This is a genomic window from Sulfitobacter sp. EE-36 (assembly GCF_000152605.1).
GTDB classification, from domain to species: Bacteria; Pseudomonadota; Alphaproteobacteria; order Rhodobacterales; family Rhodobacteraceae; genus Sulfitobacter; species Sulfitobacter pontiacus.
Genome location: NZ_CH959310.1, coordinates 1,814,437 through 1,869,894 on the forward strand (window position 1 = coordinate 1,814,437; position 55,458 = coordinate 1,869,894).

Sequence of the window (55,458 nt, forward strand, 5' to 3'; positions counted from 1 at the left end):
ATGAAAGTCCTCCTTCATTCATGTTTCGCCGCGGCGCTGGTCGCCGTTTTCACGCAACCCGCTGCGGCGGTCGAACCGCGCCTGACGGGCGAGATCCGGGTGATCGACGGCGATACGATCGCATTGGGTGAGACGCGGATCCGGCTTTTCGGCATTGATGCGGTCGAAGGGGACCAGCCTTGCCGTGCCTCGGATGGGCGCGTGTTGAACTGCGGCGCTTGGGTGACGGCGCAGGTGCGCGCCACCTATGACGGTCAGCGGGCCGACTGCCAGCGGGTGGATACCGACCGCTATGGCCGGATTGTCGCGCGCTGTGCCGCCTTGGGGCAGGATATGGGGCAAGCTTTGGTCGCGTCGGGGCTGGCCTTTTCCTACGCGCGCTACAGCCGCGCCTATGTCGCAACCGAAGCGGCGGCCAAGCGGGCGGGACGCGGGGTACATGCCTATGAAACGCAGCGCCCTGATGCCTATCGCAAAGCCTCTAAAGCAGCGCCTAAGCCTGTCGCCTCGGCAGGGCCGGGCGGCTGTGTGATCAAGGGGAATGTCAGCAGCAAGGGCACGCGGATCTTTCACATGCCCGGACAGCACGACTATGACCGGACCGTGATCCGCACCGACAAGGGCGAACGCTGGTTCTGCAGCGCGGCGCAGGCGCGTGCCGCCGGATGGCGGGCGGCCAAGCGGTAAGCGGTCAATCCACCTGATAGGGCAGCACGTCGCGCAGGTTCGGGTCTACCACCAGCTGGCGTTCCAGCGGCGGCACAGACCGCTGGTGGCAATGTTTACGTTCGCAGATACGGCAGGATATGCCGATGGGTTCAAACGCAGAAGCGCGGGTCGTGTCCATCCCGTCGGCATAGACCAGCGCAGGCGCGTGGCGCACCTCGCACCCCAGCGAAATCGCATAGCGCCGCACCGGCGCGCCAAACCGCCCCGCCGGCTTCGAGATGTCCCGCGCCAGCGAGATATAGCGTACCCCGTCCGGCGTTTCGGCCAGCTGACGCAGGAAGCGGCCCGGCGTTTCAAAGGCGCTGTGCACGTTCCACAGGGGGCAGGCCCCGCCGAACCGCGCGAATTGCAGACGGGTGGCCGAATGGCGTTTGGTGATCGTGCCCGCCTGATCCACCCGGACAAAGAAGAACGGAATCCCCTTTGACCCGGGGCGTTGCAGCGTCGACAGCCGGTGCGCGACCTGTTCGATCGATGCTCCGAAATCAGAGGCCAGCACCTCGAGGTCGTGGCGGCAGCTTTGGGCGCGCTCCAGAAACCGGGCGTAGGGCATCAGTGCGGCCCCGGCAAAGTAGTTCGCCAGCCCCATCTTCGCGATGTCACGGGCCGCGGGGCTGTTGAAACGCGCGAAATCCAAGGTTGCCTCAAGCAGGTCGTTCTGGCGCACAAGGGCGACCTGCAGCAGCATCTGGAACGTCTGTGTTGCTTGCGAGGCGCGGGCCGAGACATGCAACACGCCGCTGGCTGGATCATAGCGGCGCAGGGCGTCTGTCTCGTCGAAGGCGACGGTGATCCCTGCGCTGGACAGCGCCTCTAGCGTGGTGTCGCGCAGGCTTTGGCCGGTGCCGGTGTCGCGGGCGAAGTACTCGGCGGCGCGGTCCACGGCATCCAGATAATTGTCGCAATAATGGAAGAAGTCGCGCACCTCTTCCCACGGGCTGGGGGAGGGGCGGGCATCTTCGCGGCCCAAGGCTTCGTCCAGATAGGCCAGCCGTTCTTGGGTCTGGCGGTGGCTTTGGTGCAGCTTGATGAACGCCCGCGCCAACCCCGGCGCGTTGGAGGCCGCAAGCTGCACATCGGCCAGCGGCAGCACATCGCCCTCGAACACCGGATCGGACAGGACTTCGCGCATGTCGCTGACCAACCGTTCGCTGTCCCCGCTCGACAGTTCGGTGACATCCATCCCGAATTCAGACGCCAGCGCCAAGACGACCGTGGTGCTGACAGGTCGGTTATTATTCTCCATCTGGTTCAAGTACGGGAGGGATACGCCAAGCCGCGCGGCGAATTCTTTCTGGGTATGAGCCAGATTTGTGCGCAGCTCGCGCAGTTTTGCGCCAGCGTATAGCTTTTGGATCGCCATCAGGGTGGGGCCTTTGCAAAGTTACCGGTTCTGCAAAGCGTATCTTTGCAAACTAGCGGCGGCAAGGCCCGTCAGGCGATACCAAGCGCCCGTTCACGGCGGATCACGACCAAGATCGACGCGACGCCCGCGACGGCGGTAGCCAGCATGATCCAGAGCAGCGGATAGGCTCCGGTCTCCTCGCTCAGCAGGGCACCGGCCAAAATGCTAAGTCCCGCACCACCGCCAATCATGATCGCGCCGCCAAGCCCGGATGCCGTGCCCGCCAGATGCGGGCGCACCGACAACAGGCCCGCGGTGGCATTGGGGATGCACAGCCCGTTGCCAAGCCCAACCAGCGTCATCATCCCGAAGAACGACAGCGGCGATCCATAGCCCAGCAGGAAGATCATCATCGACACCGACCCGCCAATCGCATTGGCCAGACAGCCCCAAAGCACCAGCGTGTTGACGCCGACCACGGTCGCTTTGCGGGCCGTGATAAAGTTGCCAAGGAAATAGCCCACGGCGGGCGCGCCGAAATAGATGCCAAGCTCGGCCGGTTCCATGCCGAAAACGACGCTGCCCACGAAGGGCGCGCCGCCAAGGTAGGCAAAGAACGCACCCGAGCAGCAGGCCGCCGCCATCGAGTACCCCCAGAACCGCGGAGAGCCGAGTAGCTCGGGGTATTCGGCGAATTGCTGGGTCAGCGTACGCCCTGACGCGACGTGGGTCTCGCCAAGGTCGAACCATGTGATCGCCAGTACCAGCGCCCCGATCCAGAACATCGCCCAGAAGGTCGCCTGCCAGCCGAAGGACTGCTCCAGCAACCCGCCCACAGCGGGGGAGATCATGGGCACCAGCGCCATGCCCATCGTGACATAGCCGATCATGGAGGCGGCTTTATCTTGGGCGAACATATCGCGCACCACGGCGCGGCTCAGCACCATCGACACGGCGACGATGGCCTGCACGCAGCGGAAGGCAAGAAACACAGCCGTCGTGGGGGCGTAGATACAGCCCACCGTCGCGACCATATATATCGCCAACCCCCATAGCAGCACATTGCGGCGGCCCAGATTGTCCGAAATCGGGCCGATCAGCACCTGCAGTACCGCGCTACACAGCAGATAAAGCGGCACGGAAAGTTGCATCACAGCGTAATCGGCGTCGAAATATTCAGCCATAGCGGGAAGGCTTGGCAAGAACATATTCATCGCCAGCGCCCCGATCCCCGACAGAAGGATCAGCGTGGAAATATGCGGGGGGGATGTTTTATCCAGAAAACGGACGGGGTTATCCTTGATCATTGCATATCAGTATGCCTGCGGTTGCATCTTGTCTATCCAGAACCATACGGTAACCGAACGATTTGCAAGTTTTCAATTAGCAAAGAGAAGGGTGTATAGTTTTTGCAAATTTGCAAAAATGCGCTTTGGTTCGCGCGGGGGCGGCGTTACGGTGGCGGAAATCTTATAGAGGTGCGTGATGAAAGATATTCTGGAACAGCTTGAAACCCGCCGCGACGACGCCCGACTGGGCGGAGGGCAAAAGCGCATTGATGCGCAGCACGCCCGTGGCAAGCTGACCGCCCGCGAGCGGATCGACCTGTTGCTTGATGATGGGTCGTTTGAAGAATTCGACATGTTCGTCACCCACCGCTGCACCGACTTCGGGATGGAGCAGCAAAAACCCGCAGGTGACGGCGTTGTCACCGGTTGGGGCACGATCAATGGCCGTCTGGTCTATGTCTTCAGTCAGGATTTCACGGTCTTTGGCGGATCGCTGTCCCAGACCCACGCGCAGAAGATCTGCAAGATTCAGGATATGGCGATCCAGAACGGTGCGCCTGTCATCGGGATCAACGATTCCGGCGGTGCGCGTATTCAGGAAGGCGTCGACAGCCTCGCGGGTTATGCCGAGGTGTTCCAACGCAATATCGAAGCTTCTGGTGTGATCCCGCAGATCAGCGTGATCATGGGGCCATGTGCGGGCGGGGCGGTCTATTCCCCTGCGATGACTGACTTTATCTTCATGGTTAAAGACACGTCCTATATGTTTGTGACAGGCCCTGACGTGGTCAAAACCGTGACCAACGAACAGGTCACCGCAGAGGAATTGGGCGGCGCGACGACGCACACGCGCAAATCCTCAGTCGCGGATGGCGCGTTTGAAAATGACGTCGAAGCACTGGCCGAGGTGCGTCGTCTGGTCGATTTTCTGCCTGCCAACAACCGCGACCTGCCACCCGTGCGCCCGTTCTTTGACGAGCCCGACCGGATCGAGGCATCGCTTGATACATTGGTGCCCAGCAACGCCAACACGCCCTATGACATGAAAGAGCTGATCCACAAGCTTGCGGATGAAGGCGACTTTTACGAAATTCAGGAAGACTTTGCCAAGAACATCCTGACCGGCTTTATCCGTATCGAAGGGCGCACCGTGGGTGTGGTCGCGAACCAGCCGATGGTGCTGGCGGGCTGCCTTGATATCGACAGCTCGCGCAAGGCAGCGCGGTTTGTGCGCTTCTGCGATGCGTTTGAAATTCCGATCCTGACGCTGGTGGACGTGCCCGGCTTTCTCCCCGGTACTGGGCAGGAATATGGCGGCGTAATCAAACACGGTGCCAAGCTGCTGTTCGCCTATGGCGAAGCGACGGTGCCGATGGTGACGGTCATCACCCGCAAAGCATATGGCGGCGCGTATGACGTGATGGCGTCCAAGCACCTGCGGTCCGACTTCAACTACGCGTGGCCCACAGCCGAGATTGCCGTGATGGGGGCCAAGGGCGCGACAGAGATCATCCACCGTGCCGATCTGAACGACCCTGAAAAGATCGCGCGCCATACCGCCGATTACGAAGAGCGTTTCGCGAACCCCTTTGTCGCGGCAGAGCGTGGCTTTATCGACGAGGTGATCCAGCCGCGTACCACGCGCAAGCGGATTGCCCGCGCCTTTGCCTCGTTGCGCAACAAGAAAGCCGCGATGCCTTGGAAAAAGCATAACAACATCCCGCTCTAACGTCGTTTAATCCATATCCCTCGCGGTGCCTTTGCAGGTGCCCGAGGGGCAGGAGACCGCTTTGGTAACCGATCACCCCTCTCTTTCCGCGTCATTGCCCTTCGGGCTGCATCCAGCGGGTGCGGCACTGAAGTGGCTTGCGGTTTGCGCAGCTTTCGCCACGGCCTCTGCCGCGGCGCAGCCGGTCGAGGTGCCGTCGGGCGAAAGCATCGAATTGCAAGAGGTGCTGATAGACGAGGTGGGCGTGCAGACATGGCTGCGCTTCCGTTTTGTCGCCCCTTATATCGCGCGCGATACGGGCGCTGTGGACTTTGCGCAGGTTGGGGCCGATATGACCTATCTGTGCGACGCGCTGGCCATTCCCTACATGGCGCAACATGCGCTGGACGGAGAGGTCATCGTGATCTCTTTGGCTGATCGCGTCACGGAATTCGGGGTGTCCGACCCCGATGCGACACAGTTTTTCGAGGCATTTCGCCTGAGCAACGACACCTGTATCTGGGAGGGCCTTTGATGCACCCACAACATCTTGCGAGCGCTGCGGCACCAGCGCGCCGAACTGCGGCTTTGGCGTCACATCTGGCCGCATTGGAAAGCACACCGTATGCAACGCCAATGAACTGCGATAATGTCGCGGCGGGGAATACCGACGTATTTCTTACTTTAACATCGGGGTCTGATTGGCATGAGGCAGTGCCGGGCCCTTTAAACAGTGACAGGAGACTTAGATGTCCAAGAGCATCACAATGCTGGCCGCATTCGGCCTTATCGCAGCCGTTGCGGCATGCGCACCCAAGCAGCAAGAAGAATATGTCGTGGTCGCACCCGAGCCCATCTCGGTTGAGCCCGTGTACACAGGCAAGTACAAGTAATGCTTGTCGGGGACAGGCCTCTGCGCCTGTCTCCAACCCCTCTGCGGCATGTAGCGCAGGGGTAGCACCGCGCATCGCCCTCGCAGTCTGGGGGGTATCATGCTGAAACATCGCGGTTTTCCGGGGCGTATGCCCGGATCAGACTATCAATTCGTTATCCGTCGCGCCAATCCGCGTGGGGTCACCCCGCTGACCCGTCGCGAACGCCGTTCCGACCGCAAGGCGGCGGACCGTCGCGTTGACACGGCCTTTATGCGCGCGCTGTGGGAAGCCTTCGGCGACCAGCCGTTCGAAAGGGGCAATCTGGACGCGGGGCGTTTGTCTTGGCTCTTTGGTCGCGAGGTCGTCGCGGTAGACGACCCCTTTGATCCAGCCGACTATGACGCGATGCTGGTCATCAACGAAGCCCTTGCCCGGGCGTCTTTCCCCGACGCGTTCGAGGATTGATGATGCGTGTCGCCCCCTTCCGTTCGGCTGCTTTTTGCCACATGCGCGGCATGTTGGGCGGTAATTTGCCCGTCGGGGCAGGGGCGCGCGCCGTTATTCAAACCGCGGTGGAACCTTCTGCGAAACCATGCGTTTATCAGTATCACATCGCGAATAACGCACGATCAATAAAAGGTTTAATCCCATGTCCATCAAAACAATTCTTCTCGCCGTTACTGCGTCCGCTGGCCTCGCTGCATGCGGTGACACGCTGGGCGAACAAGCGCTCGGCGGTGGTGTCGTGGGTGCCGGTGCAGCAGCCGTCACAGGCGGTAGCCTCGCGCAAGGCGCGGCCATCGGTGCTGGCGCAAACGTACTGGCGTGCCAAACCGGCGCAGTGCGCTGCCAATAATCTGACATCTGCCGCGGCCTCGGATCGCGGTAGCTGCAGTGCCAAAGATTTTGCCCCGCTCAGCCGCGTGCTGATGCGGGGTTTTTCCGTTCACTCAAGACCAAAAGGGACAGTCGATGTTCAATAAGATCCTGATCGCCAACCGCGGCGAAATTGCCTGCCGCGTTATCAAGACCGCCAAGAAGATGGGCATCGAAACCGTCGCCGTCTATTCCGACGCTGATGCGCAGGCGCTGCATGTCCAGATGGCCGATGAGGCGATTCACATCGGCCCGCCTGCCGCGAACCAGTCGTATATCGTGATCGACAAGATCATGGACGCGATCAAGCAGTCGGGCGCGCAGGCTGTACACCCGGGCTATGGCTTCCTGTCCGAGAACGCGAAATTCGCCGAGGCGCTCGAGGCCGCTGGCGTCGCCTTTGTCGGCCCCCCTAAGGGCGCGATCGAGAAAATGGGCGACAAGATCACCTCCAAGAAAATCGCGCAGGAGGCCGGTGTTTCCACGGTCCCCGGCTATATGGGGCTGATCGAAGACGCGGATGAGGCGGTGAAGATCTCGAACGAAATCGGCTATCCGGTAATGCTGAAGGCCTCTGCCGGTGGGGGCGGCAAGGGGATGCGTATCGCGTGGAACGACGAAGAGGCCCGCGAGGGGTTCCAGTCGTCCAAGAACGAGGCTGCCAACAGCTTTGGCGATGACCGTATCTTTATCGAGAAATTCGTCACCCAGCCGCGCCACATCGAAATTCAGGTGCTTTGCGACGCCCACGGCAATGGCATCTATCTGGGCGAGCGCGAATGTTCGATCCAGCGCCGCAACCAGAAGGTCGTAGAAGAGGCCCCGTCGCCTTTCCTTGACGAAGCCACCCGCAAAGCCATGGGCGAGCAATCCGTCGCCTTGGCGCAGGCCGTTGGCTATACCTCTGCCGGTACGGTCGAATTCATCGTAGACGGCGACAAGAACTTCTACTTCCTTGAAATGAACACCCGTCTTCAGGTGGAACACCCCGTGACCGAGCTGATCACCGGTGTCGATCTGGTCGAACAGATGATCCGCGTCGCCAATGGTGAAAAGCTGACCATCACCCAGGACGATGTGAAACTGACCGGTTGGGCCATCGAAAACCGGCTTTATGCCGAAGATCCGTACCGCGGCTTCCTGCCCTCCATCGGGCGTCTGACGCGCTACCGTCCTCCGATGGAGATCGCGGCCGGTCCCTTGCTGACCAACGACAAATGGCAGGGCGATGCGCCAGCGGGTGACACGGCTGTGCGCAACGATACCGGTGTCTACGAGGGCGGCGAGATCTCGATGTATTACGACCCGATGATCGCCAAGCTGTGTACATGGGCACCGACCCGCGCCGAGGCGATTGAACGCATGCGCGTGGCGCTGGATAGCTTCGAGGTCGAAGGCATCGGGCACAACCTGCCGTTCCTCTCTGCCGTGATGGATCACCCGATCTTTGTCGAAGGCAACATGACCACCGCCTTCATCGCCGAACAATACCCCGACGGCTTTGATGGGGTAGAGCTGCCTGACGCAGAACTGCGCCGGATCGCGGCGGCCACCGCAGCCATGCACCGCGTCGGAGAGATCCGCCGGACTCGCGTGTCGGGCCGCATGGACAACCACGAACGCAAGGTCGGCACCGCCTGGAACGTCGCGCTGCAAGGCCAGTCGTTCGATGTGGAAATTCAGGCCGACCCAAAGGGCGCGACGGTGACCTTCGACGACGGCACTGCGCTGCGCGTCGCGGGCGACTGGACACCGGGCGACCAACTGGCCGAGATGACCATCGATGACGCACCGCTGGTGTTCAAGGTCGGCAAAATCTCTGGCGGGTTCCGCGTGCGGGCCCGTGGCGCGGATATGAAAGTGCATGTGCGCAACCCGCGTCAGGCCGAACTGGCCCGTCTGATGCCCGAGAAACTGCCGCCCGACACATCGAAAATGCTGCTGTGCCCCATGCCGGGTCTGGTGGTGAAGATCGATGTAGAGGTTGGCGACGAAGTACAGGAAGGCCAGAACCTCTGCACCATCGAGGCGATGAAGATGGAGAACATCCTGCGCGCCGAGAAGAAGGGCAAAGTGTCCAAGGTAAATGCCGCAGCGGGGGATAGCCTCGCTGTGGATGATGTCATCATCGAGTTCGAATAAGCGCCATGCCAGCCGTTGCCATCATGGGATACAACACGGCGCTGCGGGGGATCCCTTCGCAGCACCGGCCCATATTGCAGCGGCTGCTGGCTGTTCAGTCGAAGATTTTACCTGACTTTTCCTTGGCTTCGCGAATTTCGCGTTGCCGGATGGTCATTTTGTCGATGCTGCGGGTGATCTCGCGGACATCCCAGGGGCGGGGCTTGCGCAGCTTGATCCCGCCGTCTTTGCCCACCAGCACCAACATGAACCCGCGCGGCCGCATCCGCAGCCGCAACGGGCTGCGCGCGGCTGGATCGGTATCGGTCAGGACAATCACATCACGCTCGATCAGGTCTTCGGGCTGTTCGCGTAAAAGCTCCATTTGGGATTGGAAGGCGGGGTCATCCTCGCTGTCCGCAAAGACCAGAACCGGTCTTTTTTTCCAGTGGAATTCACTCAAATCTTCCATATCTGCGGGCAGGAACAACGTGGGAACCTCGGGTTCCGTGGCCGTTTGCGCCCCCGCCGAGACCGCAAACAATCCTGCAAAAACAAGGGCTATCACTGGTTTCATTTTGTCTCCTGTCCGTACAGATATAAGCTTGCGCGACGCAATTGCGATGCACAACCGGACATCTGCGCATATTAAGCACTCTGCAACAGGTTTGCGGGCATGACTGTGGCTCAAACTCTTAGTGGGCCACAGTGGCTGGCCCCCGTTCAAGGATTGGGCAAGCAGATCATGGATATTCTTCTTCACGTTGGTGCGCACCGTACAGGAACCACCAGTTTTCAACGCTATCTGGCGGATCACGCCGATCCCATCGCGGCGCAGGGCACCTGCGTCTGGGGGCCGCGCCAGACCCGTGGCGGGCTGTTTGCAGGGCTGTTTCCGGCGTCGGGAATGCTGGCCTCGGGGCCGAATTTGGTAAACGGGCGCGTGTCGCTGCTGATGGGCAAGGCGCGGGACCTCGGGGCGGATCAACTGCTGATCTCGGACGAGAATATGATCGGCTCGGCGCGCCATTCGGTGCGCAGCGGGCGGCTGTTTCCGGCCATTGGCGAACGTATGGCGCGGTTCGGGGCCAGCTTTGGCGGGCGCGTGACGCAGGTGGTGCTGACCATCCGGCAGACGGACCATTGGTGGGCCTCTGCGCTGGCCTATACCGTGGGGCGCGGGCATCCCGTACCGGATGCCGACCAGATTGACCGTATCGCTCATGACCGGCGCGGCTGGCGCGATGTCATCACCGATCTTGCCTGCGCCTTGCCCGAGGCGAAGATCAGCATCGCCCGCTATGACGATTACGCTGGCCGCCCCGATGCGCTGTTTACGCAGCTCACCGGTCGCGCTGCCCCCGCCACCACCCAAGGCTATTGGCTGAACCGCCGCCCGGACGAGGCCAGCCTGCGTGCGCAGATGGGCCCTGCCGCGGCAGGGCTGCGCAGCGACGGGCTGGGCAACTGGCACCCCTTTAGCGACGCGCAGGCCGCGGCCTTGCGTGAAACCTATGCGGACGATCTGTTCTGGCTGACAGCCGGTGCGGATGGTCTTGCCACCCTGACAGAGACCTCAACCGCCCCAAGAGCCGGCACAAGCTGGCCAGACGGCGATAGAAGAAAAGGACACCACCATGACAGCGGACAAAGAAAACTGGCGCAATCTGGCTGAGGCGGAACTGCGCGGGCGTAGCCTCGATGACCTGACGTGGCACACGCTGGAAGGCATTGATGTCAAACCGCTTTATACCGCGGAAGACACCGAAGGGCTGGACCATCTGGGCGGCATCCCCGGAGAGGCACCCTTTACCCGCGGGGTGAAGGCGACCATGTACGCCGGCCGCCCGTGGACGATCCGCCAATACGCGGGGTTCTCTACGGCAGAGGAATCGAACGCCTTTTACCGCCGCGCCCTTGCTGCGGGGCAGCAGGGGGTGTCGGTGGCCTTCGATCTGGCCACCCACCGCGGCTATGACAGCGACCACCCGCGCGTCGAGGGCGACGTGGGCAAGGCGGGCGTGGCCATCGATAGCGTCGAGGATATGAAGATCCTGTTCGACGGCATCCCGCTCGACAAAGTGTCGGTCTCCATGACGATGAACGGCGCGGTGATCCCGATCCTGGCGAATTTCATCGTCGCGGGCGAAGAGCAGGGGCATGATAAATCTGTGCTCTCGGGCACCATTCAGAACGACATCCTGAAAGAGTTCATGGTCCGCAACACCTATATCTATCCGCCCGAGCCCTCGATGCGGATCATCGGGGATATCATCGAATATACCTCGGACCACATGCCGAAGTTCAACTCCATCTCGATCTCGGGCTACCATATGCAAGAGGCGGGCGCGAACCTTGTGCAGGAACTGGCCTTTACCCTTGCCGATGGTCGCGAATATGTGCGCACGGCGATTGCGGCGGGCATGGATGTGGACCGGTTTGCACCCCGGCTGAGCTTCTTTTTCTGCATCGGCATGAACTTCTTTATGGAGGCCGCGAAACTGCGCGCGGCGCGTCTGCTGTGGTCGCGGATCATGGATGAATTCAAACCGAAGAACCCCAAATCCTCGATGCTGCGGACCCACTGCCAGACCTCCGGGGTGAGCCTTCAGGAACAAGACCCCTATAACAACGTGATCCGCACCGCCTACGAGGCGATGAGCGCGGTCCTGGGCGGCACGCAGTCGCTGCACACCAATGCCCTGGACGAGGCGATTGCCCTGCCCACCGATTTCTCCTCGCGCATTGCGCGCAACACGCAGTTGATCCTGCAGGAAGAAACCGGCGTTACCAATGTCGTCGACCCGCTGGCCGGCAGCTACTATGTCGAAAAGCTGACCGCCGATCTGGCAGACGCCGCATGGAAGCTGATCGAAGAAGTGGAAGAGCTGGGCGGGATGACCAAGGCCGTCGCCTCCGGCATGCCGAAACTGCGCATCGAAGAGGCCGCCGCCACCCGTCAGGCCAAGATCGACCGCGGCACCGAGGTGATCGTCGGGGTCAATAAATACCGCCGCGAGGTCGAGGACGAGATCGACATTCTGGATGTCGATAACGTCAAGGTGCGCGACAGCCAGATCAAGCGTCTCGAAGCGATCCGTAGCGCGCGTGACGAAAACGCCTGCAAAGCCGCCCTGGCCGAGCTGACCCGCCGCGCCGCAGAGGGCGGAAACCTGTTGGAAGGGGCGGTCGAAGCCGCCCGCGCCCGCGCCACCGTAGGGGAGATCAGCATGGCGATGGAAGAAAAATTCGGACGTCACCGCGCCGAGGTCAAGACATTGGCCGGCGTCTATGGCGCGGCCTATGAGGGCGACAGCGGCTTTGCGGAAATCCAGAAATCGGTCGAGGATTTCGCCGAAGCCGAAGGCCGCCGTCCGCGTATGCTGGTGGTCAAGATGGGTCAGGACGGGCACGACCGCGGGGCCAAGGTCATTGCGACCGCCTTTGCCGATATCGGGTTCGACGTGGATGTGGGGCCGCTGTTCCAGACCCCCGCCGAGGCCGCGCAGGACGCCGTGGACAACGACGTGCATGTCATCGGCATCTCGTCCCAGGCGGCGGGTCACAAAACGCTCGCCCCGCAGCTGATCAAGGCGCTGAAGGACCAAGGGGCCGAGGATATTCTGGTCATCTGCGGCGGGGTGATTCCGCAGCAGGATTACAAGTTCCTCAAGGATGCTGGGGTCAAGGCGATCTTCGGACCGGGGACAAATATCCCCAATGCCGCGCAGGATATCCTGAAGCTGATCCGTGCCGCACGCAGCTAAACGGGCGCGAGGGGGCTGTCTGCCCCCTCACACTCCCCCGAGGATTTGAACCATCTGGAAGCAGGACCAATGATCGAACTGGACCATCTTGCCGTCGCGGGCGAGAGCCTGAAAGCCGCGTCTGACATGGCCGCGCAGGTGCTTGGGGTGCCGTTGCAACCGGGCGGCGCACATGCGGTGTTTGGCACGCATAACCACCTGCTGGGGCTTGCTGATGCGCTGTATCTGGAGGCGATTGCCGTCGACCCCGACGCGCCTGCGCCTGCCTATGCGCGCTGGTTTGATCTGGACCGGTTCAACGGACCGGCGCGGCTGTCCAACTGGATTTGCCGCTGCGATGATCTTGAGGCGACGCTGGAAGCCTTGCCCGAAGGCTATGGCGCGCCGGTGGCGTTGCAGCGGGGGGATCTGCGCTGGCGTATGGCGGTGCCGGAAACCGGTATGCTGCCCTATGACAATTGTGCCCCTGCCTTGATGCAATGGGAGGGTGAGGCCCATCCGACCCAGCGGCTTGATGACTCTGGCTGTCGTTTGGTGACATTGACGGTCCAGCACCCGCAGGCAGAGACGTTGGCGGCAACGCTTGCCCCGATCCTCACCGATGCGCGCGTGGTGTTCGAGGTCGGGACACCGGCGCTGTCTGCCCGTTTTGACACGCCCGCGGGCCGCGCTGTGCTGGCGTGATCATCCGGCCAGCAACGGGCAGTGACGCCGGGGCGGTGACGGCCCTGTGGAATGTGATGATCACGCAAACGCTGTTCACCTTCACGTCGCAGCCCAAGACCGGTGCAGAGGTCGAGGCGCTGATCGCCGGTCGCGCGGGGCAGTTCTGGGTGGCCGACGCGGAGGGTGTCGCCGGTTTCATGACCTACGGGGCTTTTCGCAGCGGGGTGGGGTATCGCGATGCGGTGGAGCATTCGATCGTGCTTGATGCCGCTGCACAGGGCGCGGGTGCCGGCCGTGCCTTGATGCAAACTGCCTGTGATGCGGCCGTCGCACAGGGGCGGCGCGTCATGGTGGCGGCGATCAGCGGGGCCAATCCGGGTGCCGTCGGCTTTCATGCGGCACTCGGGTTTGACCACGTGGGCAGGATGCCGCGCATCGGTCAGAAGAACGGGCAGCAGCTTGACCTAATTTTGATGCAGAAAATGCTGACGCCCCGCTGACTTCCCCGGCGCTGCCCCGTATGGTGGGCGTCATGTCTATTTGGTCTCGCATCACCGAAGCTTTGTCAGCGCTCACCGCCGGTGAGGGGCTGTCGGCTGTTTTCGACCGTCTGCGCACCCCGCCAGAGCGGTCGGTGGCCTTTACCATTGCGGTGATCGCGCTTGGGGCCAAGATGGCCAAGGCCGACGGGCAGGTGACCCGCGACGAGGTTACCGCCTTTCGCGAAGTGTTCCAGATTGCCGAGGCCGACCAGCAGGGGGCGGCGCGGGTGTTCAATCTGGCACGGCACGATGTGGCCGGGTTCGAGGATTACGCCGCGCGCATTGCGCAGATGTTCGCGGACCAGCCCGAAACGCTGCATGATCTGATCGAAGGGTTGTTCCACATTGCCATGGCCGACGGCATGTACCATCCGAACGAGGATGCGTTTCTGGTGCGTGTCGCGCAAATTTTCGCGATGGATGACAGCGATTTTGCCTCGCTTCGGGCGCGGTTCGTGCCCGATACCTCGCCGTTGCCCCATGCGGTTCTGGGCATTCCGCCCGATGCCTCGCTTGAAGAGGGGCGCGCGGCGTGGCGCAAGCTGGTGCGGGCTAATCACCCCGACGCTCTGGTCGCCCGCGGCCTGCCGCAAGAGGCCATCGCCATGGCCGAAAAACGCATGATCGACATCAACCGCGCGTGGGAGACCTGGTCAGGCAAGGCGCAGTAATGCGGATCGCGACCTATAACGTCGAATGGTTCACAGGTCTGTTCGACGATGAGGACCAACTGTTGCTGGATGACGGCTGGTCGGCACGCCACAATATCACCCGTGCGCAGCAGGCGCAGGCTTTGGGCACCGTGTTTCGGGCGATGGATGCCGATGCTGTGATGGTGATCGAGGCCCCTGACCAAAGCCGAAAACGCGGCACTGTGGCGGCATTGGAACGCTTTGCCGCGCATTTCGATCTGCGCACCCGCAAGGCGGTGATCGGCTTTGCCAATGACACGCAGCAGGAAATCGCGCTGTTGCTCGATCCGGACCGGCTGTCGGCCAGCCACGCGCCCGGTGGTTCGGTCGGGCAGGGGGATGCGCCGCGCTTTGACGGGACGTTGGACATTGATCTGGATATCGACGCGCGCGAGGATCATGTCGTCTTTTCCAAACCGCCGCTCGAGCTGGATATCGTCACCTGCGAAGGGGTGGCATTTCACATGATCGGCGCGCATCTGAAGTCCAAGGCCCCCCATGGGGCCAAGACGCCGCAGGATGCGCTGCGCATCGGCATCGCCAACCGGCGCAAGCAGTTGGCGCAGGCGATCTGGTTGCGTCGGCGGATCGATGCGCGGCTCGACGATGGCACGCCGCTGATGGTCTTGGGCGATCTGAACGACGGGCCGGGCCTGGACAGTTTCGAGGATCTTTTCGGGCGGTCCTCGGTCGAGATTGTGATGGGCCACCGGCAGGATCGCGCGCTCGTCGATCCCCATGCGATCCGCGCCTTGGGCCAGCGGATCGGGGCGATGCCCACCACGTCGCGCTTCTGGATCGCGCCCGAAAAACGCTATCTGCAGGCGCTGCTGGATTACATCATGATCAGCCCGGCCCTGACCGCGCATCGGCCGCACTGGCGCATTTGGCACCCGTTGGACGATCCGGAATGCTGGGGGGATGCCGCCTTGCGCGACGCCTTGATCACGGCGTCGGATCACTTTCCGGTGACGATTGATCTGGACCTGACGACGCGCCTTTAATGCCGCTTTCATCACAAGATGAAATAGGGCAGTCTTCACCGCATGAGACAGTTTCTTTTGACCACCACCCTGATCTGCCTGTCCAGTGTCGCCGTGGCACAAGAGCAGGAAAACGACGGCTCCGGCTTTTCATTGATGGAACGCGGGGCGCGGGATTTCTTTGACGGTATGAAGAAAGAGATGGCCCCCGCGCTGGAAGGGCTGGGCGAGTGGGGGCGCAAGGCCAGCCCCGCGCTGCGGAATTTCATTTCCGAGATGGGGCCCGCCTTTACCGATTTGCTGGACGAGGTCGAGGATTGGAGCGTCTATGAGCCGCCCCAAAAGATGCCCAACGGCGATATTGTGATCCGCCGCAAGCCAGACCCCGCGCCGGAAGATGACATGCCCGAAGACAAGACACCCGAGGAAACGCCGCCCCCGCCCGCGATCTATCTGGACGAGGTGCCGCAGATCGACCTGTAAGACAGGCTATTTCTTGCAAGTCTTAAGCTGGACCTCGGCCCCCAGGGACAGGGCGAGGGAATTCAGTCGCGCTTCGGCGACCTCTCCGAACAGGGGCATCATGTCGTCGGTCAGCCACAGCTCCAGCAGCTTTTTCTTTGGGAACCAGCGCATGTGGCCGCGCTCTTCCTCGGGGTTCATCCACAGCATCGCGCCAAAGCGCATGGCCTTGCCCAGAATCTCGGCCTCTAGCCGCGTCTTTTCATCGACCATTTCATAGAGGTCTTCGAAACGGGTATTCTCGCGCTTGTTGGAATAGCGGTGCAGCAGCGCCAGCCCCAGATAGATCCGTTCTGAATGTTTCAGCCCGCCCAGATTTGCCCGCGTCGCATTGTCGAAACAGACTTCGGCACGGTAGTCGGGATGCGCGCGCCAGCTGACGTCGTGCAGCAGGCAGGCGGCCTTGACCAGACGTTTGCGCTGCGGCGGCGCGGATTTATAGAGCGGCAGGATAAAGTCGAACAGCGCCTTGCCGAACCCCGGTGTGCGCGCGTCCTTGGCTTCGGCAAAGCGGCAGGCCTCGATCAGCGGGTCGCGGTCGCGCAGGCGTTGGGGCATCTGTTCATACAGCATCCCCTCGCGGATCCCGTAGCTGGAGATCGCGATATCCTTGGGTTTGAAGGTCTTGACCAGCCGCGACAGCACTTCGGCGGCAAAGGGCACCAACGCCATCCGGCTGGAGGAGACGCCACTGATCTTGCGCAGCTCTTCATGGTCGCTGGTCTGGATGTGTTTCACCGTCTCGCGGACGGATTTCGGGGTCATCCGGTATTCATGCAGCACGTGCAGCGGGTAGCCGCGGCGCACCATGTCGATGCGCGCGATGGCACGCCATGAGCCGCCCACCAGAAACAGACGGTCGCGCTGTGCGCCCATCTTTTCGGCCAGTCCTTCGATCACTGTCTTGATCTGCGTCTGCCGTGCCTTGGCCCCGCCCTTGATGTCGCGCAGTTTCAGCGGCCCGAGCGCCGAGGTCACCCGCTTGCCCACGCGCCCGCCCGAGATTTCCGCCAGTTCCATCGACGACCCGCCGATGTCGCAGACCAGACCAAAGGCACCGGGCCAGCCCAGCAAAACACCCTGCGCTGACAGCCGCGCCTCTTCCTCGCCGTCGATGACCCAGATCTTCAGGCCCGTCTCGCGCTGCACCTCGTCGCAGAAATCGCGCCCGTCGCTGGCATCGCGCACGGCGGCGGTGGCGACGACGGTCAGCTCGGACAGGCCCATGCCCTGTGCCAGCTTGCTGAAGCGGCGCATGGCAGAGAGGGCGCGGACCCGGCCTTCGGGCGACAGGTGGCCTGTTTCGGCCATGCCCGCCCCAAGGGCGCACATGATTTTTTCGTTGTAGAAATAGGCAGGCGACCGTGCGGCCCCGTCAAACACCACCAACCGGACAGAGTTCGACCCCACATCGACCACGCCCACACGCGCCAGCGCACGGGCCGAAGGGTCTAGGAACAGGGGTTTGCCGAACAGGCCCAGATCAGCGACGCCCGTTTCGGGGACGGGAGAGGGCGGAGGGGTGTCGGTTTTATCTGCCACGGACGCTCCTGCGGGGGCCTTTGTTTGGGGGGCAAGTTGGCCCAGCCGGCCCGCCGCGTCAATCGTTAACGCAAACGGGCACGTGAAAAACCCCGCCGCGTTGGGGGGATATAAACGCCAGCGGGAACGCAATCGGACAGATGCGCCTTCGGCGAGAGTTTACAGGCAAAATGAAGTGGTTAGTCTTCGGTATGGGTCAGTTTCGGGACGTCGGATGCGCCCGCCGTGCCACGCCCGGAGAGAGAGGGGTTCTCCATGAAGAAGCGGTGGCAGTTGAAGGCGAAGGTGCCTTCTGCAATCTCGGGGCGGGCAAAGCTGCCATCGGGGGACATGACCCAGCTTTGCGCCACATCCGCAAGATTGGCCGCCATGACCTGACTGGTGATTTGCGCCTTGACGGTGGGGTTCTCGATCTCGACCAGGGTTTCGACGCGGCGGGTCAGGTTGCGGCCCATCCAGTCGGCGGAGGACATGAAGACCCGCGATTTCTTATGCGGCAGCCCGTAGCCATTGCCAAAGCAGACGATGCGTGAATGCTCCAGAAAGCGCCCGACGATGGATTTTACGCGGATGTTTTCCGATAGCCCCTTGATACCGGGGCGCAACCCGCAGATGCCGCGGATCACCAGGCTGATCTTCACCCCTGCCTGGCTCGCGGCGTAAAGCGCGTCGATCACATCCGCATCCACGATGGAGTTCATCTTGGCCCAGATCTCTGCCGGTTTGCCAGCGGCGGCATGGTCGGCCTCGGCGGCGATCATCGCCAGCAGGCGCGGCTTCAACGAGATGGGCGAGATGGCGAGGTTGTCCAGCGTGTCGGGTTGCGCGTAGCCGGACAGGTAGTTGAACACTTTGGTCGCGTCGCGGCCCAGCTTCTGGTCACAGGTGAACAGCGACAGATCGGTATAAATGCGTGCGGTGATCGGGTGATAGTTGCCGGTGCCATAGTGGGTATAGGTGACCAGTTGATCGCCCTCGCGGCGCACCACGGTCGAGATTTTTGCGTGGGTCTTGAGATCGAGAAACCCATAGACGACATGTGCGCCTGCGCGTTCCAGCCGGCGTGACTGGCGGATGTTGGCAGCCTCGTCGAAACGCGCCTTGAGCTCGACCAGCGCGGTGACGGATTTCCCGTCTTCGGCGGCTTCGCACAGCGCCTCGACAATGGGGCTGTCGCGCGAGGTGCGGTAGAGCGTCTGTTTGATCGCCACCACATCGGGATCGCGTGCGGCCTGTGCCAGAAAGCGGACCACCATATCGAAGGTCTCGTAGGGGTGGTGCAGCAGCATGTCCTTGGACCGGATCGCGGCGAACATATCGCCTTCGTGGTCGGTCACGCGTTCGGGGATGCGCGGGGTGAATTGCGGCCAGAGCAGATCGGGGCGGCTGTCGGTCACCAGTTCGGACAGGTCGTTGATGCCGATCATCCCGTCCAGTTCGATCACATCCTGCGGGCGCACGCCCAGTTCGGCCATGACCACGGATTTCAGCTTTTCGGGGGCACCGGCGGAATGGGTCAGGCGCACGACCTCGCCGCGGCGGCGGCGTTTCAGGGCGACCTCGAATTCGCGTACTAGGTCTTCGGCCTCTTCCTCGACCTCAAGATCGCTGTCGCGCAGCACGCGGAATTCGAAATGCGCCTTGAGCTTGTAGCCCGGAAACAGCCCCGGCACCTTGAGCACCAGCAGATCTTCAAGCGGCAGGAACCGCAGCGACCCTTCGGCGGCGGGCAGGGCGACGAAACGGTCGATCTGCGCCGGGATCGGCAGCAGCGCCTGAAGGGGGCGTTTGTCGCTGGTGCGTTCCAGTTGCAGCGCCAGCGCGTAGCCGGTGTTGGGGATGAAGGGGAAGGGGTGCGCGGGGTCAATCGCCAGCGGGGTCAGAACCGCAAAAACGCGGTGCAGGAATACATCGTCAAGATAGGCCAGATCGGCCTCGTCCAGATCAGCGGCGCGTTCGAGCATGATATTCTGGTCGTCCATCTCGGACATCAGATCGACCAGTACGCGCTGTTGTTCGGTCATCAGCTTGCGCGCGTCTTCGTTGATCAGCACCAATTGCTGGGCAGGGGTCAGCCCGTCGCTGGCGGGGGTGGTGTTGCCGGCCTGAGCCAGCTCGCGCAGGCCCGCAACACGCACGGTATAGAATTCGTCGAGGTTGCCCGCCGAGATCGACAGGAAGCGCAGGCGTTCCAGCAGCGGCACGCGGGGGTTCTTGGCCTCTTCGAGAACACGCCAGTTGAACCCGAGCCAGCTGAGCTCGCGGTTATAGAAACGACCGGGGCCGGTGATATCCAGATCGGGCATATCCTGCGGCGGAACGAAGGCGGATTCGAGAAAGTCAGCGTTTGTCATGACGGCCTTATGGCGTTGCATTGTAATGGGTTTGTGACGAAATCTGAGAAGATTATCGCGCGGCGTTAAACCCATTGTCCAGCACTTGTGCGGCCAGCGCCCGTGTCACCGGCTTTTGTTGCGCCAGACTGGCGGCATCCAGGGCCGCGACCAGATCACCCGCGGCGGCGAAAGACCGGTCCATGCGCAGCAGCAGATAGGGGATCACATCGGGTTTGGGGGTCAGTTGGCGGTCGGCCAGCAGCTTGGCCATGACGGCCGTGAGCAGGCTGTCATCGGGCGCTTCAAGTGCGGCCGCCGTCGCCGCGCGCATACGGCTGGTCAGATCAGGCAGATGCAGCCCCCATTGGGGCACCGCCGGGGTGCCGGTCAGCAGCAGGCTATGGCCTTCGGCCAGCACCAGATTGTGCAGGTGGAAAAGATGCGTCTCGGCCGCATTATCGCCCGCGATGTCGGGGACGTTCTCGACCGCGAGCGGGCCTTGGGCTAGCGCGGGGATATCGCCCGTGGCAATGTCGCGCGCGTCGATGATACCTGCGCCGGACAGATTGGCCCAGACATGCGCCAGATGGGTCTTGCCTGATCCGGGCGGGCCGGTCAGCACCATCTTGCGCCCCGCCCAGGCCTGCCAGCCCTCGATCATGGCCACGGCAATCGCGTTGGACGGGGCGACGAAAAAGTCGTCCCGTCCCAGTGCGGGGCGGCTGGGAAGGTCAAGTCCAAGCTGTTGTGCCATCGTGTCAGTCCGCCGTTTCGTCCAAGGTCTTGCGCTGCGTGCCCTGATAGAGCGAGCTTTCGACATATTGCTCGGTCGCGAAGCGTGCAATCACGCCAAGGGCGGCGGCAATCGGCACGGCGGCCAGCATGCCGACAAAGCCGAACAAGGAGCCAAAGACCGACAGCGCGAGGATCAGCCAGACCGGATGCAGCCCGACCGAATTGCCCACCAGCTTGGGGGTGAGGAAGTTGCCTTCAATCATCTGGCCAAGCACGAAGATGCCCGCCACCATCCCGATCGAGAACCAATCCCCCCAGAACTGGAACAGCGCCAGACCGATGGCCAAGGCACCGCCCAGAACCGCGCCGAGATAGGGGATGAAGGTGACCAGACCCGCGATAAAGCCCACGACAAGGCCGAATTGCAGCCCCACCAGCATCAGCGCGATGGCATAATAGGCGCCTAAAATCAGGCAGACGGTGCCCATGCCGCGGATGAACCCTGCCAGCGTGCGGTCGATGTCACGCGCAAGACGACGGATCACCGGCGCGTGGTCGCGTGGCAGCAAACGGTCGATCTGGGCGACCATACGGTCCCAGTCCAGCAGCAGATAGACGGCAACCACCGGCACGATCACAAACAGCACCATCACGTTCAGCAGCGACGCCGCCGAGGAGATCGCCGTGTTTAGCACCTCGCCGCCCCGTTCCTGAATGGTCGACCCGATAGAGTTGATCGAGCTGCGCAGCGTCGATCCTTCGTCCAGCAGGGCGGGGAAACGTTCGGTCAGGAAATTGGTGAAATTGCGGGTCAGCTCGGGGGCGACCTCGAACAGGTTGATGGCCTGATTGATCAAGGTCGGGATCACCAGCAGCGCCATCAGCACAAAGATCAGCAGGGCGACAAGCGTGATCACCATCGTGGCCATCGCGCGGCTCAGCCCCATGGCTTCAAGCCGGTCGGCCACGGGATCCAGGAAATAGGCAATCGCCGCCCCGATCAGAAACGGCAGCAGCACGTCACCGGTGAACCACAGGAACACCAGAAAAAGCGCCCCCGCGACACCCCAGTATTTCATCTGATCTCTGATAGGCAGGCCCATGCCGCATCCTCGCATTCTGGTTTCGGTCGACATTGCGCAACGGGGGCGATTTTTCAAGGCCCGTGGTGAAATGGATCGGCAGCACCCGCCGATAGGGCAGGTGCCTTCGGCGAGGATTTAAAGCCATTTGGAAGCGGGCGTGGCGCGGTCAATGCAGGCGGACGCCCTGATCTTGCAGGGTTTTTTGCACGCGCTCCAGCGGCACGGCGTCCAGCGGGCAGCCCGAAGCCAGCGCGATGGCCGCCGCGACGCCCGCGCCTTGGCCCGCCACTGTGCAGCACGCCATGTTGCGCGTGGCGGCATGGGCGATTTTATCGCCGCCGATGGCGCGGCCCGCGACGAGCAGATTCTTCACCCCTTTGGGCAGCATCGCACGGTAAGGGATATGCATGTAGCGCCCCGTGGTGGGGATGATCAACACGCCGTAGCCGTCGATGAACTCGGGGTAGATGCCGATACTGTCGTCAAAACGGGCCTGCTGGCGCACGTCGGTTTCGGTCATATTGTAGACCGCGTCGATCTTGCGCGTATCGCGGATGCCGATGCTCATGCCGAAATTGCGCAGCCGCGCGGTCTCGCAGCCCGGCGTATAGGCCTTGAGCGCGTCAATCGCGTGCATCGCTTGCGCGCGGCCCTCGATCTCGAAGCGGGTCATGCTGTCGGGGTCGGTGCCGTCGCATTCCGCAAGGTGGACGAGGTTCATATAGGTCATTTCGCCACTGTCATGCACAGCGCCCCATGTGCCCCCGATGGTATTGAGGTTGGCGGGCATACGCCCGTCGCGGATGGCCTGGGCAAAGGGTTTGGCCAGAAACGGAGAGAACATCGCGTCTTCCTTGCCATCGGTTTCGACCACCCATTCGCCTGTGGACCAATTGGCATAGGTTTGCGGGTCGGCCTTGACCCCCGCCATGAAGGCCGCCTTATCGACGCCCGCGATGTGGAACATGACCGAGGCGGCCTGCATCTCCTCGACCGGGGTCTTGTAGGTCGGGGCACCTGCACGGTGGGCGACATCGGCGTCGCCCGTGGCATCGATCACGATTTTGGCGAGGATCGCCTCGCGGCCCGCTTTTGATTCGACGATGACGCCCCGGATCGTGTCGCCCTCCATGATGGGGGCTGCGAACTGACGGTGCAGCATCGGGTGGATGCCTGCTTCGGTTACCAGCCGGTCGGCGACAAGTTTGAACCCCTCGCTGTCCAGCTCGTAGCTGAGCGATTGGGATTCAGGGCTGGCAGCCCCCATCGCCTTGGCGCGTTCCTCGAATTCCCAGCCGATGCCGCCGGCCTCTATCGTCTGTTCATGGCGGTACCAGGCAAAGCCTTCGACCCCGACCACGGTGATATTGCCGCCAAAGCAGCCGAACCGGTCGAGCAGCGTCACCTCTGCCCCGGCGCGGGCGGCGGCAAGGGCCGCGGCCAGACCACCGGGGCCGGAGCCGATCACCAGCACGCCGGTCTCGTGGATCACAGGGGTTTCGCGCGCGGGCTCTAGGATCATGGTCATGGGGCGTCCTTTTTGTTTTGTGCCGCTGACAACAAACGCGTCTGTGCGCCGAGGGTCAATCGGTTGCGGGACGCGGGACCTGGTGTCCCGCTGTTGGTGCCCCTTCTGTTCGTGATTGTCTCGGCGCGGGGATTATCATAGTCAGGTGCCAATTCACTCTGAGAGGATCATCATGCGTCTGTCCCGTTATTTTTTGCCTGTGCTCAAGGAAAACCCCTCTGAGGCGCAGATTGTCAGCCACCGGTTGATGCTGCGGGCGGGCATGATCAAGCAATCGGCGGCGGGGATCTATTCGTGGTTGCCGCTTGGCTTCAAGGTGCTGCGCAAGATCGAAACCATCGTGCACGAAGAACAGCAGCGTGCGGGCCACATCCCGATGCTGATGCCGACGCTGCAATCGGCGGACCTGTGGAAGGAATCCGGCCGCTTTGACGCCTACGGCCCCGAGATGCTGCGCATCAAGGACCGTCAGGACCGCGATATGCTTTACGGCCCCACGAACGAGGAAATGATCACCGATATCTTCCGCAGCCACGTCGGGTCGTACAAGGACCTGCCGATGACGCTGTACCACATCCAGTGGAAATTCCGCGACGAGGTCCGCCCCCGTTTCGGCGTGATGCGGGGCCGCGAGTTCCTGATGAAGGACGGCTATACCTTTGATCTGACGAAAGAAGATGCGCTGCACGCCTATAACCGCCATCTGGTGACCTATCTGCGCAGCTATGAACGCATGGGGCTCCAGGCGATCCCGATGCGCGCGGACTCCGGCCCGATCGGCGGCGACGACACGCATGAATTCCTCGTGCTGGCGGAAACCGGCGAATCCGAGGTGTTCTATGACAGCCAGATCACCGAGCTGAAGTTCGGCGACCGCGAGATCGATTATGATTCCGTCGACCAGTGTCAGGCCGTGATGGAGGAGTTCACCTCGCGCTATGCCCGCACGGACGAGACCCATGACGAAGCGCTTTTTGCCGAAGTCCCCGCTGAACGCCAGCGCAGCGCGCGCGGGATCGAAGTGGGGCAGATCTTCTATTTCGGGACCAAATATTCCGAACCGATGGGGGCGACCGTACAGGGGCCCGACGGCAAGCCTGTGCCGGTGCACATGGGGTCGCACGGCATCGGCGTCAGCCGTCTGCTGGGCGCGATCATCGAGGCATCGCATGACGACAAGGGCATCATCTGGCCCGAAGGCGTGACGCCGTTCCATGTGGGGATTGTGAACCTCAAGCAGGGCGACGAACAGGCGGATGCGGCCTGTAACGCGCTGTATGCCAGCCTGCAGGCTCTGGGTCTGGACCCGCTGTATGACGACACCAAGGAACGCGCGGGTGGCAAATTCGCGACGATGGACCTGATCGGTCTGCCATGGCGGATCACCGTCGGGCCGCGGGGGCTGAAAAACGGTGTGGTCGAGCTGACCTCGCGCCGCACCGGCGAAAGCGAAGAGATGACGCCCGAGGCCGCGATCGAAAAGATCGCCGGGATTTATCGCGGTATCGCTTAACCTTTAACGAGGGGCCTTGTAACAACGGGCCTTGAAGAACGGGGGCGGATCATGAAGCGCTGCGTAACGGACCTTTGGGGCATTTCATGATCCTGCGGGCGCTGACCCTTGCTGGCGGTGTGGCGGGCGCGGCGGTGACCTCGCAATTCCCCGAATACTCACAGCAATATCTGCAACGGTTGGGCGGGGCGGTCGATGCGCTGCACGAGGTCGTTGCCGATTTCGATGCCAGCGCCCAAGCGGTCGGCCTGTCGCGCAGCGATGCCTTGGCGCAGATGACCGGCACCGACTTTATGGAGCGTCGCCGCGCCGATATGGCCACGACCTTTGCCCGCTACGAGACATTGCAAACCGCCCTGACCCGATTGCAGGGGCAGGGGCCTTTCATGCGCGCCTACCATCTGCCGCAGATGTCGGACCCGCAGATCGCGGGGGCGGCGTGGCAGGCGTTTCAGCCCGCTGTACCGTTGAACTTTGCCGGGGTGGTGTTTGCGGGTGCGGGCTTTGTCGCGGGCGGCTTGGGGCTGGGGGCGCTGCTGCGACTGTTACGCGCCCCGTTCCGGCGGCGCGGTGCCCGCATACCGGCGCAGGGCCGCTGACACGCGCAGCTTTACCTGCGGTACACCCTGCCGCTCGACCACTCCTCGCTTGACCCGATGCGCCGAAACCGCGAGGTTGCGCGCGATTGATCCCAGATCGGAACCATCCCTTGGCCAAACCAGTATCCTCGACACCGCCCTTCGCCCCTTTTGAATGGATGATCGCCTGGCGCTATCTGCGTGCGCGCCGCGCCGAAGGCGGCGTGAGCGTGATGACCTGGATCAGCCTGATCGGGATCACGCTGGCGGTCTTTGCCCTGATCGCGACCCTTGCCGTGCGGTCGGGCTTTCGGGCTGAATTTGTCGATACGATCCTTGGGGCCAATGCCCATGTGACCGTGTATAATATGGCGTCGGTGGATGAGAACGGCGTGTCCCAGACGGGGATACCCGATTACACCGAGATGGCCGCGCGTGTGGCCCAGGTGCCGGGCGTGACACAGGTGGCCCCTTTGGTGCGCGGTCAGGTGATGGCCAACAAGGGTCAGGCCAACGCGGGGATCGAGATTTTCGGCATTGAGGCCGCCGATCTGGCCAATATCCCGCGCATCGCCAATCCCGAAACCGCCGATGGCGATCTGGCCGATTTCGAACAGGGCATCGCCATCGGGTCCGGCGTGGCGCAGGCGCTGCGGGTCGGCTTGGGCGACACGATCAAGATCATCTCTCCGAACGGGGTGAAAACCGCCTTTGGCACCTCGCCCCGCGTGAATGGCTACGAGGTGACCTATATCTTCTCGGCCGGTCGCTATGACATCGACCGCACCCGCGCCTATCTGCCTTTGGCCGAGGCGCAGTCCTTCTTCAACCGCGAAGGCGTCGCCGACGAGCTTGAGGTGATGGTCGAAAACCCCGATAGCGTGGATGATCTGACCGTGCCGCTGCTATCCGCTGCGGGGGAACGCGGCCTGATCTGGACATGGCGCGATGCGTCGGGTTCGTTTTTAAGCGCGCTGGATATCGAGGACCGCGTGATGTTCGTGATCCTCAGCATCCTTGTCTTGATCGCGGCGATGAATATCGTCTCGGGCCTGATCATGCTGGTCAAGAACAAGGGGCGCGACATCGGGATCCTGCGCACCATGGGCTTAAGCGAAGGGTCGATCCTGCGCGTGTTCTTCATCTGCGGGGCCTTCACGGGCATCATCGGCACTGCGATGGGGGTGATCCTTGGCTGTCTCTTCGCGCTCTATGTCGATCAGATTTTTGCCGTCGTGAACTACCTCTCGGGGGGCAACGCATGGGATCCGTCGATCCGCGGCATCTACTTCCTGCCCGCCAAACTGCAATTCGGTGACGTGATGTCGGCCATCGGCCTGTCCCTTGGCCTGTCCTTCGTCGTCACCATCTTCCCCGCGCGCCGTGCCGCGCGCATGAACCCAGTCGAGGCGCTGCGCTATGAATGATCCTGTTTTGCGGCTCTCGGGGATTGGCAAATCCTACAACCCCGGCCAACCGAACGAAGTCAACGTGCTGCGCGGCATCGACCTGACCGTCGCCGCCGGAGAGGTCGTCGCACTGGTCGCCCCCTCTGGCGCGGGCAAGTCGACGCTGCTGCATATCGCGGGTCTGCTGGACACGCCCGACGCGGGGACGGTTGAAATCGGTGGCACCGATATGACAGGGCAGTCCGATCGCAAACGCACCGGCGTGCGGCGGCGCGATGTGGGGTTTATCTATCAGTTCCACCACCTGCTGCCTGAATTTTCCGCGTTGGAAAACATCGTCCTGCCGCAGCTGGCGAACGGTGTCTCGCAGTCCGAGGCGCAGACCCGTGCGCTGTCACTGTTGGACGAGGTCGGCATCGGCCACCGCGCCGACCACCGCCCGGCGGCGCTGTCGGGGGGCGAACAGCAACGGGTCGCGTTCTGTCGTGCGCTGGCCAATGCGCCGCGGCTGCTGCTGGCGGATGAGCCCACAGGCAACCTTGATCCGACCACCTCGGATCAGGTCTTTGCCGCGTTGATGACGCTGGTGCGGGGCACGGGGCTGTCGGCGGTGATCGCGACCCATAACCTCGAGCTTGCCGCGCGGATGGACCGCCAGATCCGGCTTGAAGCAGGGCAGCTCGTCGCGCTTTAAGGCGGCTGCCTTAATTTATCCTTACCCAGACCCAACTGGTGCCACGAGCAGGGGGCAAACTGTGTCAAAACAGGATGCTACCATGTCACCTTTGCTCGTCATGCTCTTTGCCGCTTTCGGCCCGATGCTGGCCGTGTTTGACCCGTTTGGCGATGATACGGAGGATGAGCCCGAGGACGAAGAAATCCCCATCGGCACGCCCGATATGGGGACGACCACGGGCGCAGGCATGGACGACGCGCTGACCCCCGACCCGGCAGATCCTGAAGCCGACGCGCCAACCGATGTCCCGACCGCGGAGGATCCAGCGGTCGAGACGATCGACGACACCGCGCAACCGCCCGAGGATGAGGCACAGTCGCAAACCGGCACGGCGGGGGATGATACATTGCAAGGCACCGACGGGCGCGACATCCTGTTTGGCGGGCAGGGCAATGACACGCTTTCGGGCGGGGTCAACGCCCAAGACGGCAGCGACGACGGGGTCGCGGACGAGCTGATCGGCGAAGACGGCGACGACAGCCTGCGATTGGGGGCGAATGACACCGGCATCGGGGGCACGGGCGCGGACAGTTTCACCGCGATCTACGGTGCCACAGGCGGGATCACGGTCACCGATTATGACGTGGGCACCGATGCGCTGATTGTCGAAACCGACGATGAAAACGCCTCTGTCACCGATCAGACCGTCGCGGATGGAGAGTTGACGGTCACGCTCAGCACAGGGCTCACCATCACCCTGCCGGGGATCGAAAACCCCTTGGCGGAGGATGAAATCCTCTTTGTGCTGACCAACCCGCTACAAGACGAGGCCTGATCGACCTCAGGCTTGCTGGGTCAACCAGACACCGGCACACATCAAGGCGATGCCAGCGGCCCGCGCGGCCCCCAAGGGTGCCACCTGCGCGCCGAACAGCCCGAAATGGTCAATCGCCGCGGCGCTGAAAAGCTGGCCCACCAGAACAAAGAACACCGCATTGCCGACGCCGAAATGCGGCGCGATAAAGGTGATCGACAGGATGTAGAAGGCTACCAGAAATCCGGCCAGCAGCAGATGCTTCGGGGCCGCGGGGATCTGCGCAAACCCTTGCCGCCCCACCAGCATCGCGACCAGCAAGCTGACGGTGAACGCCACCACAAACAGCACCGTAGCCGCTGCCGCGGGGGATCCGATCCGGCTGCCAAGCCCTGCGTTCAACGCGGCCAGAACGGGAATGCCAACCCCGGCCAAAAGCATCACAACTGCATAATGCGCCATGAGTATTCCTAATCTTTCCCGTTTCTTGATCCAGATCATGGCGAAGACCCCCGCCAAGGGCAAGCATCCCCGTGACCTACCGGAGGATCATATGATGAAAACCACAATCGCCCTCGGCGTGCCGCTGTTCTTGGGGCTGGCCGCCTGTATGACCGCACAGACCCCGCCCGACGCCCCCGACCGCGCGGAAGGGGCGGCATTTTTTGCCGAAAACTGTGTGCAATGCCACGGGGTGAACGCCCAAGGGGCCGGTGCCGCGGCCAAGGGCCTTCGCCCGCAGCCCCGCGACCTGACCTTACTGGCGCGCGACAATGGCGGGCGGTTTCCGCAGACCAGAACGCTGGCCTACATCTACGGCGACCCTGCGGGCGGTGCCACAGACAGCCACCTGCAACGGGTGATGCCGCAGTTTGGCGAGGGCATGGCGCTGGATCTGGTGCCTGTCGATCTGGATGGCCAGCTGACGCCCACACCAAGGGTGCTGGCAGGGCTGCTGGTCTATCTGGAAAGCATCCAGCGTTAACTACAGATCCCGTTCACCTCGACCCCGTCCCAGGGCATCCGCACCGCATAGGGCCGGCTTTGGGGCAGGGGTGCTACGGGCATTTCTTGCGAGATCAGCGCATGCAGCCGTTTGGTGCGCGGCGCCTGCGGGTCCAACGCGCGACAGCAGACGAATTCCTCGACGATAGAGCCTTGTTGTTCAAAGGCAAAATCCAGAAACTTCGGGTCGCTCTCCAGATCAAAGAGATACGGGTCCGCGCCGCCGCCATGTTCAAACGCCGCACGCAGCGGCGAATAGCCCGTCGTCTTGCGGTTCTGCCACTGCCAGATATGGGTCAACTCATGGGCAAAGATCATCGCCGCGATCAGCCCGATCCGGTCGGGATAGTCGGGCAGGTAATCGTCCAGATACCAGTCTTCGTCAAACAGCACCGTATTCCACAGCGCCACGGCGGCGGGTTTGGTGGTGATCACCTCGCCGACCTTTTCGGGCGGCAGGATACGCTCGCGACAGGTCGTGCGCGGCCGCGCCTTGCGCGTCATCGTCACCCCGCGCGAGGGCGACCCGTCATGCAGCCGCACCTTGGGGTAATTGAGCGTATCCCCCATGATGTCCCCCGCGAACAGCAGCTCATTCTGGGTCAACGGCCGCCCGCAAGAGGCCAGAAACATGAGGAGGATGAAGGCGCGGATCATGGCGAAACGTTGAGTGAAAGCGCAGGGCGGATCAAGCGGTATTTTTGACGTGAGGCCCGTGTTGCAATCTTCCGAGGGAAGGTTTCAGGATCGAATGGGCGGAGCAGATATCCTGCGGAACAGATGTTAAGGGCCGCGCCTGACCCTGGGGCGGAGGCCGTCTTGCAAACTGTCCGGGGGACAGTTTGAGGCTGGGGGGATGCGTCAGCATCGAGGGGGCATGAATTCGTCGTTAACCGTCGGGTAAGATTTGTCAATTAGACCATTTATTGGACGAGCAACAAGTGATCGTAGACGCACTTTGTCAAAGAAAAGAATGCGGATTTCTATTAAAGCCACGGTGAGCTATCGCTTAAGTTGTATTTTATGCTTACGCTGTTTCCGCATAGATTGAGCACTTTTGGGAAAGGTTAAGAATGAAGCAACTTCTACACGACGACGGATCATGGGCACATCTGTTAGAGGAGTGGGCAAAACAGTGTCACGATTTCGATGAAGATTTTTCTTCATATATGCCAGCTACTATTCCGCTCTTAGGGGAACAGATTGAGATTTGTTCAGGTGAACGATGGAACGGCGTATATGCCCATGTAGATGCTGCAGGGGAGCACCACGCTGTGTGCTTTGTGAACCGCGCATTCATTCCGCGCTTCAGCGGTCGAGTTTTGCGTGTTAGAAACCTAATCCTTGCTCCAAAGTATGACTTAGGGAGCTATAGCGCCGATGATTATGCACGCCTGCTAGCTTCAATATTCGAATCAGTTTTGGCTTTAAGTGATCGAGACTTGGTATGCCCGCACGTCAAAATCCACTTCCGAAGTCCAGTTGATCTGGATTTGTTCCGCAATTTTTCAGAGGAAATGACTAAATTTGGTCACTTTTCGGATATCAAAATGGTTGGATCATGGCTATTTGTTAGCAAATTGCTAACTGACACATAGTATGCCGAGTTAGGTTTTTATGTACGGGAGAGTTGTTATGGCTTGCAGCCTACGGGAACAAGATAGTTACAAGGCTTTTCTGAGCGCAATTAAAAAAGTTGGGCTCACGGAACTCAAGAAGTCAGAAATGTTTGGTTCAAATGAACAGCAGCAGCTATCAGGCGTTTTGAAAGCCGCTGCATAACCCCTTACCTTCCATTTCGGTTCAAGTTCCGAAATGGAAGGGTACCACCCCCCGCTCAAACATCCAGCTCCTCCACAAACTGGGCGTTCTCCTGAATATACTGGTAGCGTAGCTCGGGCTTCTTCCCCATCAGACGCTCGACCAGATCGCCGGTCTCTCCGGGCATGTCTTCGTCGACGGTGACGCGGATCAGCTTGCGGGTGGTGGGGTCCATCGTGGTCTCTTTCAGGTCTTTCGCGTCCATTTCGCCCAGACCCTTGAACCGTTGCAGATCGATCTTGCCTTTGCCGCCCAGGCCTTTCTCGAGCCACATGTCCTTTTCCGCATCATCCGCCACATAGACGCGCTTGGCCCCTTGGGTCAGACGGTAAAGCGGCGGACAGGCTAGGTAGAGGTGCCCGGCGTCAATCATCGGGCGCATCTGGGTATAGAAGAACGTCATCAGCAGCGCCGCGATATGGGCCCCGTCGACATCCGCGTCGGTCATGATGATGATCTTGTCATAGCGCAGGTCATCAAGGTTGAACTTTGTGCCCATCCCGACGCCAAGCGCCTCGCATAGATCGTTGATCTCGGCATTGGTGTTCAGCTTGCTCGACGCGGCCCCCAACACGTTAAGGATCTTGCCCTTCAGCGGCAGCAAGGCTTGCGTGTTCCGGTTGCGCGCGCCCTTGCCGGACCCACCGGCGGAATCGCCCTCCACGATGAAGAGCTCGGTGCCTTCGCGGGTCTTGGAGGTACAGTCGGTCAGCTTGCCGGGCAGGCGCAGCTTTTTCGTGGCGGTCTTGCGCGCGGTCTCTTTTTCCTGACGGCGGCGCAGGCGTTCTTCGGCGCGCAGCACAAGGAAATCAAGGATCGCCCCCGCACTTTTGGTATCCGCCGCCAGCCAGTTGTCAAAGTGGTCGCGCACGGCGTTTTCCACCATGCGCTGCGCGTCCACCGTCGCCAGACGGTCCTTGGTCTGGCCGACGAATTCAGGCTCGCGGATAAAGCAGGACACCAGCGCGCAGCCGCCGGTGATCAGATCGTCGCGGGTGATGGTGCCGGCCTTCTTGTTGCCGACCAGTTCGCCATAGGCTTTGACGCCTTTCAGGATCGCGGACCAGAAGCCCGCCTCGTGGGTGCCGCCTTCGGGGGTGGGGATGGTGTTACAATAGGACTGGATGAAGCCATCGCGCGACGGCGTCCAGTTGATCGCCCATTCGACCTTGCCCGGTGCGTTGAACTTCTCGCGGAAGTCGACGGTGCCGCCAAAGGGATGCTCGGCGTAGGTTGTCGACCCTTTCAGGGTTTCGTTCAGATAGTCCGACAGGCCGCCGGGGAAGTGGAACGTCGCCTCTTGCGGGGTGTCGCCGTCCTGCTGGCCGCATTTCCAGCGGATTTCGACGCCGGAAAACAGATAGGCTTTGGACCGCGCCATCGCGAACAGCCGCGCGGGCTTGAGCTTGAGCGGGCCAAAGATCTCTGCATCGGGGTGGAAGGTGACAGCCGTGCCGCGCCGGTTCGGGGCCGCGCCGATTTTCTCAAGCTTGCCTTGGGGGATGCCGCGCGAAAACTCCATCGCGAACAGCTCGCGGTTGCGCGCGACCTCGACCCGCAGGTGATCCGACAGCGCGTTGACCACGGACGACCCCACGCCGTGCAGACCGCCCGAAGTCTCGTACGAATCGCCCGAGAATTTGCCGCCCGCGTTCAGCGTGCAAAAGATGATCTCCAGCGCCGATTTGCTGGGGTCTTTGGGGTGCGGATCGGTGGGGATGCCACGCCCGTTGTCACGCACGGTGACATGGCCGTTTTCATGCAGTTCCAGTTCAATCCAGGTGGCATGGCCCGCGACGGCCTCGTCCATCGAGTTATCGATGATTTCCGCGACCATATGGTGCAGCGCGCGATCATCCTTGCCCCCGATGTACATGCCGGGGCGCAGGCGCACGTGCTCCATATCCTCAAGAACCTGGATCGAAGAGGCATCATATTCCTTGGCGTTGCTCTGCGCACCGGAAAGAAGATCGGACATGTAGGGGCCTGCCTGTCTGTTGCTTTTGTTGAGCCTCCCACTATGCCAGAGCGCTATGGTCGGGGGAAGGGCGGATGACGTCGCAATGCGGTGTTTCCTGCGGCTGTGCCTTTGCTATCATCGGGGCAGGAAACCGTTGGAAGGCTTGCCATGACGTTTGACACCGCTGCCCCCACCACCCTGCGCGATGTGCCCGACTGGCGCTATATGATGCAGGAATGTGACGAGCTTTATCGCTACCTGCCCGCGGGCGGCAGCGACCGGATCAAAAGCCATCAACGCAAGGCGCGCGAGGCCATCGCTAGGCTGCTGCGGGGCAATGCCGAACTGCGGTTGCAGCCGCGCGCGGAAAAGCCCGTCACCGCCCATCTGCGCCGCGCGCTGGACGAGGGCAAGCAGGGGGCCTTGGCCCCCGCGGTCCGGGCGCTGGATGCCGTGGCCCATGACCTCAGCTGGCAATACGGCTACGAGAAAGTCCCCAAGGGGCTGACCAACAGCTATGCCTATGCCGAACTGGCAGGGGCGCAGGGGCCGGTGGTCAGCCATGATATCATTCTGGGCGTGGTGCTCTTCGCGCCGGGCTGCACCTATCCGGCCCATGCCCATAAGGGGATAACCGAAAGCTACGTCTGCCTGTCCGGCGCGGTGTCCGAGAACCATCAGGGCGTCTATGTGCCCGGTTCGATGATCTTTAACCCGCCTGAACATCTGCACCGGATCACTGTGGGCGACCGCGAACCGGCGCTTCTGGCCTATGCGTGGATGGGCGATCCTGCCGATCTGCACCAGCAGAAAATGGTCTTTACCCGCGCGCGCAAGTAAAACGCGGGACGGGGCAGGCGTGGCCTAAAGCCAGTTCAGAATGGCCTCCGCCACCTCTTGCGGTTTTTGGTGATGCAGCCAGTGATCCGCGCCCTCGATGGTGACGCGGGTCAGGTCAGGGGCGTAGTCCTCAAGCCCGCGGGTCGTCTCGGGCAGCAGCGCGGTATCATCGGTGCCCCAGACCAGCAGATGCGGGCAGCGCACCTGCAACCGCGCCGGATCAAAGCTGAGCGCGTCGTCAATCGCCTCGCCCTCGGCCCCCAGCTTCAGCGGAGAGGCGCGATACCAGTTCACCATCCCGCGCAGTCCCGCCGCATCACGCCAGGCGTCCTTGTAGCCCGCCAGCGTCTCGCCCTCTAGCCAGCTCATATCCATATGCGCCGAGAACAGCCCCATCAGCTTGTCGAAATCATCCGCGGCCAGAATATCTTCCGACCCCTCACGGCGCAGGAAGTGGATGTATTGCGACGCATCGGTCTGCGCGCCGCCCTTGGCAAGCTCGCGCTGGAAGGGGGCGGGGTGGACGCCGTTCATGATGATCAGCTTCGATACCAGATCAGGCCGCCCGATGGTCAGCGCATAGGCGACAGAGGCCCCCCAGTCATGGCCCAGCAGGATCACGGGGTCGTCCCCGATCAACGCCGCCATATCCGACACCAGCTTCGATGTCTTATACTGCTCTACCTCGGCGGGTCGCCAGCTTTGCCCGTAGCCGCGCTGGTCGGGGGCAATGCAATGGAACCGCTTGGCCAGCAGCGGGGCCAGATCGTTCCACGCGCCCGAATATTCGGGAAAGCCGTGCAGCATCAGCAGCTTGGGCGCGTTCTCATCGCCCCAGTGGCGGATAAAGAAAGAATTGCCGTTGATCTGGCGGGTTTCGGTCCAATGGGCGGTCATGTCGTCTTCCTTTTCGGTTTGTCCGGGGCGGGGCCGGCGGGCAAATGCTCCAGCCGCAGCCCTGCGGCGGAGCCCGGGGCGAAACCGGGCCAGTCAGCCCCGTCCAGCATCCCGGCGGTGTCGTCACCGCGCAGATGCATGCCCATAAAGGCCGCCGCATAATGTTGCGCGATGTTGTTCATGCGCAGCGTGTCCCAGACCGGATCGGCATAGTGCTGGAACGGTGCCCACCCCAGCAGATCCGAATGCGCCCAGCTTTCCAGCGGGGCAGGGATCGGCGCGGCGGCATTATGGCCCGCGTTGATAAAGCTTAACAAATAGCGGTCGCTGGCGCAGCTGGTGAAGAGGCGGCGCATCGCGGCATAGTCTGATACATCATCGACGGTGCCGGCCATCATGAACAGCGGCGTGTCCATCTGCGCCAGCCCACCGGCATCCCACATCGCCTGCCCGTTGCCCCAAGGGCCGATGGGCATGATCGCGCACAGCCGCGGGTCGCGCAGGGCGGCGTGGGTCTTTGACCCCGCAAGATGCCGCGCAAGGCTGCCGCCCTCGGGCGCGCGGGGATGCTGCATCGCCGTCTCGGCCAGACCGGCCCCGCCAAAGATCATCGCCCCGTAGCCGCCCATGGAATAGCCGATCAGCCCGACACGGCGACAATCGACCAGATCGCCCAAGGGGCCCGTCAGCGCCTCCATCGCGTCAATCACCGCGCGCTGGTCCAGCGGACGGTTCAGCAACGTCACCCCGAAGGCCTGCTGATCGTCATAGGTACTGCCCGCGTGATCCGGTGCCGCCACGACAAACCCTTGGCGCGCAAGGGATTCCGCCAGATGGCTCAGCAAAAAGCGGTTCCCGGGATACCCGTGCGAGATCACGATCAGCGGCGCTGAAAATCCCGTGGCGACAAAAGCCTCGCGGCAGGCCGACCCGTGCAAAACAGTCGGCGTCACCCCGTCGCGCAGCAAGGTGGCATAGGATGTCCCCGCACCAGTGCCTTTCGCCGCCGGATACCAGACCTCAAGCGTCAATTGGCGCGTGTCGGACACAGGGGCGGTCAGGGTGGTCACGCCGACGGGATGGGGGCCACGCTGCGCCAGCGCTGGCGCGTCGGGGCGCAGCAGATCGATGCGGTTGTGCAAGGCGGTATCCTCCCAACTTCGGTGTCGCGACTGTGGCGCGGCCAGCCGCAGGGTGCAAGCCCGCCCGACCACGCAAACCGCCGCGCTGCCTTCCCCTAGGTCATCGGCTCTTCCCCTTGCGGGCGGGGCGGCGTAGGAAAGGCGCATGACACAGCAAATGACATATCCGGGCCACGCCCGAGCCATCACCGTGATGGGGCTTCCGCTTGTAGGCGGGCATCTGGGTCAGATCGCGATCGGGGTCTCCGATACGGTCATGGCGGGTTGGTACAGCGTAGAGGCGCTGGCCGCTGTCACCCTCGCCAGCACCTATTTCTTCGTGCTGCTGATCTTCGGGTCGGGCTTTGCATGGGGCGTGATGCCGCTGGTCGCGGCCTTTGACGCCGAAGGCGACGAGGTCGGCCTGCGTCGCGCCACCCGCATGGGCATGTGGCTGTCGATGGGCTTTGCCGTGCTGGCGCTGCCGCTGATGATCTGGTCGCGGCCGATCATGGCGTTGATGGGGCAGGATCAGGCACTGGCCGATATGGTCGACGGCTATCTGTTCATCGCTGCTTGGGGCATCTTCCCCGCGCTGATGGTCATGGTGCTGAAAAGCTACCTCGCCGCGCTGGAACGCACACAGGTCGTGCTGTGGATTACGCTGCTGGCGGGCGTCGCGAATGTGCTGGCCAACTATGCGTTCATCTTCGGCAACTGGGGCGCGCCAGAGCTTGGCGTGCGCGGTGCGGCCATTGCCTCTGTCACGTCGCACAGCGTGTCGCTGGTCGCCGTGGTGATCTATGTGCTGTGGAAAATGCCGCAACACCAGATGTTTGTCCGCCTCTGGCGCCCCGATTGGGAGATGTTGGCCCGTGTTTTCCGCCTTGGCCTGCCCATTGGGTTCACGGGGCTCAGCGAGGTCGGGCTCTTTGCCGCCAGCGCCGTTATGATGGGTTGGCTGGGAACCGTGGCGCTGGCCGCCCACGGCATCGCGCTGCAACTGGCATCAATCACCTTTATGGTGCACCTCGGTATCAGCAACGTGGCCACCATTCGGGCAGGCAACGCCTATGGCCGCCGCGATCCGGCGCATCTGGCGCGTGGCGCGATCACCGCGACGGTGATGTCGGCGCTGGTCGCAGTGTTGACGATCTTTGTCTTCGTGATGTGGCCCGAACCGCTGATCAACCTGTTCATGCAACGTGACGAACCCGCGCGCGACCAGATCCTTGTGATCGGGGTGGGGCTGCTGGCGATGGCGTCACTGTTCCAGCTTGTCGATGGCGCGCAGGCCGTGGCCTTGGGCATTCTGCGCGGGGTGCAGGACACCACCGTACCGATGCTCCTTGCGGGCTTCAGCTACTGGATCGTGGGCATGCCCGCGTCGTATCTGCTGGGCTTCGTCTTCGATCTTGAAGGGGTCGGCGTCTGGCTTGGGCTGGTCTTTGGCCTTGGCGTGGCGGCGATCCTGCTGAACGCGCGCTTCTGGGGCAGCGTGCTGAAACGTCTGGGGCCAACAGACCCCGCAGCCGCGTAACACCACCTGCTGACCGGCAGCCGCTTCGCCTAGGGTAGCCGGTCGGCCTTCTTGCGCACCAACGTGCTGCGCAGATCATGCATCGCTAACAGCAGCGCGTCCGTGACGGCATCAAGCTGGTCGTCCGTGGCCTTTGACTGCACCCACTGCGTTGTCAGGTTCAGATAATCCACCGCACGGTGGATATCGTCGATGTCGCGTTGCGCCAGCACCTGTGCGCGCTCGGTCATCCACTGGCGGATACGCTCCAGATCGCCGTCTGACAGCACGCGATCGCCTTGGGGTTTGATCTCGCCGTTGCGGATGTTCACAACGGCGATCTGGTCCATCTCGATCCGCCGCTGGCGGTTCTCTGCATCCACGCGAAACACCGCCGCGCCATTCTCGCGCACGCGAAAGTAATACTCTGGCAGGTCGCTCGCCATGGGGGCTCCTTTACGGTCTGGCTTAGCTCAGCGCGGCGCAGAACTGCTGCAAACGGGTGCAGGCTTCTTTCAGCGCCTCGTCCGAGGTGGCATAGCTGATGCGGAAGTTCGGGCTCAGGCCAAAGGCCGCGCCAAAGACGACGGCAACACCGGTGTCTTCCAGCAGCGCCGTGGCGAAAACCTCGTCATCGGTGATGGTGACGCCCGACGGGGTGGTCTTGCCGATCAACCCCGCGATGGACGGATAGACATAGAACGCGCCCTCGGGCTTGGGGCAGACGATGCCGTCGATCTCGCTCAGCATATCCACTACCAGATTGCGACGGCGGGTGAACATCTTGTTGTTCTCGGCGATGTAATCCTGCGTGCCGTTCAACGCCTCCACCGCGGCCCATTGGCTGACGGTGCAGGGGTTCGACGTGGATTGCGACTGTACCTTGCGCATCGCGCCGATCAGCTTTTCCGGCCCCGCCGCATAGCCGATGCGCCAGCCGGTCATGGCATAGGCTTTGGACACACCGTTGACCGTCAACGTACGGTCATACAGCGCGGGCTCCACCTGCGCGGGGGTGCAGAATTTGAAATCATCATAGGCCAGATGTTCATACATATCATCGGTCATCACCCAGACATGGGCGTGACGCACCAGCACATCGGTCAACGCCTTTAGCTCATCCCAGCTATAGCCCGCGCCTGTGGGGTTCGAGGGCGAGTTGAAGATGAACCATTTCGTGTTGGGCGTGATCGCCTCTTCCAAGGCCTCTGGCGTCAGCTTGAAGTCATTCTCCAGCGTCGCGGGGGCAATCACCGGCGTGCCACCGGCCAGCAGCACCATATCGGGGTAGCTGACCCAATAGGGCGCAGGGATCACGACCTCTTCACCGGGGTTCATCGTGGCCATCAGCGCGTTGTACAGGATCTGCTTGCCACCGGTCCCGACGCTGACCTGAGACGGCGTATAGTCCAGCCCGTTGTCGCGCTTGAACTTGGCGCAAATCGCCTGCTTCAGCTCGAGGATGCCGTCTACGGCGGTGTATTTGGTCTTGCCCGCGGTGATGGCGGCGATACCGGCGTCCTTGATGTTCTGCGGCGTGTCGAAATCCGGCTCTCCGGCACCCAGCCCGATCACATCCTTGCCTGCGGCCTTCAGCTCGGCAGCTTTTTGGGTCACGGCGATGGTGGGCGACGGTTTTACGCGCGCAAGGGTCTTGGACAGCAGTTCCATTTCGGCCTCAGTTTGATATGTGTGCAGCACCCTCATAGGGCGCACCCCCGAACCGATCAAGCCAGATCGGTCTAAACAGGAGAGACGCAATGGCCGAGAACGAAGACTGGTACGCATCCGACGTGGCAACCTTTGGCGACCGGGTCGCCGCCGCGCGCGAGAACGCGGATATGACCCAAGCCGCGCTCGCCAAGCGGTTGGGGATCAAGCAATCCACCCTGCGCGGCTGGGAAGACGACCTGTCCGAACCCCGCGCCAACCGCCTGTCCACGCTCGCCGGGGTTCTGGGCGTGTCGATGATGTGGCTGATCAACGGCGAGGGCGAAGGCATCGACGCCCCCGATGACACAGCCGCCACCGACGCCAATATCAAAGAAGCATTGATCGAACTGCGCGACATGCGCGCCGATCTGTTGAAACGGGCCGAACAAATGGGCCGTCTCGAAAAGAAACTACGCCGGATTTTCAAAGGGAACACCCATGGCTGAGCTGCACGAACACAAGGTCAAACGTCTGCATATGCGCTCCATGCGGCGAGGTATTAAGGAAATGGATCTCATTTTACCTTCTTATGCCGCAACCCGTCTCGCGACGATGGATGACGCGGCATTGTCCCTGTATGACGACATGCTGAGCGAGAATGATCACGATCTTTATCAATGGGTTACGGGGCAAACACCTGCGCCCGAACCCTTTACCGCGCTGATCGCGGACATCCAGACTCATCTGGCTGCAAACCCGCTTTAGGCGCGGTTTCCCCTGCGGATGTCGGCCCCCGCGCGCCGACATCCGTCCGGTTTAACGATATATTTTATTTTTATCTTCAGCTTCCGCCCCAATCGCAATGTCGGAGTTGAATATGAGTATCCAAAACCCCATTCCCGTCCCCCCGTCAGAGGCGGGATTCATGCAAAGCTACCTTGATGCGCTCGGGCTGGTTGAACGGCTGCACCGCCTGCTGCTGGACGTGATCAAGGATGAATTCGAACGCGTCGGCGTGCTGGACATCAACGCCGTGCAGGCGCTGCTGCTGTTCAACATCGGCGACAACGAAGTCACTGCCGGTGAGCTGAAAAGCCGCGGCTACTATCAGGGCAGCAACGTCAGCTATAACCTGAAAAAACTGGTGGATATGGGCTATATGCACCACCAGCGCTGCCAGATCGACCGCCGCTCGGTTCGGGTGCGGCTGACCGGCAAGGGGCGTCACATCAGCGGCGTCGTGTCAGACCTGTTTGGTCGCCACGCCAGCGGGCTGATGCACAAGGGCGCGCTGGGCGCATCGGGCATGGATGACATCACCCGCGCGCTCAAACGGATGGAACGCTATTGGACGGACCAGATCCGCTATATCTACTGACCGCGCAGGGCGGGCAGGGCGGGCAGGGCTTCGTCAGCCAGTTGCGCCAGCGACAGCACCGCTAGCTCGCGCAGCAGCTTGGTGGTCATGGCAGATTGATAGGCATCAAACCCCGCGGCGGGCAGGGCAAAGGCACCGGGGCCGGTGATCACCTCTGCCATGAAATACCCCGTCAGCGTGCTGTCACCCTCCGCCGCTTCGACCACCAGCGCGTTCACCGTCAGATCACGCCCCGCCAGCTGTCGTTTCACGTCACGGGGGCGGGGCCCAAGGTTGGATATCCCGTCGCCCGAGATATCAAGCGTGTGCTTCAAACATGCAGGCCGCTGCGCCAGATAGGCCGCCCCCGCTGCCACCGCCACGCCAAGCGCGGTGCCGGGCGACGCGGCCGCGCGCTCCACCTGTCGCAGCCCGTCGATCAGCTCTTGCAGGGCGGCGGCATCACGGATCGACCGCCACGGGGCAATAACGCGCTGGTCTGTCGGGCCGCTCCATTCATAGACCAACAGGGACACCGGCGCCTCCGGTGCCGACAGGATCGCCGCGCGCACCGCCGGATCGTCCAGGGCCCCGGCAACCCCGTCCAATTGCAAGCGGTACTCCCGCGCATCGACGGACCCCGACACATCCAGCCCCAAGGCCAAGGCCTGCCGACACTCCGCCACGCCAGCCGACGCCCAAAGCGTTGCGCCGACAAGCGCCGCAACCCCCGCGCGGATCATCCCGCGTCCTCGACCACGGGCAGGCTGCCAATCGCAGGGGGCGTCAGCTCGCGTTCCAGCTTGATCCGCATGGCGCGTTCAAAATCCTCGAACCCGTTGGCGATCACCAGAAACGCGCCGGGGCCGTGCAAGACTTCGCGTTTGTAAAAGGCGATCAGCCCTGTCTCGGCCTCGAAATCGGCGGCATTCACCACCAACCCGTTGACCGTCACATCGTCGAAATCAAACGACCGATAGGCCAGCGGCGGGCCAAAGCCCTCGTTGTTCTGACCATCCCCCGCCAGATCAATTGTCTTGTATAAACAACGCGGTGCCCGCGCCATGACCGCCGCACCAAACCCCAGCGCATAGCCCATGGCCGTGGGAAAATCATTATGACTGCGCTGGCTGCCCGCCACCACGCCCGCCGCGCGCGTCAGATCGTCGGGCGAGTCTATCATCTGCCAGTCGAGCACCATCTGCTGGTTATAGCGCCCCGACCATTCATAAACGGCCAGCGCCACCGGCAGATCGCTGGCGAAAAACGCCCGCCGCACCGGGTCTGACAGCAACGCGGCGGCGGTGCCGCCACGCTGCAAACGGTCCTCGACCGCATCAACCGAACTGGACACATCCATCGCCAGCAGCAGCGCCAGCCGACACTCCGCCGCCGCAAGGGCCGCGGGTGCGACGCCCAGCGCTGTGGCAAGGAAGGCCGCCCGGATCATCGGCTTACCAATGGCCGGTGTTTTCCATGCTGGCCCAGGGTTCCTGCGGCTCCAGCCGGTCCCCTTCTTGCAGCAATTCGACCGACACATTGTCGGGCGACCGGATGAACGCCATATACCCGTCGCGCGGAGGACGGTTGATCGTGATCCCGTTCTCTTGCAACATCTTGCAGGTTTCATAAATGTTTTCAACGGTATAGGCGAGGTGCCCGAAATGACGGCTGTCATCGGGCAGCGCATCATCGCCGTCCCAGTTATAGGTCAGCTCCACATCCGCATGGCCGTCGTCCTGCCCGGGAGGGCACATGAAGATCAGCGAAAACCGCCCATCCTCATTGTCGATCCGGCGGCGCTCTTTCAGGCCCAGCAGCTCGTAGAAGGCTTGCGATTTCTCCAGATCCTTGACGCGCACCATCGTGTGCAAATATTTGATCGGCATGGGTTGGCTCCTTTGCTTTCGTCTTCGACCTGCAGGGTAGCACGGCTGGCGGCGGTTGCCAGCGGATGTCAGAATTTTGACTGAAATCCCAATGAGACGGAAAACTCGCTCATTTCGAACCGGCTGACATTGGATCGCGTCCGTCCGGCGCGTAAAGTCACACTGGGCGCAAACCCCGCATAGTCCACGTCGGGTAACATGATGTTAACGTCAGCATAGGTTGCGTAGTCTTGCTTGCCACCGGGGACATCGAAAACCGCAAAATAGGTGTCGTAGTCGGTTTTTCCCAAGGTTAAGCCTGCGTTCACAACCGCCGGACCGATTTGATTGGCGAAGCTATAGCTTAACCGTAGAGATGCGGCTTGCGAGGCATAGTTGACGAAGTCGCTGTCGGTCTCGCGTAGATTGACGGAAACGCCGATACCATCACCCCAAGCGAGCCTGTGTTGGGACCCTACAATCAGGGACACGGTGTTACTGTCAAAGTAACTAATTCGGTCACTAAACCGTTTCTCAAGTGTGGCGCCCATGGAGACCGAAGTCGAAGCAGACAGTTGCCAGCGGCGACCGACGCCAACACGCATGAATGAATAGCTGCGGTCGCCTCCTGACCAGTATTCGCCAAGCGATCCGGTTACATCGGCGCTTCCGCCCGCAGCGCCGACCGCGAAGGACTGCCGAAGTGAAACATCTGCATAGGTCGCTCCGAAATCACTGTTACGTGCTTCAGGTGCCAAATCATGCGACCCGCTATCAAGCACCACACGTTGTACAAACAGGCGACCCGAAAGATCCGTCCGCGTCTTTTGAGTGCTCCGCAAACGGTACCCGACGACCGCGTCGACGGTACCGACGATACCCGATAGGGCCTGCGCCGATCCGCTGAGCCGCCCGGTAAACGGCAAGCCGTCGATCACCTGCTGTGCGGTGTCAGCACCATTGTTGACATTGCTAGAGGGCTTCACCCCGCCTGTTATAGAAAAGCGAAACGGATTCTCACGCCGCACACGGGCATAGTCACGCGCAAGCTGCTCTTCTATTTCCGGGGTCGGGGCGTTTTGAACGGCACGTCTAAGCCAAAGCTGAGTGAGGGTCGGGTGCCCATCTGCAAAGGTCAGCCGTGCTGCCAGTTCCGCGGCCTGAAACTTCTGTACCCTGTTGTCTGCATAGCGGTAGGCTCGGGCCGCAGACTTTCGCCCATCCGTTCCGTGCCCCATATCTGCATGGGCTGTGGCCAGAACATAATGCGCATACGCCGAATGCGGGTCCGCGATCAGCAACCCTCGCGCGATTTGCGACGCCAGAGCAGGGCGTTCACCCTTCAGCGCATGGACCGCCAATGATCGGGCCTCTGGCAGGGACAACGCGACCGACTGCTCTGCCACGACAGGATCACTGTTCAGCAGGCAGAGCCCGGCCACTGCACAGCCGATGGCGCATTTGGCGAAAGACACGAGACAGCCGCTCTATCGCTCGGGCTGATCGCAGATCGCGTCTTCACCGGGTTGGCCGCATTGGGTCAGGACAAACGCGCCATACTCGATCGGTGTGCCCGATCCGCCCAGCGCAATGTGGTTCTCGGCGTGGATCACACCAGCAACTTCCGTGGCACCCGTGCCCCCGAAAATACCGCCGTATTCGCCGACCGCGTTGTTAGACTGTGACGCGGTCCCGAAGAAAGTGCCGTCTTCCGCGATGCCAGTGCTGTCCAGCGCGATGTTCTGCGCCTCGAAAGGGGTGGCGGAGTTGGGATCGTAGGCACCGCCTGTATCAAAGTCGGTCACCTTGCGATCATAGATGATCCCTGCAACCGCCGCGTCGGTGAAGTCGCCGGTCAGAACCACTTTGCCCGTCACTTCGGCGGCCTGACGCGACAGGGGGTCGGGGTCAGTCCCGTCTGCAACCGGTGCCAGATCTTCCCCGGACCCGGCTCCGTTCAGCAACCCGATGTAATTCCCCGCATAGGTCACCAGCCCGCCCTCGGATTGCGTGCCCGGTGCGACCGGCGCTGAATACGAGGTGTTGGAATATCCGGTGCCCGAAAAGACCTGCTCGAATTGCCCACCCGTCATCACCACAGCGGCGCGGGTGCCATCAATGTCCTTCACATACGCGGTGACGTGGCGGTCCAGCGACCCGTCCTGCGCGGTGTAGGCTTCATATCCGTTGCGGTCCAAGCCGGGGCGGCGGCGATAATTGGCGGTGAACTCGCTATCATCTGCGGTGATACCCGTGATCGACAGCGTCTGGGACGCCGGATCATAGCTAAAGCTCTTGAGGTCGTTCGCCAGTTCTTCGGGAATGGCACTGGCACCCGTGCTCCCGTCAGTACCCGTGCCCGTATCTGCCTCTGTCTCGCCGTTAAACGGCGTCCCATTGCCACATGCTGCCAAAAATGCGCACAGCGCCAGCGCTGATGTCCCGAATTTCATAACTGTCTGCCTCGAAAATTTCTTGTTGATTGCCGCGACAGTCGCCAATCGCGCGCCCTGCTGTCAACGCTCCACCGCGTGTCGCCTGCATTTGCCGCCAAAGTGCTACCCAAAAACAATACCGCATATGGCGGTTCCGGTGGCCTGCTGCCGCAGATATAGTAGACCCCGAATCCACGCCCATATGACAGGACGCCCCCCATGCCGATCAGCCCCGACCAACAAGCCGAAATCGACGCTCTGCGGGCAGAGCCGAAACAGACCCTGCGCACCGTCTCCGAAGGGATGGAGGCCCATCTCTACAAGGCCATTCCCGTGCTCGACCACGGCTTTGTGCGCGTCATCGACTATATGGGCGACGATGCGGCGATCTGTCAGGCGGCCCGCGTCAGCTATGGGCGCGGCACGAAATCGGTGCAGAACGACGAAGGGCTGATCCGCTACCTGATGCGCCACTGGCACTCCACCCCCTTCGAGATGTGCGAGATCAAGCTCCACGTCAAACTGCCCGTCTTTGTCGCGCGCCAGTGGATCCGCCACCGCACTGCCAACGTCAACGAATACTCCGCCCGCTATTCGATCCTGGACCGCGAATTCTACATCCCCGAGCCGTCCCATGTGAACGCCCAAAGCGTGGTGAACAATCAGGGCCGCGGCGGTGTTCTGGAAGGGGCAGAGGCCGCCCGTGTGCTCGAAATCCTCAAGTCCGACAGCAACCGCGCCTATGACAATTACGAGGCGATGATCGCCGAAACCGGCCCCGACGGAGAACCGCAGGACGGTCTGGCACGAGAGCTGGCGCGGATGAACCTGCCGTCGAACATCTACACGCAATGGTACTGGAAGGTGGACCTGCACAACCTGTTCCACTTCCTGCGTCTGCGCGCCGATGCCCACGCCCAATACGAGATCCGCGTCTATGCCGATGCCATCTGCAACGTCGTCGCCGACTGGGTCCCCGCCGCCTACCGCGCCTTCGAGGATTACCGTCTAGGTGGCGCGACTATGTCCAATACAGCTCTTGAGTGTATCCGCCGGATGGTGAAGGGTGAGGAGGTCACGCAGGAGACCTCTGGCATGAGCAAGGGGGAATGGCGGGAGTTTAAGGGAGTGATTGATGGGTGAAGAAATACAGTTTGAGCCTTTACCGATTAAATTAGCCTACCACGGTCTTCTGTCAGATGAACACCAACTGGATTTATACGATTTGTCTCAAGCTCTTCAGGGTTTAGAAAGGAGCCTCGCTTTAACGACACACCTCATCCTCAATGATGAAGTTATAACCCAAGCAACAGCACTGAAAGGGGCCCGAATTGTTTGCGGAACACCCAAGGCGGGTAGCTTCACTATTTTGGCTGGAATCGGAATGGTCGGTTATGGGGCATACAAGCTAGGAACTCTAAAAAAAGATAATCCACTAGGGCACTTAGTTTACTCGGCTTACGACTACGTCGTTCATAAGGTCACTGGTCAAGATTTAGACTATGATAAGAGTTTGAGGGAAGTCTATGAGAACGGAAAAAGCTTAGGAACGTTAGGGATCAGGCTTCCGAAGGCGAGTAAATTCGATTCGCTTGCCGAAAAAATTGAGCCTCCCCTGACCAAGTTGCATAGGCCTATGATAAGCTCTGGAACCGCTGAAAGCGGCGTCATTACTTTTCCGGGTATGAGTAAGAAAACGGAGCGTTCAATTGTTTTCGATCACGGAACGTATGGGCAATTGAAGTACCGGAGCCGAGCTGACGAAATAACAAAAATTCGTGGAAAAGTTTCAGTATTTAATCCTAATACGTTTAATGGAAGGTTATTCATTCCAGAAAAAGATAGGACTGTACCTTTTTTTCTGACACATGCTGGAAGAAGTCCAGGTGCATTTAATCTTATTGGAAAAAGTTATACTAAAAATTTAAATGATCGAAACGCGGAAGATTCTATTTTGGAGTTCGATGTTTTGACCACGCGTTCAAAGCTGGGTCGAGTTGTTAAGTATACGGTCATCAAGGTCAGAGGCATTGATAACTCAAATATCTTCGATGTGATCGATGATATTTGAGCCTAGTCTACAGTTGTGAGACAGCTGCTCGAAGGATAGGCATCTCAAAACCCGATGCATTCGTCGGTACCGTTGAAAACCCATTGCCCAATCTCCGATTGGGCAGCGCCCGAACCGCCCCCACGGGGCGGGCGCTTCGCTTCCACCCCTCGGTTCGGGCGCGGCGGTCCCGATTTAGGTCACCTCATACATCCCCGGCGAAATGCTTGCGCATTCCGCGTTCGAGACTTCGAACAGTCCACTGGACTGTTCAATCCGGCTTTGCCGGACCGTGCCTCACCCCCCCCCACGGGGCGGGGCCCACACGGGGCGGGTCAGCGGATGCAAAGCATCCGCGTCACCGACGGAGCGAAGGCTTGCCTTCGCGGAGTCGGCGCTTCGCTTCCTGCCCCTCGGTTCGGGCGCGGCGGTCCCTGTTTAGGTCACCTCATACATCCCCGGCGAAATGCTTGCGCATTCCGCGTTCGAGACTTTGAACAGTCCACTGGACTGTTCAATCCGGCTTCGCCGGACCGTCTCTCACCCCCCCCCCACACGGGGCGGGTCAGCGGATGCAAAGCATCCGCGCAACCGACAGAGCGAAGGCTTGCCTTCGCGGAGCAGGCGCTTCGCTTCCCACCCCTCGGTTTGGGCGCGGCGGGCCCTGTTTAGGTCACCTCATAATTCCCCTGCGAAATGCTTGCACATTCCGCGTTCGGCACTTCGAACAGTCCACTGGACTGTTCAATCCGGCTTTGCCGAACCACGCCTCACACCAGCGAACGCACGCCACCGCCCCCCAGTCTAACCAAAAATAAACTAACAATAACAATTACTTAAGTTACCCATGGGTAACCCGAGCCCCGCTCCGCAACCCGCGCCTCTGCCGGTACGCCGTACCAGCAACACACCCCTAGGGGGCAAAAAGGCTAGACTTGGCCGCTGACGCGGGGCAAATTAAGGGAAATTGAAAATAACGAGGGATATTATGCGTCTAACAACAGGAATGATGGCCGGATTGGGTCTGATGGGCGCGGTTCTGCTGCCCGCGCAGGTTTCGGCAGAGCCCAGGATCTATGCCTACCCGTCCTCGGCCAACTATTGCCCCGCAGGGCTTCAGCCGATCACCATTTCCGGTGTGATCTGCTGCGGCACGCCGAACACCAGCACCAGCTACCAGCAGATGATGGCGCACCCCGCGCCGAAAAAGCACAAGGTGCGGCACTATACGCCGCGTCCCGTCACCTATTCCTGCGTGCCGGGGGAAAAGGGCTGCCGCTAAGCCGCAGCCCCGCGTGCCTCTGCCCGCATGACGACCAGAAAACCCGGTGTCCCTTGGGCATCGGGCTTTTTTACAGCAGTTCCAGATCCGTCGCCATCTGACGGCCATCGCGGCCCTCGGACATCTCGAAAGACACTTTCTGCTCGTCCGCCAGTCCGGTCAGCCCCGACCGTTCCACCGCAGAGATATGGACAAACACATCCGATCCGCCGCCCTCCGGCGCGATGAATCCGTATCCTTTGGTGGTGTTAAACCATTTGACTGTACCCGTTGGCATTTCTCAACGCTCCTCATTAATCGCTGTCACAGCGTCGAAAAATTGCTTTCGCCGCCTTACGCGATAAAAGGTTGTTCACCCGCGCCGGAAATCAAGAAATTTTGCGCTGCCCGATTATCTTAGGACATATGAAACCCCAAAAAAGTGAGGTGAGAATGCTGATCTACGGTCTGAAAAACTGCGATACCTGCCGCAAGGCGATCAAGGCGCTGCCCGACGCGCAGCTCGTCGATGTGCGCAAGGACGGTGTCCCCGCCGACGTGCTGGCCCGCGCCCACACGCTATTCGGCGCAGCACTGGTCAACACCCGTTCCACCACATGGCGCGGTCTGGACGAGGCGGCACGCGGTGCCGATCCGCTGGAATTGCTCGCGGCCCATCCCGCCTTGATGAAACGCCCCCTGATCGCGGTGGGGGAGGATCTGTTCCTCGGCTGGAACGACGCGACAGAGGAAAAGGTCAAAGCCGCGCAGTAACCCTCAGCGGCGGCGCGCCAGCAAGACGCGATCCAGCGCAACCGGCCCGCCGCCCTTGACCACCAGCACCACCAGCAGCAGCACCCAAAGCCCGCGTTGGTCCAGAATGGTCCCGTCCGGCAGGCGGTCAAACCACTGGCCTAGTGCGCTCCATTGCCCGTGGCCGTATAGATCGGTGAGCGATTGCAGCACCACAAAGCCGATCATCCCCAAGGCCGCAAACCGTGTGAACAGCCCCAGCACGATCAACGCGGGCAGCACGAACTCCGCCAGCGTCCCCGCATAGGCCACCAGCCCGTGCCACGCCGACAGCGCGGTCGCGTCATAGCCCGCCTCCTCGAACGCGCGGGGGAAGATCTGGACATAGGCACCGGTGCTCAGCGTGAACAGACCGTCAAGCTTGGTCAGGCCGGAGGTAAAGAAATACTGCGTCAGCACCGCGGCGAACAGGAACCGCGCCAATGTGGGCAGCAGCCAGTCTTGCGCGGTGATCCAGCCGGTCGCGCGATCGTAAAGGGTGAGGGTCTTCAGCATCTTATCCGCCGTTCTTTGCGCAAAACGCGCCGGTTGCAAAGCACAGCCCCAAAGCCGCGCCAAGGTCGAAATCGGGGTGCGTGGCCAGCGCGGTGTCATGGGCCTGATCAAGCGTGGCACCCCCAGCCAAGGCGGCGAACCATGCGCCGCCGCCGGGGGGCAACAGATGCGGGGCGGGGTCGAAGTCGGGACGGGTGATCAACACGTCCTGCGCCTGCATCTGCGGCTTGGGGGCATCCGCCTGCATGTTGAACCGCCAGATGTCATACAGCGGCCAGTCAGAGCGGAGCAACACCGTCGCGGGGGCGGGGGGCAGCTGCGCCTGCATCATCGCGTCGGGCGCAATCTGCTGGAAGGCGGCAAGGTCAAAGGGCGCGCTGTCGGCGGCGTGATAGGACCGGCGGAGTGCCAGGTCGAGACGGGCGCAATCGGGCAGGTAACCCATCTTTGACAAAGCCGGTTGCGCGGCAAGAAACTGCGGAAAATCAGCGCCATAGTGCATCATTAACGGAGAGCTCGGCGGATGCGCACGCACAAAGGCGGGGGCGATCTGGTCGAAGTTCTGCGTGCCCAGAATCTTGACCACCAAGGGAAAGGCGCTGTGCAGCGCGCCAATTAACGAATGGGTGACGTTGTTGCGGTAAACGTCATAGCGCGTGTCAGCGGGCGCGCCAGCGGCACCGCGCAGCCCCTCGGGGCGGTCCTGCGTCGGGTCCAGCAGGGGTGTCCGAAACCGGTGCAGCGTGGTCATCGGGCCAGCACATCCGCCGCGCGCTCTGCCTCGGCGCGCAGGGTTGGCCAATCGGGCACGTCATTGTCCCATTCCACCAGCACGGGCTTGGGGCCGGTACGGTCCAGCGTATAGGCCAGCAAATCCCAAACGGGGTCGACCACGGGGCGGCTGTGGCTGTCGATCAGAAGCGGCTGGTTGAAACCGACGCTGTCTTCCTCGTGACCGCCGACGTGAAGCTCGCCCACGGCGTTTACCGGATAGGCGTCGATATAGTCGCGCGGGGAGAGGGCGAGGTTTTTTGCTGAAATAAAGACATTGTTGACATCCAGCAATAAACCGCAGGAGGTCCGGTGGGTTAACTCGGCTAAAAAGTCAGTTTCAGACAAGGTGGATTCATCAAAGGCGAGGTAGCTCGAAGGGTTTTCCAGCAGCATTTGACGCCCGATCGTGTCTTGCACCTGACTGATGTGATCGGCCACGCGGGACAGGGTGGCCTCGGTATAGGGGAGGGGCAGCAGGTCGTTCAGAAACTCGCTGTCATGGGTGGACCATGCAAGATGTTCAGAGAAACTGGCAGGGTTTGCCCAGTCACAGAGCTTTTTCAAACGGGCGAGGTGGTCGCGATCCAGTGGCATTTCGCCACCGATGCTCAGCCCGACGCCATGAACGGAGAGGGCGAATTTTTCGGAAAGGGCGCGCAGCTGCGCCAGCGGGCGGCCGCCATCGCCCATGTAATTCTCTGCATGGATTTCGATCCATTCAACTGGACCAGGATCGTCTTGCAGGTCTTTGAAATGCTGGGGTTTATAGCCGACGCCCGGGCTTGCGGGCAATGTGTCGAAACGGGTGGCACCGTCTGGCATAAGAGGCTCCCTATTCGAGGGGTCGTGTAAAGGGGCCTGCGCGGCGGCATGGGGCGTGCCGCGCAGGCGAAGGGTTTAGGCCGCTAAGGGCTTAGGCTGGCAGGTCGCGGTCCAGCGCTTCGAGGGAGCCCATACGCTCGGACCCGTCTGCCATTGCGGGCAGTTCCATGTCGGCGCAGGTGCCTGCGTCAACCAGTTTCCAGGCGTTGCCCTGGTAGTCGGTGACGGATGTGCCAGCGCATGTGGTGCCCGGGCCTGCGGCGCAGTCATTCTGACCGGCAAGCGCCACGCCGTAGCATTTTTCTTTCGACGCGGCGTTTGCTGCGGTCGAATGTGCGGACAGGGCAGCGGCAACTGCGCCTGCAACGGCGAGTGTTTTCATTGTGTTGGACATTGGTGTTTCCTCCTGAGGTTGGTTGCTTGTCGATAAGGACATTAAGCCGCGTGGGGTGCGACAAAGCTACTCACATCGGAGTGTGTCACGGAGGCGTCAGAAAATCGCCGGTTTTTTTGTAACAATTCGCGAGATTCCAGCGTTGGGAGGCGCAATTTTGAAACATAGTGACATGTTCGGGGCGCAAGTTCGTTGCGCCCCGAGGGGTTTGTTACAGTTTTCAGCCGCGTAAATCGGGCGGTGTGGCTTCGATGCCCAAGGCGTTCGCCACATCCGACAGCGCCTGAACCGAGGTCTGCTTTTCCCCCAGACGGCGGACGGACACGGTTTTCTCTTCGACTTCGCGCGCGCCGACTGCAAGGATCACCGGCACTTTGCCGACCGAATGTTCACGGACCTTGTAGTTGATCTTTTCGTTGCGGATGTCGGCGTCGGCGCGGACGCCTTGCGCCTTGAGGGTGGCCACGACCTCGTGCACGTAATCATCCGCCTCGGAGGTGATGGAGGCGACGACGACCTGACGCGGGGCGAGCCAGAAGGGCAGCTTGCCCGCGTGTTCTTCGATCAGGATGCCGATAAAGCGTTCGAACGACCCCAAGGTGGCGCGGTGCAGCATGACGGGGCGGTGTTTCGCGCCGTCCGATCCGATATAGGTCGCGTCCAGCCGTTCGGGCAGCACGAAGTCCACCTGATGGGTGCCGCATTGCCAGTCACGGCCGATGGCGTCGGTCAGCACAAATTCCAGTTTCGGGCCGTAGAACGCGCCTTCGCCGGGATTGAGCGTGGGTTCGATGCCTGCCTTGCGGGTGGCCGACAGCAACGCCGCCTCGGCCTTGTCCCAGACCTCGTCCGAGCCTGAGCGTTTTTCGGGACGGTCCGAGAATTTGACGCTGAAGTTTTCAAAGCCGAGGTCTTTGTAGATGCCCGACAGGAATTCGATGAACTTGGCGGTTTCGGCTTCGATCTGGTCTTCGGCGCAGAAAATATGGCCGTCATCCTGTGTAAAGCCGCGCACGCGCATGATCCCGTGGAGCGCGCCCGAGGGTTCGTAGCGGTTGCACGACCCGAATTCGGCCATGCGCAGGGGCAGGTCGCGGTAGGATTTCAGACCCTGGTTAAAGATCTGCACGTGGCAGGGGCAGTTCATCGGTTTCAGCGCGTTGACCGATTTCTCGCGGGCGTGTTCCTCGTCCACTTCGACGATGAACATGTGGTCTTGGTATTTCTCCCAGTGGCCGGAGGCTTCCCAGAGTTTACGGTCCACGACCTGCGGTGTGTTCACCTCGACATAGCCGCCGGCGCGTTGCTTGCGGCGCATGTAGTCTTGCAGCTGGGTGTAGATCAGCCAGCCGTTGGCGTGCCAGAAGACCTGACCGGGGGCCTCTTCCTGCATGTGATAAAGGTCCATCTCGCGGCCCAGCTTGCGGTGGTCGCGTTTGGCGGCCTCTTCCAGCATGTTCAGGTGGGCTTTCAGCTTTTCCTTGCCGGTGAAGGCCACGCCGTAGATGCGTTGCAGCATCGCGCGGTCGCTGTCGCCGCGCCAGTAGGCCCCCGCGATGGACATCAGTTTGAACGCGTCGCCCGGCACCTGGCCGGTATGTTGCAGGTGCGGCCCACGGCAGAGGTCCTGCCAGTCGCCGTGCCAATACATGCGCAGCGGTTCGTCGCCGGGGATGCTGTTGATCAGCTCGACCTTATAGGGTTCGCCGTTGTCCTCGTAATGCTTGATCGCGCGCTCGCGGTCCCAGACCTCGGTCCGGACGGGGTCACGCTTGTTGATGATTTCCTTCATCTTCTTTTCGATCAGGCCAAGGTCTTCGGGAGTGAAGGATTCCTTGCGGTCGAAGTCATAGTACCAGCCGTCCTTGATGACGGGGCCGATGGTGACTTTTGTGTCGGGCCAAAGCTCTTGCACGGCGCGGGCCATGATGTGGGCGAGGTCGTGGCGCACCAGCTCGTTCGCCTGCGCTTCGTCGGCCATGGTGTGGATCGCGATGCTGGCGTCCGCGTTGATCGGCCATGCCAGATCGTAATGGGCACCGTTCACGGTGGCGCTGATCGCTTTCTTGCCAAGCGATTTGGAGATGTCGTTCGCTACGTCGCCCGCAGTGATACCTGCGTCGTACTGACGTGCGTTGCCATCGGGAAGGGTGAGGGTGATCTGGGCCATCTGGGCCTCCTCGTCGGTTTGGCGCCTACGAGACGCCCGGTTGCGGGTTATATGCGTCCGGCCTGTTTGGCGTCGGTGGTCTGGCTTGTCAATATCGCGGTGGGGCGCGCGGGCGCGGCGTGTGAAATGGGGCGCCGTCCTTTCCTTGGGGGCGCGGTGCCATAGATAACACCAGATTAACGGGTAGCGACGGGACGTGAAGACATGCAGGATGATGTGGCGCAGCGGGCGTTTGAGACGCTTTCAGGGGCAGAGGGCGACGCGCAGGATCTGTCGTCCCATGCGCAAGAGGCCGAGGCCCCGAACGCCCTGCGCCATATCGCCAGCCTGACCATGACCAAAGTGGCCGACGGGCTGATTGACCCCAAGCTCATGCTATCGTGGCTGCTGACGGCACTTGGCGCGCCTGCGGTCTATGCCGGGGCGCTGGTGCCGATCCGCGAGGCGGGGGCGTTGTTGCCGCAGATCGTGATGGCGGGCTGGGTGCAGGCGATGGCGCGGCGCAAATGGGCGTGGGTCGCCGGATCTGCGGGGCAGGGCATCTTCGCGGCGCTGATCGTGCTGGCGGCGCTCACGTTGGACGGATCAGCGGCGGGGCTGGCGATTTGCGCGGCGCTGGCGGGGCTGGCGGTCAGCCGTGCGGCCTGTTCGGTGTCCTATAAGGATATCCTTGGCAAGACCGTGGGCAAGTCGCGGCGCGGGTCGATCACGGGCACGGCGGGGTCTGTCGCCTCTGCCGGGGTGCTGGTGCTGGCGCTTTTGCTGATGTCGGGGTTGGTGCAGGATCGCGGCGTGGTGATCGCGGCCATCGCGCTGGCGGCCGCACTATGGGGCGGCGCGGCGCTGTTGTTTTCCACGCTGGACGAGGCCAAAAGCGAGGGCGGCAAGGCGACGCCTGCCAGTTTCTCTATCCTGAAGGAGGATGCGAACCTGCGGCGGTTCATTCTGGTGCGCGGGCTGCTGGTCGCCACATCGCTCGCGCCGCCGTATTTTGTGGTGCTGGCGGGGGGCGAGGACCAATCCGCCCTTGGCCAGCTTGGCGCGCTGGTGCTCGCCTCGGCTTTGGCGTCGCTGTTAAGCTCGTACGTCTGGGGGCGGCTGTCGGACCAGTCGAGCCGCCATGTGCTGATGTTGACCGGCATTGTCGGGGCCTTGGCGATGGGGGGCGCGGTGGCGCTGGCGCTGCTTGGGATGGCGACGCAGATCTGGGCCATGCCGCTGGTGCTGTTCATCCTGATGATCGCCTATCACGGGGTGCGGCAGGGGCGGTCTACCTATCTGGTGGATATGTCGCCCAAGGACCAGCGGTCGGCTTATGCCGCCGTGTCCAACACGGTGATTGGCGGGCTGCTGTTGGTCGCGGGCGTGGCGGGGGGCGGTGCCGCGTTGATCGGGCCGGTGGCGACGCTGGTTCTATTCGCAGTCATGTCCGCAGGGGCCGCGATTGCGGCGCTTGGTCTGCACGAAGTCGAAGCGGCGGATTGATCGTCGGGGCGGCGGGGCGTATGACTGGGGCGCGCATTTGATCCAAAGGGGTTCGCCCATGTCCAAACACAACCGCAACTTCGAGCTGACGATCAGCGATATCGACCTGATCGAGGCGGCGCTACATGTGACCAAACGCGATCTGTCGATGGATGCGCTGAATGACACCGCATCGATGCTGCCCGCCGATGCCGCCAAAGACAGCCTGCGCCGGATCGACGATCTGCTGGGCCGTCTGCACAACCAGAAAATCTTTTATCGCCCCGCCAAGGGCACCTATCTGGGGGGCTGAGGATGACGGCACCGATGTATCTGGACACGCCGCAAGGGCGGCGGCTGGCCTATCACAAGACCGAAGGCACAGGCCCCTGCGTGGTGTTTCTGGGC

Annotated in this window: 59 protein-coding genes (1 of these 59 only partly in view); 33 read left to right on the forward strand and 26 right to left on the reverse strand. The window is 61.8% G+C overall.

The window, feature by feature from the left end:
• Positions 1-687, forward strand: a 687-nt coding sequence (locus EE36_RS11285) for a thermonuclease family protein (protein ID WP_005852314.1), incomplete at its 5' end; no start/stop codon positions are given.
• Positions 688-691: 4 nt separating this feature from the next.
• Here the strand turns inward: EE36_RS11285 and EE36_RS11290 are convergent.
• Together EE36_RS11290 and EE36_RS11295 are read right to left on the reverse strand one after the other, a co-directional pair.
• On the reverse strand, positions 692-2,092 hold the full coding sequence (locus tag EE36_RS11290) for a short-chain fatty acyl-CoA regulator family protein (RefSeq protein WP_005852316.1): 1,401 nt from the start codon (positions 2,090-2,092) through the stop codon (positions 692-694).
• Positions 2,093-2,163: 71 nt separating this feature from the next.
• Entirely contained in the window at positions 2,164-3,381 is a 1,218-nt protein-coding gene (locus EE36_RS11295) for a multidrug effflux MFS transporter (protein WP_005852318.1), read from the reverse strand.
• 178 nt (positions 3,382-3,559) lie between these two features.
• Here EE36_RS11295 and EE36_RS11300 point away from each other — a divergent pair, with 178 nt between their 5' ends.
• From EE36_RS11300 to EE36_RS11320, 6 genes are all read left to right on the forward strand, one after another.
• Positions 3,560-5,092, forward strand: coding sequence for an acyl-CoA carboxylase subunit beta (locus EE36_RS11300; protein WP_005852320.1), 1,533 nt, complete (start codon positions 3,560-3,562; stop codon positions 5,090-5,092).
• 61 nt (positions 5,093-5,153) lie between these two features.
• Entirely contained in the window at positions 5,154-5,606 is a 453-nt protein-coding gene (locus EE36_RS11305; protein ID WP_235183764.1) for a DUF6497 family protein, read from the forward strand.
• A 214-nt stretch (positions 5,607-5,820) separates the two neighbouring features.
• Complete coding sequence (locus EE36_RS17615) at positions 5,821-5,964, forward strand: hypothetical protein (RefSeq protein WP_005852323.1); 144 nt, start codon at positions 5,821-5,823, stop codon at positions 5,962-5,964.
• 99 nt (positions 5,965-6,063) lie between these two features.
• The gene (locus tag EE36_RS11310) at positions 6,064-6,411 is read left to right on the forward strand and encodes a hypothetical protein (protein WP_005852325.1); all 348 of its coding nucleotides are present in this window, start codon (positions 6,064-6,066) and stop codon (positions 6,409-6,411) included.
• Positions 6,412-6,595: 184 nt separating this feature from the next.
• Entirely contained in the window at positions 6,596-6,802 is a 207-nt protein-coding gene (locus EE36_RS17715) for a hypothetical protein (RefSeq protein ID WP_005852327.1), read from the forward strand.
• A gap of 116 nt (positions 6,803-6,918) precedes the next feature.
• Positions 6,919-8,964: an acetyl/propionyl/methylcrotonyl-CoA carboxylase subunit alpha gene (locus tag EE36_RS11320; protein WP_005852328.1), complete on the forward strand. Its 2,046-nt coding sequence runs from the start codon at positions 6,919-6,921 to the stop codon at positions 8,962-8,964.
• Positions 8,965-9,058: 94 nt separating this feature from the next.
• On the opposite strand, the gene EE36_RS11325 is transcribed toward EE36_RS11320, so the two are convergent.
• Complete coding sequence (locus EE36_RS11325) at positions 9,059-9,520, reverse strand: DUF4174 domain-containing protein (protein ID WP_005852330.1); 462 nt, start codon at positions 9,518-9,520, stop codon at positions 9,059-9,061.
• Positions 9,521-9,688: 168 nt separating this feature from the next.
• Between EE36_RS11325 and EE36_RS11330 the strand changes: the two genes are divergently transcribed.
• The 7 genes from EE36_RS11330 (at position 9,689) to EE36_RS11360 (ending at position 16,076) form a co-directional block, all read left to right on the forward strand.
• Positions 9,689-10,618, forward strand: a complete 930-nt coding sequence (locus EE36_RS11330) for a hypothetical protein (protein WP_005852331.1) — start codon at positions 9,689-9,691, stop codon at positions 10,616-10,618.
• Positions 10,581-12,710: a methylmalonyl-CoA mutase gene (gene scpA / locus EE36_RS11335; RefSeq protein WP_005852333.1), complete on the forward strand. Its 2,130-nt coding sequence runs from the start codon at positions 10,581-10,583 to the stop codon at positions 12,708-12,710. Before EE36_RS11330 ends, scpA begins: the two co-directional genes overlap by 38 nt.
• A 69-nt stretch (positions 12,711-12,779) precedes the next feature.
• A complete protein-coding gene (locus EE36_RS11340) occupies positions 12,780-13,394 on the forward strand; it encodes a VOC family protein (protein WP_005852334.1) in 615 nt (204 codons plus the stop codon).
• Positions 13,391-13,876 carry a GNAT family N-acetyltransferase gene (locus tag EE36_RS11345; protein WP_005852336.1) on the forward strand — a complete coding sequence of 162 codons (486 nt, stop codon included), beginning with the start codon at positions 13,391-13,393 and terminating at the stop codon, positions 13,874-13,876. Before EE36_RS11340 ends, EE36_RS11345 begins: the two co-directional genes overlap by 4 nt.
• A gap of 32 nt (positions 13,877-13,908) precedes the next feature.
• Positions 13,909-14,589 (forward strand): molecular chaperone DjiA, encoded by a 681-nt coding sequence (locus EE36_RS11350; protein ID WP_037944973.1) that lies wholly within the window; start codon positions 13,909-13,911, stop codon positions 14,587-14,589.
• Complete coding sequence (locus EE36_RS11355) at positions 14,589-15,614, forward strand: endonuclease/exonuclease/phosphatase family protein (protein ID WP_005852340.1); 1,026 nt, start codon at positions 14,589-14,591, stop codon at positions 15,612-15,614. The genes EE36_RS11350 and EE36_RS11355 overlap by 1 nt, the downstream gene beginning before the upstream one ends.
• 42 nt (positions 15,615-15,656) lie before the next feature.
• Complete coding sequence (locus tag EE36_RS11360) at positions 15,657-16,076, forward strand: hypothetical protein (protein ID WP_005852342.1); 420 nt, start codon at positions 15,657-15,659, stop codon at positions 16,074-16,076.
• Between the two features lie 6 nt (positions 16,077-16,082).
• Here EE36_RS11360 and ppx read toward each other — a convergent pair whose 3' ends face one another.
• The 5 genes from ppx to EE36_RS11385 form a co-directional block, all read right to left on the reverse strand.
• Positions 16,083-17,657, reverse strand: coding sequence for an exopolyphosphatase (ppx, locus tag EE36_RS11365; RefSeq protein WP_005852345.1), 1,575 nt, complete (start codon positions 17,655-17,657; stop codon positions 16,083-16,085).
• A gap of 179 nt (positions 17,658-17,836) precedes the next feature.
• On the reverse strand, positions 17,837-20,011 hold the full coding sequence (locus tag EE36_RS11370) for an RNA degradosome polyphosphate kinase (protein WP_039911814.1): 2,175 nt from the start codon (positions 20,009-20,011) through the stop codon (positions 17,837-17,839).
• A 52-nt stretch (positions 20,012-20,063) separates the two neighbouring features.
• Positions 20,064-20,747 (reverse strand): hypothetical protein, encoded by a 684-nt coding sequence (locus tag EE36_RS11375; RefSeq protein WP_005852349.1) that lies wholly within the window; start codon positions 20,745-20,747, stop codon positions 20,064-20,066.
• Between the two features lie 4 nt (positions 20,748-20,751).
• On the reverse strand, positions 20,752-21,831 hold the full coding sequence (locus tag EE36_RS11380) for an AI-2E family transporter (protein ID WP_005852352.1): 1,080 nt from the start codon (positions 21,829-21,831) through the stop codon (positions 20,752-20,754).
• 148 nt (positions 21,832-21,979) lie between these two features.
• A complete protein-coding gene (locus EE36_RS11385) occupies positions 21,980-23,341 on the reverse strand; it encodes an FAD-dependent oxidoreductase (protein WP_005852353.1) in 1,362 nt (453 codons plus the stop codon).
• Positions 23,342-23,513: 172 nt separating this feature from the next.
• Here EE36_RS11385 and proS point away from each other — a divergent pair, with 172 nt between their 5' ends.
• The 5 genes from proS to EE36_RS11410 all read left to right on the forward strand — a co-directional run bounded on the left by proS (position 23,514) and on the right by EE36_RS11410 (position 28,352).
• Positions 23,514-24,854, forward strand: coding sequence for a proline--tRNA ligase (proS, locus tag EE36_RS11390; RefSeq protein WP_005852355.1), 1,341 nt, complete (start codon positions 23,514-23,516; stop codon positions 24,852-24,854).
• A gap of 86 nt (positions 24,855-24,940) precedes the next feature.
• Complete coding sequence (locus EE36_RS11395) at positions 24,941-25,453, forward strand: DUF2937 family protein (RefSeq protein ID WP_005852356.1); 513 nt, start codon at positions 24,941-24,943, stop codon at positions 25,451-25,453.
• Between the two features lie 158 nt (positions 25,454-25,611).
• Positions 25,612-26,859 (forward strand): lipoprotein-releasing ABC transporter permease subunit, encoded by a 1,248-nt coding sequence (locus tag EE36_RS11400; protein ID WP_005852358.1) that lies wholly within the window; start codon positions 25,612-25,614, stop codon positions 26,857-26,859.
• The gene (locus tag EE36_RS11405) at positions 26,852-27,535 is read left to right on the forward strand and encodes an ABC transporter ATP-binding protein (protein WP_005852360.1); all 684 of its coding nucleotides are present in this window, start codon (positions 26,852-26,854) and stop codon (positions 27,533-27,535) included. Before EE36_RS11400 ends, EE36_RS11405 begins: the two co-directional genes overlap by 8 nt.
• Positions 27,536-27,617: 82 nt before the next feature.
• Positions 27,618-28,352, forward strand: coding sequence for a calcium-binding protein (locus EE36_RS11410; protein WP_005852362.1), 735 nt, complete (start codon positions 27,618-27,620; stop codon positions 28,350-28,352).
• A gap of 6 nt (positions 28,353-28,358) precedes the next feature.
• Here EE36_RS11410 and EE36_RS11415 read toward each other — a convergent pair whose 3' ends face one another.
• Positions 28,359-28,793, reverse strand: a complete 435-nt coding sequence (locus EE36_RS11415; protein ID WP_005852364.1) for a DMT family transporter — start codon at positions 28,791-28,793, stop codon at positions 28,359-28,361.
• Between the two features lie 37 nt (positions 28,794-28,830).
• On the opposite strand from EE36_RS11415, the gene EE36_RS11420 reads away from it, so the two are divergent.
• Positions 28,831-29,316, forward strand: a complete 486-nt coding sequence (locus EE36_RS11420) for a cytochrome c (RefSeq protein WP_254655579.1) — start codon at positions 28,831-28,833, stop codon at positions 29,314-29,316.
• Here the strand turns inward: EE36_RS11420 and EE36_RS11425 are convergent.
• Positions 29,313-29,993: a hypothetical protein gene (locus tag EE36_RS11425; protein ID WP_005852368.1), complete on the reverse strand. Its 681-nt coding sequence runs from the start codon at positions 29,991-29,993 to the stop codon at positions 29,313-29,315. The genes EE36_RS11420 and EE36_RS11425 overlap by 4 nt on opposite strands.
• 416 nt (positions 29,994-30,409) lie before the next feature.
• Here EE36_RS11425 and EE36_RS17475 point away from each other — a divergent pair, with 416 nt between their 5' ends.
• Entirely contained in the window at positions 30,410-30,934 is a 525-nt protein-coding gene (locus EE36_RS17475) for a hypothetical protein (RefSeq protein WP_146152946.1), read from the forward strand.
• 239 nt (positions 30,935-31,173) lie between these two features.
• Here the strand turns inward: EE36_RS17475 and EE36_RS11430 are convergent, their stop codons facing one another.
• Positions 31,174-33,135 carry a type IIA DNA topoisomerase subunit B gene (locus tag EE36_RS11430; RefSeq protein WP_005852372.1) on the reverse strand — a complete coding sequence of 654 codons (1,962 nt, stop codon included), beginning with the start codon at positions 33,133-33,135 and terminating at the stop codon, positions 31,174-31,176.
• A 150-nt stretch (positions 33,136-33,285) separates the two neighbouring features.
• On the opposite strand from EE36_RS11430, the gene EE36_RS11435 reads away from it, so the two are divergent.
• Positions 33,286-33,957 carry a dimethylsulfonioproprionate lyase family protein gene (locus EE36_RS11435; RefSeq protein ID WP_005852376.1) on the forward strand — a complete coding sequence of 224 codons (672 nt, stop codon included), beginning with the start codon at positions 33,286-33,288 and terminating at the stop codon, positions 33,955-33,957.
• Positions 33,958-33,981: 24 nt separating this feature from the next.
• Here EE36_RS11435 and EE36_RS11440 read toward each other — a convergent pair whose 3' ends face one another.
• Together EE36_RS11440 and EE36_RS11445 are read right to left on the reverse strand one after the other, a co-directional pair.
• Entirely contained in the window at positions 33,982-34,854 is an 873-nt protein-coding gene (locus EE36_RS11440) for an alpha/beta fold hydrolase (RefSeq protein WP_005852378.1), read from the reverse strand.
• Positions 34,851-35,996, reverse strand: coding sequence for an alpha/beta fold hydrolase (locus tag EE36_RS11445; RefSeq protein WP_005852380.1), 1,146 nt, complete (start codon positions 35,994-35,996; stop codon positions 34,851-34,853). The genes EE36_RS11440 and EE36_RS11445 overlap by 4 nt, the downstream gene beginning before the upstream one ends.
• A 145-nt stretch (positions 35,997-36,141) precedes the next feature.
• Here EE36_RS11445 and EE36_RS11450 point away from each other — a divergent pair, with 145 nt between their 5' ends.
• Positions 36,142-37,515 (forward strand): MATE family efflux transporter, encoded by a 1,374-nt coding sequence (locus EE36_RS11450; protein WP_005852382.1) that lies wholly within the window; start codon positions 36,142-36,144, stop codon positions 37,513-37,515.
• Between the two features lie 29 nt (positions 37,516-37,544).
• Here the strand turns inward: EE36_RS11450 and EE36_RS11455 are convergent, their stop codons facing one another.
• Complete coding sequence (locus tag EE36_RS11455; protein WP_005852384.1) at positions 37,545-37,940, reverse strand: hypothetical protein; 396 nt, start codon at positions 37,938-37,940, stop codon at positions 37,545-37,547.
• Positions 37,941-37,962: 22 nt separating this feature from the next.
• A complete protein-coding gene (locus tag EE36_RS11460; protein ID WP_005852386.1) occupies positions 37,963-39,165 on the reverse strand; it encodes a pyridoxal phosphate-dependent aminotransferase in 1,203 nt (400 codons plus the stop codon).
• Between the two features lie 89 nt (positions 39,166-39,254).
• On the opposite strand from EE36_RS11460, the gene EE36_RS11465 reads away from it, so the two are divergent.
• The 3 genes from EE36_RS11465 (at position 39,255) to EE36_RS11475 (ending at position 40,525) form a co-directional block, all read left to right on the forward strand.
• Complete coding sequence (locus EE36_RS11465) at positions 39,255-39,653, forward strand: helix-turn-helix domain-containing protein (protein ID WP_005852388.1); 399 nt, start codon at positions 39,255-39,257, stop codon at positions 39,651-39,653.
• Positions 39,646-39,912, forward strand: a complete 267-nt coding sequence (locus EE36_RS11470) for a succinate dehydrogenase assembly factor 2 (protein ID WP_005852390.1) — start codon at positions 39,646-39,648, stop codon at positions 39,910-39,912. The genes EE36_RS11465 and EE36_RS11470 overlap by 8 nt, the downstream gene beginning before the upstream one ends.
• A 112-nt stretch (positions 39,913-40,024) precedes the next feature.
• Entirely contained in the window at positions 40,025-40,525 is a 501-nt protein-coding gene (locus tag EE36_RS11475) for a MarR family winged helix-turn-helix transcriptional regulator (protein WP_039911822.1), read from the forward strand.
• Here EE36_RS11475 and EE36_RS11480 read toward each other — a convergent pair.
• The 5 genes from EE36_RS11480 to EE36_RS11500 form a co-directional block, all read right to left on the reverse strand.
• Entirely contained in the window at positions 40,519-41,247 is a 729-nt protein-coding gene (locus EE36_RS11480; RefSeq protein WP_005852396.1) for a DUF1194 domain-containing protein, read from the reverse strand. The genes EE36_RS11475 and EE36_RS11480 overlap by 7 nt on opposite strands.
• The gene (locus EE36_RS11485) at positions 41,244-41,954 is read right to left on the reverse strand and encodes a DUF1194 domain-containing protein (RefSeq protein ID WP_005852398.1); all 711 of its coding nucleotides are present in this window, start codon (positions 41,952-41,954) and stop codon (positions 41,244-41,246) included. Before EE36_RS11485 ends, EE36_RS11480 begins: the two co-directional genes overlap by 4 nt.
• A gap of 4 nt (positions 41,955-41,958) precedes the next feature.
• A complete protein-coding gene (locus EE36_RS11490) occupies positions 41,959-42,393 on the reverse strand; it encodes a VOC family protein (protein WP_005852400.1) in 435 nt (144 codons plus the stop codon).
• 68 nt (positions 42,394-42,461) lie between these two features.
• On the reverse strand, positions 42,462-43,847 hold the full coding sequence (locus EE36_RS11495) for a lipopolysaccharide assembly protein LapB (RefSeq protein WP_005852401.1): 1,386 nt from the start codon (positions 43,845-43,847) through the stop codon (positions 42,462-42,464).
• Between the two features lie 12 nt (positions 43,848-43,859).
• The gene (locus EE36_RS11500) at positions 43,860-44,825 is read right to left on the reverse strand and encodes a hypothetical protein (RefSeq protein ID WP_005852403.1); all 966 of its coding nucleotides are present in this window, start codon (positions 44,823-44,825) and stop codon (positions 43,860-43,862) included.
• A gap of 201 nt (positions 44,826-45,026) precedes the next feature.
• On the opposite strand from EE36_RS11500, the gene thyX reads away from it, so the two are divergent.
• From thyX to EE36_RS11515, 3 genes are all read left to right on the forward strand, one after another.
• Complete coding sequence (gene thyX, locus EE36_RS11505) at positions 45,027-45,950, forward strand: FAD-dependent thymidylate synthase (RefSeq protein ID WP_005852405.1); 924 nt, start codon at positions 45,027-45,029, stop codon at positions 45,948-45,950.
• A complete protein-coding gene (locus EE36_RS11510; RefSeq protein WP_005852407.1) occupies positions 45,943-46,878 on the forward strand; it encodes a hypothetical protein in 936 nt (311 codons plus the stop codon). The genes thyX and EE36_RS11510 overlap by 8 nt, the downstream gene beginning before the upstream one ends.
• Before the next feature lie 967 nt (positions 46,879-47,845).
• Complete coding sequence (locus EE36_RS11515; protein ID WP_254655580.1) at positions 47,846-48,139, forward strand: hypothetical protein; 294 nt, start codon at positions 47,846-47,848, stop codon at positions 48,137-48,139.
• Positions 48,140-48,209: 70 nt separating this feature from the next.
• Here EE36_RS11515 and EE36_RS11520 read toward each other — a convergent pair whose 3' ends face one another.
• Positions 48,210-48,416, reverse strand: a complete 207-nt coding sequence (locus EE36_RS11520; protein WP_005852411.1) for a cold-shock protein — start codon at positions 48,414-48,416, stop codon at positions 48,210-48,212.
• Between the two features lie 155 nt (positions 48,417-48,571).
• Here EE36_RS11520 and EE36_RS11525 point away from each other — a divergent pair, with 155 nt between their 5' ends.
• The gene (locus EE36_RS11525; protein ID WP_005852413.1) at positions 48,572-48,892 is read left to right on the forward strand and encodes an arsenate reductase family protein; all 321 of its coding nucleotides are present in this window, start codon (positions 48,572-48,574) and stop codon (positions 48,890-48,892) included.
• A gap of 3 nt (positions 48,893-48,895) precedes the next feature.
• Here the strand turns inward: EE36_RS11525 and EE36_RS11530 are convergent, their stop codons facing one another.
• From EE36_RS11530 to thrS, 5 genes are all read right to left on the reverse strand, one after another.
• Complete coding sequence (locus EE36_RS11530) at positions 48,896-49,426, reverse strand: DoxX family protein (protein WP_005852415.1); 531 nt, start codon at positions 49,424-49,426, stop codon at positions 48,896-48,898.
• A gap of 1 nt (position 49,427) precedes the next feature.
• Complete coding sequence (locus EE36_RS11535) at positions 49,428-50,177, reverse strand: DNA-binding domain-containing protein (RefSeq protein WP_005852417.1); 750 nt, start codon at positions 50,175-50,177, stop codon at positions 49,428-49,430.
• Positions 50,174-51,022, reverse strand: coding sequence for a DUF692 family multinuclear iron-containing protein (locus tag EE36_RS11540; RefSeq protein ID WP_005852420.1), 849 nt, complete (start codon positions 51,020-51,022; stop codon positions 50,174-50,176). Before EE36_RS11540 ends, EE36_RS11535 begins: the two co-directional genes overlap by 4 nt.
• 91 nt (positions 51,023-51,113) lie before the next feature.
• Entirely contained in the window at positions 51,114-51,416 is a 303-nt protein-coding gene (locus EE36_RS11545) for a DUF2282 domain-containing protein (RefSeq protein WP_005852422.1), read from the reverse strand.
• A gap of 220 nt (positions 51,417-51,636) precedes the next feature.
• Entirely contained in the window at positions 51,637-53,586 is a 1,950-nt protein-coding gene (thrS, locus tag EE36_RS11550) for a threonine--tRNA ligase (protein WP_005852424.1), read from the reverse strand.
• Positions 53,587-53,790: 204 nt separating this feature from the next.
• On the opposite strand from thrS, the gene EE36_RS11555 reads away from it, so the two are divergent.
• The 3 genes in view from EE36_RS11555 to EE36_RS11565 are tightly spaced (at most 58 nt apart) and all read left to right on the forward strand, a layout consistent with a single transcriptional unit that may run on beyond the window.
• Positions 53,791-55,071 carry an MFS transporter gene (locus EE36_RS11555; RefSeq protein ID WP_005852426.1) on the forward strand — a complete coding sequence of 427 codons (1,281 nt, stop codon included), beginning with the start codon at positions 53,791-53,793 and terminating at the stop codon, positions 55,069-55,071.
• Between the two features lie 58 nt (positions 55,072-55,129).
• Positions 55,130-55,363 carry a hypothetical protein gene (locus EE36_RS11560; RefSeq protein ID WP_005852428.1) on the forward strand — a complete coding sequence of 78 codons (234 nt, stop codon included), beginning with the start codon at positions 55,130-55,132 and terminating at the stop codon, positions 55,361-55,363.
• Between the two features lie 2 nt (positions 55,364-55,365).
• A protein-coding gene (locus EE36_RS11565) for a carboxylesterase (protein ID WP_039911826.1) crosses the window boundary here: on the forward strand, positions 55,366-55,458 show its 5' portion. Its footprint extends 657 nt past the window's final position; the window shows 93 of its 750 coding nt (coding positions 1-93); the start codon lies at positions 55,366-55,368; its stop codon lies beyond the right edge, outside the window.

Coding starts and splice junctions, on each gene's coding strand:
- EE36_RS11290 (WP_005852316.1), bottom strand. CDS start 2,092: ATGGCGATCCAAAAGCTATACGCTGGCGCAAAACTGCGCGAGCTGCGC.
- EE36_RS11295 (WP_005852318.1), bottom strand. CDS start 3,381: ATGATCAAGGATAACCCCGTCCGTTTTCTGGATAAAACATCCCCCCCG.
- EE36_RS11300 (WP_005852320.1), top strand. CDS start 3,560: ATGAAAGATATTCTGGAACAGCTTGAAACCCGCCGCGACGACGCCCGA.
- EE36_RS17615 (WP_005852323.1), top strand. CDS start 5,821: ATGTCCAAGAGCATCACAATGCTGGCCGCATTCGGCCTTATCGCAGCC.
- EE36_RS11310 (WP_005852325.1), top strand. CDS start 6,064: ATGCTGAAACATCGCGGTTTTCCGGGGCGTATGCCCGGATCAGACTAT.
- EE36_RS17715 (WP_005852327.1), top strand. CDS start 6,596: ATGTCCATCAAAACAATTCTTCTCGCCGTTACTGCGTCCGCTGGCCTC.
- EE36_RS11320 (WP_005852328.1), top strand. CDS start 6,919: ATGTTCAATAAGATCCTGATCGCCAACCGCGGCGAAATTGCCTGCCGC.
- EE36_RS11325 (WP_005852330.1), bottom strand. CDS start 9,520: ATGAAACCAGTGATAGCCCTTGTTTTTGCAGGATTGTTTGCGGTCTCG.
- EE36_RS11330 (WP_005852331.1), top strand. CDS start 9,689: ATGGATATTCTTCTTCACGTTGGTGCGCACCGTACAGGAACCACCAGT.
- scpA (WP_005852333.1), top strand. CDS start 10,581: ATGACAGCGGACAAAGAAAACTGGCGCAATCTGGCTGAGGCGGAACTG.
- EE36_RS11340 (WP_005852334.1), top strand. CDS start 12,780: ATGATCGAACTGGACCATCTTGCCGTCGCGGGCGAGAGCCTGAAAGCC.
- EE36_RS11350 (WP_037944973.1), top strand. CDS start 13,909: ATGTCTATTTGGTCTCGCATCACCGAAGCTTTGTCAGCGCTCACCGCC.
- EE36_RS11355 (WP_005852340.1), top strand. CDS start 14,589: ATGCGGATCGCGACCTATAACGTCGAATGGTTCACAGGTCTGTTCGAC.
- EE36_RS11360 (WP_005852342.1), top strand. CDS start 15,657: ATGAGACAGTTTCTTTTGACCACCACCCTGATCTGCCTGTCCAGTGTC.
- EE36_RS11370 (WP_039911814.1), bottom strand. CDS start 20,011: ATGACAAACGCTGACTTTCTCGAATCCGCCTTCGTTCCGCCGCAGGAT.
- EE36_RS11375 (WP_005852349.1), bottom strand. CDS start 20,747: ATGGCACAACAGCTTGGACTTGACCTTCCCAGCCGCCCCGCACTGGGA.
- EE36_RS11380 (WP_005852352.1), bottom strand. CDS start 21,831: ATGGGCCTGCCTATCAGAGATCAGATGAAATACTGGGGTGTCGCGGGG.
- EE36_RS11385 (WP_005852353.1), bottom strand. CDS start 23,341: ATGACCATGATCCTAGAGCCCGCGCGCGAAACCCCTGTGATCCACGAG.
- proS (WP_005852355.1), top strand. CDS start 23,514: ATGCGTCTGTCCCGTTATTTTTTGCCTGTGCTCAAGGAAAACCCCTCT.
- EE36_RS11395 (WP_005852356.1), top strand. CDS start 24,941: ATGATCCTGCGGGCGCTGACCCTTGCTGGCGGTGTGGCGGGCGCGGCG.
- EE36_RS11400 (WP_005852358.1), top strand. CDS start 25,612: ATGATCGCCTGGCGCTATCTGCGTGCGCGCCGCGCCGAAGGCGGCGTG.
- EE36_RS11405 (WP_005852360.1), top strand. CDS start 26,852: ATGAATGATCCTGTTTTGCGGCTCTCGGGGATTGGCAAATCCTACAAC.
- EE36_RS11410 (WP_005852362.1), top strand. CDS start 27,618: ATGTCACCTTTGCTCGTCATGCTCTTTGCCGCTTTCGGCCCGATGCTG.
- EE36_RS11415 (WP_005852364.1), bottom strand. CDS start 28,793: ATGGCGCATTATGCAGTTGTGATGCTTTTGGCCGGGGTTGGCATTCCC.
- EE36_RS11420 (WP_254655579.1), top strand. CDS start 28,831: ATGGCGAAGACCCCCGCCAAGGGCAAGCATCCCCGTGACCTACCGGAG.
- EE36_RS11425 (WP_005852368.1), bottom strand. CDS start 29,993: ATGATCCGCGCCTTCATCCTCCTCATGTTTCTGGCCTCTTGCGGGCGG.
- EE36_RS17475 (WP_146152946.1), top strand. CDS start 30,410: ATGAAGCAACTTCTACACGACGACGGATCATGGGCACATCTGTTAGAG.
- EE36_RS11430 (WP_005852372.1), bottom strand. CDS start 33,135: ATGTCCGATCTTCTTTCCGGTGCGCAGAGCAACGCCAAGGAATATGAT.
- EE36_RS11435 (WP_005852376.1), top strand. CDS start 33,286: ATGACGTTTGACACCGCTGCCCCCACCACCCTGCGCGATGTGCCCGAC.
- EE36_RS11440 (WP_005852378.1), bottom strand. CDS start 34,854: ATGACCGCCCATTGGACCGAAACCCGCCAGATCAACGGCAATTCTTTC.
- EE36_RS11450 (WP_005852382.1), top strand. CDS start 36,142: ATGACACAGCAAATGACATATCCGGGCCACGCCCGAGCCATCACCGTG.
- EE36_RS11455 (WP_005852384.1), bottom strand. CDS start 37,940: ATGGCGAGCGACCTGCCAGAGTATTACTTTCGCGTGCGCGAGAATGGC.
- EE36_RS11460 (WP_005852386.1), bottom strand. CDS start 39,165: ATGGAACTGCTGTCCAAGACCCTTGCGCGCGTAAAACCGTCGCCCACC.
- EE36_RS11465 (WP_005852388.1), top strand. CDS start 39,255: ATGGCCGAGAACGAAGACTGGTACGCATCCGACGTGGCAACCTTTGGC.
- EE36_RS11470 (WP_005852390.1), top strand. CDS start 39,646: ATGGCTGAGCTGCACGAACACAAGGTCAAACGTCTGCATATGCGCTCC.
- EE36_RS11475 (WP_039911822.1), top strand. CDS start 40,025: ATGAGTATCCAAAACCCCATTCCCGTCCCCCCGTCAGAGGCGGGATTC.
- EE36_RS11480 (WP_005852396.1), bottom strand. CDS start 41,247: ATGATCCGCGCGGGGGTTGCGGCGCTTGTCGGCGCAACGCTTTGGGCG.
- EE36_RS11485 (WP_005852398.1), bottom strand. CDS start 41,954: ATGATCCGGGCGGCCTTCCTTGCCACAGCGCTGGGCGTCGCACCCGCG.
- EE36_RS11490 (WP_005852400.1), bottom strand. CDS start 42,393: ATGCCGATCAAATATTTGCACACGATGGTGCGCGTCAAGGATCTGGAG.
- EE36_RS11500 (WP_005852403.1), bottom strand. CDS start 44,825: ATGAAATTCGGGACATCAGCGCTGGCGCTGTGCGCATTTTTGGCAGCA.
- thyX (WP_005852405.1), top strand. CDS start 45,027: ATGCCGATCAGCCCCGACCAACAAGCCGAAATCGACGCTCTGCGGGCA.
- EE36_RS11510 (WP_005852407.1), top strand. CDS start 45,943: ATGGGTGAAGAAATACAGTTTGAGCCTTTACCGATTAAATTAGCCTAC.
- EE36_RS11515 (WP_254655580.1), top strand. CDS start 47,846: ATGCGTCTAACAACAGGAATGATGGCCGGATTGGGTCTGATGGGCGCG.
- EE36_RS11520 (WP_005852411.1), bottom strand. CDS start 48,416: ATGCCAACGGGTACAGTCAAATGGTTTAACACCACCAAAGGATACGGA.
- EE36_RS11525 (WP_005852413.1), top strand. CDS start 48,572: ATGCTGATCTACGGTCTGAAAAACTGCGATACCTGCCGCAAGGCGATC.
- EE36_RS11530 (WP_005852415.1), bottom strand. CDS start 49,426: ATGCTGAAGACCCTCACCCTTTACGATCGCGCGACCGGCTGGATCACC.
- EE36_RS11535 (WP_005852417.1), bottom strand. CDS start 50,177: ATGACCACGCTGCACCGGTTTCGGACACCCCTGCTGGACCCGACGCAG.
- EE36_RS11540 (WP_005852420.1), bottom strand. CDS start 51,022: ATGCCAGACGGTGCCACCCGTTTCGACACATTGCCCGCAAGCCCGGGC.
- EE36_RS11545 (WP_005852422.1), bottom strand. CDS start 51,416: ATGTCCAACACAATGAAAACACTCGCCGTTGCAGGCGCAGTTGCCGCT.
- thrS (WP_005852424.1), bottom strand. CDS start 53,586: ATGGCCCAGATCACCCTCACCCTTCCCGATGGCAACGCACGTCAGTAC.
- EE36_RS11555 (WP_005852426.1), top strand. CDS start 53,791: ATGCAGGATGATGTGGCGCAGCGGGCGTTTGAGACGCTTTCAGGGGCA.
- EE36_RS11560 (WP_005852428.1), top strand. CDS start 55,130: ATGTCCAAACACAACCGCAACTTCGAGCTGACGATCAGCGATATCGAC.